Raw genomic sequence first — 54,808 nt, forward strand, 5'->3', positions numbered from 1 at the left:
TTGGCACGCTGTTGAGTTCTCAAGGAACGGACGCTTCCTTTGTACTCACCGGAGAGACTCACTCTCTCGGCTTTCCTCCGGGCGCTTCCCTTCGGCGTTTCCGACTCTATCAGACCTTTTCTCGATCCGATTCCCGGTCGGCGGGATTGTCTTGAGTCCGGGCTTTTCGGCCCCGGCCTTTCGACATTCACTACGTTAGCCGATTCCCGTTGTAACTCATAATCGAGTCTCCGAGTTCGAATTCCAGGCATGCGGGCACACCGAAATCCGCCCTCTGAGAGGGAGTCGCATGTAGTGGGTTGGCCGCCTCGGCTGCTGGCTGAACGCCGTAACCGTTCCAGCGGCTTGGGCTACATTACGCATCCTCCAGGGGCGCGTCAACTTCGGCGCCGTCGGGGCGTATGCGCCCGATAGGGGCTCACCGTGGGGTCGTTGGCGACCCAGAAACGCCACGGGTGGACGGCTCCGTCGCCGGCGACGCCGGTGCGCGGGCCGCTTCGTACCTGGTCAGGGGGGACCGGCGTGCCGGTCAGGATGCGCAGTGGGGTCTCGCCCGTGGTGCAGGCGTCCGTGCCGTCGAGGGCGCGGTCCACGCCCAGGGCCGTGGCCAGGCGGGCGGGACCTTTGGCTAGTTCTTTGTCGTTCCGGGCCGACAGTCGACGCTTCCGAGCGAGTTCGGCGCCCTCGATGATCTCGCCGGCGCGGAGCAGCACGGCACTCGCCCTGCCGACCGGACCGCACACCAGGTTCATGCAGTGCCACATGCCGTAGGTGAAGTAGACGTACACATGGCCGGGGGGACCGAACATCACGTCGTTGCGGGGTGTGCGACCGCGATAGGCGTGGGAGCCGGGGTCGTTAGGGCCGTCGTACGCCTCCACCTCCGTGAGGCGCAGCGCGATCGGACCGTCCGGTGTGGTGCGGACGAGGATGCGCCCCAGGAGGTCGGGCGCGACCTCGAGCACAGGCCGGTCGAAGAACTCCCTGGGGAGGGGCGTACGGTCGGGGGTCGCGATCATGGCGTACGAGCGTAGTCCAGACGGGTGTGTGCCCAAGGGTGGTCGAGGGTCCTCGTCCTTGGAAGGGTGGGGAGGGTAGGGCGCGGAACCGGCTCCTGGCCGTATCGCGTGTCTACGGATCTACGGATCGGACGGATCTACGAGGCTACGGGTCAAGACGTTGCCTGGGAGGGAAGATTTCATGGGGTTCAAGCGGCTGCTCGCGAGCCTGGGAGCCGGCGGCGCGTCTGTCGAGACGGTGCTGACGGAGGTCAATGTCGTGCCGGGCGGTGTCGTCCAGGGCGAGGTGCGGATCCAGGGCGGGTCCGTCAACCAGGCGATCGAGGGCCTGAACGTCGGTCTGCAGGCCAAGGTCGAGGTCGAGAGCGGTGACGAGGAGTACCGGCAGAACATCGAGTTCACGAAGGTCCGGCTCGGTGGTGCCTTCGAGCTCCAGGCGGGCGCGGTGCACGCCGTGCCGTTCGGGCTGGAGATTCCCTGGGAGACCCCCGTCACCATGATCGACGGGCAGGCGCTGCGCGGGATGCACATCGGGGTGACGACCGAGCTGGAGATCGCGCGGGCCGTGGACTCGACCGACCTGGACCCGATCAACGTGCATCCGCTGCCCGCGCAGAAGGCGATCCTGGACGCGTTCATCCAGCTGGGCTTCCGCTTCAAGACCGCGGACATGGAGCGGGGGCACATCCGGGGTACGCGGCAGACGCTGCCGTTCTACCAGGAGATCGAGTTCTTCCCGCCGTCGCAGTACCGCGGTCTGAACCAGGTCGAGTTGAGCTTCGTCGCCGACGCGTACGAGATGGACGTCATCCTGGAGATGGACAAGAAGCCGGGGCTGTTCAGCGAGGGCAGCGACTCGTACCGGGCTTTCAAGGTCGGTCTGAACGACTTCCAGGGCACCGACTGGGCCGCATACCTCCATCAGTGGCTGTCGGAGGTCGGCAGCAAGCGCAGCTGGTTCTAGGCTCGGAACTGGAATCGGTTGATCCACTGACTTGGAGGTACCGAGGTGACCGACCTCAAGAGGCCGCCGCTGCCGCATGACTTCCATCCGCCCGTGCCGTCGTTCACGGTGACGAGCGAGGACGTCGAGCCGGGCGCCAGGCTCAAGGACGCTCAGGTCCACTCGGCCGGGAACACCTCGCCCCAGTTGCGCTGGGAGGGCTTCCCGCCGGAGACCAAGAGCTTCGCCGTGACCTGCTACGACCCCGACGCCCCGACGGGGAGCGGGTTCTGGCACTGGGTCCTGTTCGACATCCCGGCCTCGGTCACCGAGCTGCCGGCGGGAGCGGGCAGCGGGAAGTTCGAAGGGCTGCCCGAGGCTGCGGTGCACGCGCGCAACGACTACGGGACGAAGGACTTCGGCGGTGCCGCGCCGCCGCCCGGGGACGGGCCGCACCGGTATGTGTTCACGGTGTACGCCGTGGACCGGGAGAAGCTCGGTCCGGACTCGGACGCCTCTCCTGCCGTGGTCGGTTTCAACCTGCGGTTCCACGCGCTGGCGCGCGCGCAGCTCATCGGTGAGTACGAGAATCCAGCCGAGGGCTGACGCAGGCCCCCGTGAAACTGACGTTCATTGAACGTTTGCCCGCCTCTGGTCTTGGAAGTGATCAGAGGCGGGCATTTTTTATTGCGTTGTCCATCTCGGCGTGCCCGGCCAGAGTTGATCCAGCCCGCCACGGGGTGGGCAGGTGCAGACAGGAGGTGGGCTGGATGCGTGACACGCTGGTGCTGAACGCGAGCTTCGAGCCGCTGTCGACGGTGACGCTGAACCGAGCCGTCGTTCTGGTGCTGCAGGCCAAGGCCGTCGTCGAGCAGGCCCACCCCGAACTCCGTATGCGGGGCGCCGATGTGGACATACCGGCGCCCCGGGTCATCAGGCTCTGCAGATACGTACGGGTGCCGTTCCGAAGACAAGCCCCGTGGTCGAGGCGGGGTGTCCTGGTGCGGGACCGGCACAGGTGTGCCTACTGCGGGAGGCGGGCGACGACCGTGGACCACGTGCTGCCGCGGTCGCAGGGTGGTGGCGACACCTGGCTGAACACGGTCGCCGCGTGTGCCGAGGACAACCACCGCAAGGCGAACCGGACTCCGGAGGAGGCGGGGATGACGCTGCTGCGGCAGCCGTTCGAGCCGACGCCGGCCGACGCGATGCTGCTGGCGCTCGGGCAGGACGACTTGGAGGCGCTGCCGGAGTGGCTGTCGCAGAGCGCGGCGTAGTCCGTACATCAGACGTGAGCTGGGGCCCGCCTTCCGGGGAAGGCGGGCCCCAGCTCGTGTGAAGGGCGTGGCGGTGCCGTGTCAGTCGATGGACGGCTTCTCTCGGCGTTCGGTGTTCGTGCCGCCGTTGTTGGTGGAGGACGAGGCGGAGGAGCCGCCGCTGCCGCCCGAACCGCCTGCCAGAGGGCCGAAGTTGCCCATGGCGCCGGACAGGCCCTTGAGAGCGTCGCCGATCTCGCTGGGGACGATCCAGAGCTTGTTGGCGTCGCCTTCGGCGATCTTCGGGAGCATCTGCAGGTACTGGTAGGAGAGCAGCTTCTGGTCCGGGTCGCCGGCGTGGATGGCCTCGAAGACCGTACGGACGGCCTGGGCCTCGCCCTCGGCGCGCAGCGCGGCGGCCTTGGCCTCACCCTCGGCCTTGAGGATCGCGGACTGCTTCTCGCCCTCCGCGGTGAGGATGGCGGCCTGGCGCGTGCCTTCGGCGGTGAGGATCGCGGCGCGCTTGTCACGGTCGGCGCGCATCTGCTTCTCCATCGAGTCCTGGATGGAGGTCGGGGGCTCGATCGCCTTCAGCTCGACGCGGTTGACGCGGATGCCCCACTTGCCGGTGGCCTCGTCGAGGACGCCGCGCAGGGCCGCGTTGATCTCCTCGCGGGAGGTCAGGGTGCGCTCGAGGTCCATGCCGCCGATGATGTTGCGCAGGGTGGTGACGGTGAGCTGCTCGATGGCCTGGATGTAGCTGGCGACCTCGTAGGTGGCGGCCCGGGCGTCGGTCACCTGGTAGTAGATGACGGTGTCGATGTTGACGACCAGGTTGTCCTGGGTGATCACCGGCTGCGGTGGGAACGGTACGACCTGTTCGCGCAGGTCGATGCGGTTGCGGATGGAGTCGATGAACGGGACCACGATGTTCAGGCCCGCGTTCAGTGTCCGTGTGTAGCGGCCGAAGCGCTCGACGATGGCCGCGCTCGCCTGGGGGATGACCTGGATCGTCTTGATCAGGGCGATGAAGACCAACACCACCAGAATGATCAGGACGATGACGACCGGTCCCATCGTGATTCCCTGCTTCCTTCTCCGCCTCGGCGCCTGTGGGATCTTACGGTTGTTGAAGATCTTGCTGGTCGAGTGTGACAGACCGTCGCGTACCTCGTGGGCTGTTCGGCGCAGTTGCGTCCTTCGAGGTCACATGATGATCGCCGTGGCCCCGTCGATGTCCACGACGTCGACTTCCTGGCCCACGTCATAGGCGAGTTCGCCGTTGAGCGGTCGGGCCGACCAGACCTCACCGGCGAGCTTGATGCGGCCGCCGCTCGCGTCGACGCGCTCGAGGACGACGGCCTGCCTGCCCTTCAACGCCTCGATGCCGGTGGCGAGTTGGGGTCGCTGGGCGCTGTGCCGGGCCGCGATGGGCCGGACCACGGCGATGAGCGCGACCGAGACGACGGCGAACACGGCGACCTGGAAGACCGCGTCGCCGCCGAGGCCACCGATCACGGCCGCCGCGACGGCGCCCACCGCGAGCATCCCCAGCTCCGGCATCGCGGTGATCACGAGTCCGATGCCCAGCGCTGCCGCGCCGATCAGCCACCACACCCACGCGTCGATGTCCACACGGTCATGGTAGGACCGCCGGCACGACCGCGGACAGGGCGCAGAGTGCGGCGTAGGCGGCTTCTTACCGAGGTTTGCGCGGGTCAGGACAGGGGCAGGCCCTGGGCCGTCCAGCGCTCGCCGACCTGCTCGACGACCAGCGGGAGGCCGAAGCAGAGGGAGAGGTTGCGCGAGGTCAGCTCGAGCTCCAGCGGGCCGGCGGCGAGCACCTTGCCCTGGCGGATCATCAGGACGTGGGTGAAGCCGGGGGCGATCTCCTCGACGTGGTGCGTGACCATGATCATGGAGGGCGCGATCGGGTCGCGGGCGAGGCGGCCGAGGCGGCGTACGAGGTCCTCACGGCCGCCGAGGTCGAGGCCGGCGGCGGGCTCGTCGAGGAGCAGCAGCTCGGGGTCGGACATCAGGGCACGGGCGATGAGGGTGCGCTTGCGCTCGCCCTCGGAGAGGGTGCCGAACTTGCGGTCGAGGTACTCGCTCATGCCGAGGCGGTCGAGGAAGGCGCGGGCGCGCTGCTCGTCGACCTCCTCGTACTCCTCCTGCCAGCCGGCCGTCATGCCGTACGCGGCGGTCAGCACGGTCTGCAGGACGGTCTGGCGCTTGGGGAGCTTGTCGGCCATGGCGATGCCGGCCATGCCGATGCGGGGGCGCAGTTCGAAGACGTCGGTGCCGGGCTTGCCGAGGGTCTCGCCGAGGATGGTGGCGGTGCCCTTGCTGGGGTAGAGGTAGCTGGAGGCGACGTTCAGGAGGGTGGTCTTGCCGGCGCCGTTCGGGCCGAGGATGACCCAGCGCTCGCCCTCCTTGACCGACCAGGAGACCTGGTCCACCAGAGCCCGGCCCTCGCGGACCACGGATACGTCCTGAAGCTCCAGAACATCGCTCATGAGCGCGTTGTCTCCCCTTGCAGTGTGGCCTGTGTCGGCTCTCGCGTACGCCTGTGGGCGCGGTCCGCCACGCCGATGGGCGCAGCCCCCACGAAATCTACGCCACCGGTCGCCCGGCCTATTCCATAGGTCGGCTCCTTAGGGTGGGGGCATGCTCTCGGAACCACGCTCAGGACGGCTGGCCGCATGGGGAAATGCCCTTTTGGCCGGACTTGTTTCGCCGGACGACGCCGCGTCCGCCATCGTCGGGGACGATGCGGTGCACCGGGTGGAGGGGCTGCCGGGTGAGTCGGCGCCCGTCGGCCTCACGCTCGCGCTGGGGCGGCTGCGCACGCTCGGGGTGACCGGGCTGCGGGTGGCGCTGCCCGCGCCGGGGCATCCGCTGGGGCTGAGCGGGCCGCCGGAGTTCAATGCGCGGGCGTTGGACGCCGAGGAGGCGGTGGTCTGCTACGGAGCCGCCTTCGGGCTGGTGCCTTCGGTGGCCGAGGCGGGGCCGGAGGGCGATCTGCATGTGGAGGTCGTCTGGCAGTGTCTGCCCGTGCGGGAGGCGCCGCCCGCCGACGTGCCGTCGCTCGGGGAGGCCGAGCGGGAGCTGGCGGAGGCGCTGCGCGAGGCGACGGAGGTGTTGTCGCGGCTGGATGTGGCGGGGTCGGGGCCGGTGGCGGAGGCGGCGATCGACGCGTACCGGGCGCGGGCCGAGGCGGGGCGGGAGGTGCTGGCGCCGGGGTATCCGCCGCGGGCGGTGCGGGTGCTGGAGATGGCCCAGCGGGTGGCTCTGCTGCTCTCGCTGGCGTACGGGAACGGGCACGGCGGGGCGGTGAGCGCCTCGGAGATGGCGGCGCGGGCGCAGGCGCTGCGGCCGGTGGAGCGGACGGCTCGGCGGGCGCAGGTCGCGGCGTACAACTCCCTTGTGGAGCAGCGGGAGCGGGGGTGACCGCCGGGTTTCTTGCCGCCCTGGGGTGGGGCGGCCGTCCCTGGGGGCTTCGCCCCCAGGCCCCCGTCGGCCTGAACGGCCTCGTCCTCGAACGCCGGACGGGCTGAAATCGACCCCCCTCGGCCCGAACAGCCTCATCCTCAGACGCCGGACGGGCTCACTCAAAGGCCGGACCCGGCTGAGATTGCCTGGCCTCGGCTACAAGTAGAGGACACGTCGGCCTCCCGGACGTGGTGTCCGGGAGGCCGGGGAGGCAGGTGTCGGGTCTCTGGGGTCAGTGGTTGAGGCCCAGGTTGCCGAAGGCCGGGTTCAGGGCGCCGATCACGTTGACCGTGTTGCCGACCACGTTCACCGGGACGTGGACCGGGGCCTGGATGACGTTGCCGGAGATGACGCCCGGGGAGCCCACAGCCTTGCCGTCGGCGTGCGCCGAGTGGGCGGAGGCCATGCCCGTGCCGGCGGCGAGCAGACCGCCGGCCACCATCGTCACGGCTGCGGCCTTCTTCAGGTTCTTCACTTCCGAGTCCTCCTTGCGATCACTGCGGCAGGTCCGCAGCACGCCTTGGAGAACGGCCGAGATCCACTGAGGATGCGCCACCCGGGTGATATACACCCGACGGTATGAAGATCCGCTCAGCCGTTAACGCCGTGCCGTACCGCCCACAGCGCCGCCTGCGTACGGTCGGCCAGGTCCAGCTTCATCAGGATGTTCGAGACGTGGGTCTTGACCGTCTTCTCGGACAGCACCAGGGCACGGGCGATCTCACGGTTGGAGCGGCCGTCCGCGATCAGGGCCAGCACCTCCCGTTCCCGCTCGGTGAGTGATCCCGCTCTGCCCTGGCCCGCGCCCGCCTCCTCCTGGGACAGCAGCGCGCCCGCGACCTCCGGCTGGAGGAGGATGTGGCCCGCGTGCACCGAGCGGATGGCTCCGGCGAGCGCGTCGGGGTCCACGTCCTTGTACACGTACCCGGCGGCGCCCGCGCGCAGTGCGGGCACCACCGTGCGCTGCTCGGTGAAGCTGGTGACGATCAGCACGCGCGCGGGGTTGTCGAGTTCGCGGAGCTTGCGCAGCGCGTCGATGCCGTCCGTCCCCGGCATCTTGACGTCCATGAGAACCACGTCCGGGTGCAGTTCCTGGGCTCGGGCGACCCCTTCGGCGCCGTCGGAGGCCTCTCCCACGACCTCGATGTCGTCCTGTACCTCCAGGAAGGTGCGCAGTCCGCGGCGGACCACCTGGTGGTCGTCGACGAGCAGCACCTTGATTGTGTCAGCCACCAGGGACCTCCATCTCGATCGTGGTGCCCTTCCCGGGCTCCGATTCCACGGTCAGCGCGCCGCCGACCCCGCTCGCCCGGTCGCGCATGGAGACCAGGCCGAGGTGGCGCCCCGCCCGGCGTATCGCCCGGGGGTCGAATCCACTGCCGTCGTCCACGACGCGCAGCACGGCGCCCGGGCCGCGCTTCTCCAGGGTGACGTCGACCCGCTCGGCCCCCGAGTGCCGCAGGGCGTTGTGCAGGGCCTCCTGGGCGACGCGCAGCAGCGCCTCCTCCTGGGCGGCCGGCAGGGCCCGTACGCCACGGGTGGAGAAGGTCACGCGCGCGGTGTGGGCCCGGTCGAGGACCTGGACCTGGGTGCGCAGGGTGGCGACCAGGCCGTCCTCGTCGAGGGCCGCCGGGCGCAACTCGACGACGGCGGCGCGCAGTTCGTCGGTGGCCTCCGCGGCGAGCGCCGCCACCTGCTGCAGCTCGCCCTTGGCCCGCCCGGGGTCGCGGTCGACCAGGGCTGCCGCCGCCTGGGCGGTCAGGCGCAGGGAGAAGAGCTTCTGGCTGACCGCGTCGTGCAGTTCGTGCGCCAGCCGTGAGCGCTCCTCGGCGATGGTCAGCTCGCGGCTGCGCTCGTACAGCCGGGCGTTGGTGAGGGCGATCGCGGCGTGCTGGGCGAGGATCGAGAGCAGTTCCTCGTCGTCCTCGGTGAAGCCGCAGCCGCCTTCCGGTTTCGGGCACTTCTTGTTGGCGAGGAACAGCGCGCCGATGATCTCGTCGCCGTCGCGGATGGGCAGGCCCAGGAAGTCGGACATCTCGGGGTGGGCGCTCGGCCAGCCCTCGAAGCGGGGGTCCGTGCGGACGTCGGCGAGCCGCTCCGGCTTCGCCTCGTGCAGCATCGCGGCGAGGATGCCGTGCTGGCGTGGCAGCGGGCCGATGGCCTTCCACTGCTCGTCGGAGACGCCGTCCACGACGAACTGGGCGAAGCCGCCGTGGTCGTCCGGGACGCCGAGCGCCGCGTACTCCGCGTCGAGCAGCTCGCGGGCCGAGGCGACGATCGTCTTGAGGACGTCGCGCACCTCGAGGTGCCTGCTCATGGCCAGCAGCGCGGAGCTGACCGCGTACAGGCCCGACCGGGGTCCGTGGCTCATGACCTCACCGTACCGGTGAGGTGTGACAGGGCGTATCCGACGAGTGGCGGCCGTGCCTGGTCCGCCGGCCCTAGGCCCAAGGGCCCTGGTCGGCTGCGGCCCGGGTCCGAGGCGGCCGGACGGACGCCGTTCCTACGGTGAGGCCACCGCCGAGCACCGGCGGTCTCGGAACCAGGGGACGGTCATCATGCCGGTTGCGATCATCACGGGGGCTTCGAAGGGGCTGGGGCGGGCGCTCGGCGCGGCGCTGGCGCGGCGCGGCTGGGATCTGGTGCTGGACGCCAGGACCGCGCCCGTCCTGGCGCAGACGGCGGAGCTGCTGGCCGGGCACGGGACACGCGTGGAGGCCCTGTCGGGGGACGTCACGGACGCCGCGCACCGCGCGGACCTGGTGGCGGCGGCCCGGAAGCTGGGCGGCCTCGACCTGCTGGTGCACAACGCGAGCGCGCTCGGCGCGGAGCCGCTCGTACGACTGGAGGCGTTGGCCCTGGACGGGCTGCGGCGGGCGCTGGAGGTGAACGCGGTCGCCGCGCTGGGCCTGGTGCAGGAGGCGCTGCCGCTGCTGCGGGCGTCGGCCGCGGGCGCGGTGATCGCGGTCAGCTCGGACGCGGCGGCCGAGGCGTACGAGACGTGGGGCGGGTACGGGGCGTCCAAGGCGGCGCTGGACCATCTGGCGGCGGTACTCGGGGCGGAGGAGCCGGGGCTGCGGGTGTGGGCGGTCGACCCCGGGGACATGGCGACGGACCTGTATGCGGCGGCCGTACCGGACGACGTCGGTGCGCGGCCGGCGCCGGAGAGCGTGGTGCCCGCGTTCCTGCGGCTGCTGGACGAGCGTCCGGCGAGCGGTCGCTACGGTGCGCCGTCCCTGCTGGAGGCGCGGTGAGCACGGCGCTGAGGATTCCTCAGGAGCTGTCGGCGCGTGTTCCGGCCGAGCAGCGGGGCCCGGGCCGGGACCGGGACTCGGTGCGGCTGCTGGTCTCGCGCGGCACCGAGGTCACGCACCACGCGTTCACCGAGCTGCCGCGGCTGCTGCGGGCCGGGGACCTGCTCGTCGTGAACACCTCGCCGACGCTGGCGGCCGCGGTGGACGGGCGGATCGGGCACACGCGCGTGGTGGTGCACTTCTCGACGCGCGGGGACGACGCACGGTGGGCCGTCGAGCTGCGGGATCCGGACGGCAGGGGCAGCACGCGCGCGCGTGCCGGAGGGCCCGCGGGAACAGAGGTGTGTCTCCCGGACGGCGTACGGCTGGTTCTGGAGGCGCCCCTGTCGGGGCGGAGCGGCCGCCTGTGGTGGGCCCGTGCGTCGGATCCGGACGTGTCCGGGCTGCTGGGCCGGCACGGGCGGCCCATTCGTTACTCCTATACGGACAGGGACCAACCGCTCGCCGCGTACCAGACGGTGTTCGCGCTGCCGTCCGCCGATGGCGCGGGCAGTGCGGAGATGCCCAGCGCGGCGCGGCCCTTCACCGCGCGGATGGTGGCGGAGCTGGTGAGCCGGGGCGTGCGGTTCGCGCCCGTCACCCTGCACACCGGGGTGGCGTCGGCGGAGGCGCACGAGCCGCCGTATCCGGAGCGTTTCGCGGTGCCGGAGACGTCGGCGTGGCTGATCAACGCCGTCAAGGCGGATCAGGCAAGGCGCGAAGCGCTTCCTTGGAAGGGCGGTGGTGGGAGACGGGTGGGCGGCCGGGTGATCGCGGTCGGTACGACGGCCGTGCGGGCCGTGGAGTCGGCGGTGGATGCCGGCGGTGTCGTACGGGCGCGGGAGGGCTGGACCGATCTCGTGGTGACGCCCGAACGCGGGGTGCGGGTGGTGGACGGGCTGCTGACCGGTCTGCACGAGCCGGAGGCCTCCCATCTGCTGATGCTGGAGGCGGTCGCGGGGCGGGAGGCGATCGACCGCGGATACGAGCACGCGCTGGCCGGGCGGTATCTCTGGCACGAATTCGGCGACACCCATCTCATCCTGCCGCCGAAACCCCCTCACACAGTGCATTGCTCCAGCAACTCCCGGTAAGACCGATGCGAGTGGAATGTGAGGCCGCGCATAGGACGTACGTCACGTACGAAGGAGCTTAGGAGACCAAGAAGGAGCTTGTGAGCGGGGTCGAAGGGTCGATCTGCCCCGTTTTGCCGTTCCTCGGGCCACTATCCGGGGTAGTACGTCACACCTTTGCCCAGCGATTTTGCGGCCGCTAAGAATTGCTTCCGTCGCTCGGCGCCGCGGTCTCGTACCCGCGGCGCTTGTGCTGGAAACACCTGTTCTTCCGCCGGCGCCAGAGCGACCTCCGCGCAATTCGAAGAGGTCAATCAGTAATGCCCAAGAACATTCTCGGCCGCGCTCGTGCGCTCACCCAGACCCACAAGCTCGCCATCGCCGGTACGGCCACTCTCGGTGCCGCGGCCCTCGCGTTCACCGCCGTGCCCAGCGAGGCGCAGACCCCCGCGCACGAAGCGACCGTCGCGTCGGCCCCGGCGTCGGTCGGCAACCAGCCGGTCAAGACCCTCAAGGTCGCCGTCACCGACCAGATGGCCTCCGCGGGCCTGAAGGCCGAGGCCATCGCCGCGAAGCAGAAGGCCGCCCAGGACGCCGTCAAGAAGCAGGCTCAGCAGAAGGTCCAGCAGAAGGCACAGCAGAAGGCACAGCAGGCCGCCCGGCAGCGCCCGGCCCAGCAGGCCGCGAACCGCTCCGCGCAGCGTCCCGCGGCGCAGCCGGTCGCCGCGAAGACCTACGCCAGCAACCTGGACGGCTGGATCCGCCAGTCCCTCGACATCATGCGGCAGAACGGGATCCCGGGTTCGTACAACGGTCTGTACCGCAACATCATGCGGGAGTCGTCCGGCAACCCGGCGGCGATCAACAACTGGGACATCAACGCCCGCAACGGCATCCCCTCCAAGGGGCTGCTCCAGGTCATCGACCCGACCTTCCGGGCTTACCACGTGCCCGGCACCTCGTGGAACATCTACGACCCGGTCGCCAACATCACCGCCGCCGCCAACTACGCGGCGCACCGGTACGGCTCGATGGACAACGTCAACAGCGCGTACTGAGGCTGCGCGGACCTCGGTCGCACCAGTCGCGTGCGGTCACATGGAGCCAAAGGGCGGCACCCTGCAGGGTGCCGCCCTTCCGCGTTGTTCCGGTCGTACGGACCGGTTACTTGCGCATGACCTCCGGCTCGTGGCGGCGCAGGAAGCGTGCCACCAGGAAGCCGCAGACCACACCCAGGACGATCAGGGCGATCATGTCGAGGGTCCAGGCCCCGGCCGTGTGGTTCCACAGCGGGTCCGTGCTGGTCGGGTCGTCCATGTTCGGTGCGATGTTGTTGAAGTCCAGCGTCGCACCGGCGGCGGCGACCGCCCAGCGGGACGGCATCAGGTACGAGAACTCGTTGACGCCGAGCGTGCCGTGCAGGGTGAAGAGGCAGCCGGTGAAGACCACCTGGATGATCGCGAACATGACCAGCAGCGGCATGGTCTTCTCCGCGGTCTTCACCAGGGCGGAGATGACCAGGCCGAACATCATGGAGCTGAAGCCCAGCGCCATGATCGGCAGGCACAGCTCGAACAGCGTGGCGCTGCCGAGGACGACGCCCTGCGCGGGGATCTCCCGGCTGGAGAAGCCGATCAGGCCGACCATGAGGCCCTGCAGCACGGTGATGACGCCGAGCACGAACACCTTCGACATCAGGTACGCGGAACGGGACAGGCCGGTGGCGCGTTCCCGCTCGTAGATGACCCGTTCCTTGATCAGCTCACGGACGGAGTTGGCGGCGCCCGCGAAGCACGCGCCGACCGCGAGTATCAGCAGGACCGTGGTGGCGGTGCCGTTCGGGACGTGGATGCCGGTCCTGGGATTGACCGGGTTGACCAGCAGGCCCCTGTTGTGGTCGATGAGCAGGCTCACCGCGCCGAGCACCGCCGGGAGGATCACCGTCAGCGCCAGGAAGCCCTTGTCGGAGGCGATGACCGCGACGTACCGCCGGATCAGGGTGCCGAACTGCGACAGCCAGCCCTGCGGCTTGGCCGGCTTGATCGCCTGCGGCGGCGGCATGTGCACCGACTGCGGGGCGACCGCGTCGATGTCCGCGGCGTACATCCGGTAGTGCTCCGAGCCCTTCCAACGGCCCGCCCAGTCGTAGTCCCGGTAGTTCTCGAAGGCGGAGAAGACATCGGCCCAGGTTTCGTAGCCGAAGAAGTTCAGTGCCTCCTCCGGCGGGCCGAAGTAGGCGACGGAGCCGCCCGGTGCCATCACGAGCAGCTTGTCGCACAGCGCCAGTTCGGCCACCGAGTGGGTGACGACGAGGACGGTGCGGCCGTCGTCGGCGAGGCCGCGCAGCAGCTGCATGACGTCCCGGTCCATGCCCGGGTCGAGACCGGAGGTCGGCTCGTCCAGGAAGATCAGCGACGGTTTGGTGAGCAGCTCCAGGGCCACCGAGACGCGCTTGCGCTGACCACCCGACAGGGAGGTGACCTTCTTGTCCTTGTGGACGTCCAGCTTCAGCTCGCGCAGCACCTCGTCGATGCGGTCCTGGCGCTCGGCGGCCGTGGTGTCGGCCGGAAAGCGCAGCTTGGCCGCGTACTTGAGGGCCTTCTTGACGCTCAGCTCCTTGTGCAGGATGTCGTCCTGCGGGACCAGGCCGATGCGCTGGCGCAGCTCGGCGAACTGCTTGTACAGGTTCCGGTTGTCGTAGAGCACGTCGCCCTGGTTGGCGGGGCGGTAGCCGGTGAGCGCCTTCAGCAGCGTGGACTTGCCGGAGCCCGAGGGGCCGATGACCGCGATGAGCGACTTCTCCGGGACACCGAATGAGACGTCCTTGAGGATCTGCTTGCCACCGTCGACCGTGACTGTGAGGTGGCGGGCGGAGAAGGAGATCTCACCGGTGTCGACGAACTCCTCGAGCCGGTCGCCGACCAGACGGAACGTCGAGTGACCGACGCCGACGATGTCGTTCGGGCCGATCAGCGCCGAGCCGCCCTTGCCGATCGGCATACCGTTGACGAACGTGCCGTTGTGCGAGCCCAGGTCACGGATCTCGAAGCGGCCGTCGGGCGTGGCGTGGAACTCGGCGTGGTGGCGGGAGACCTGGAGGTCGGAGACGACCAGGTCGTTCTCGAGCGCACGGCCGATGCGCATCACCCGGCCGAGGGCGAGCTGGTGGAACGTGGTCGGGCTGCGGTCGCCGTAGACCGGCGGCGCCCCCGCGCCACCACCGGGGCTCTGCTGCTGCGGGATCTGCGCAGCCGCCTGCTGCGGCTGCTGCCAGGCCGGCTGGGGCGCCTGCGGTTGCGCGGCCTGCGGGGCCCAGCCGGGGCCGGCGGCCTGGGCCGCGTACGGCTGCTGCTGGGGCTGGGCCTGCGGAGCGGCGACGGCGGCCGGGGCGCCGGACAGGGCCAGGCGCGGTCCGTCGGTGGCGTTGCCCAGGTGCACGGCCGAACCCGGGCCGATCTCCACCTGGTGGATCCGCTGTCCCTGCACGAACGTGCCGTTGGTGCTGCCGTGGTCCTCGATGACCCAACCGCGGCCGTTGAAGCTGATCGTGGCGTGGCGCCAGGAGACCCTGGCGTCGGTGAGCACGATGTCCCCCTGCGGATCACGTCCCAGGGTGTACGTCCTGGACGCGTCGAGCGTCCAGCTGCGTCCGTTCAATTCCAGTACGAGTTCAGGCACTCCATGCCCCAGTGAGTTGTCCCCCGAATTGCCCCCATCACGGGGAGTCTAGGGATGTCGAACATCGTGGGGAACTATTTCAGGCGCGGCCCTCTGACCGAAACTCGGGCCTGGTGGAGGGGGCGTAGACGCACTGGTACGCGCGCCGTTGACGCGGCGGAAACCCGGTCGGAGAGTGGTAATCCACGCGAGGGGGGACATCCGCGGTGGATTGCCGCGGCGTGGATCGGGGGCTGACGATGGGCATCGAGGCCGCGCGGGACGGTGGCAGGCTGCCGTGGACGGACGTCCTGCTGTCCGCGATCGCCTCCGTGAGCTGGGCGTTGATCGGGATGGCGGGGACGGCGGCGCTCGGTCTGCATCTGCTCCGTGCGGACGCGGCGGGCTCGCTCGGGCCGATGACCGCGGCGGTGGTGGCCCTTGGGGCGAACGGGACGGTGACGCCGTCCGGGAACGTGTCGGCGTTCGGGCTGAAAGGCGCGGACGCGATCACCGCCATCGATATCACGCCACTCGGTGTGAGCCTGGTGGGTGCGCTCCTGCTGTGCTGGTTCTTCCTGCGGTCCTTACGCACGGCGGGAGTTGTGGTCGCCCTGTCCGAACTCCTCGTGCGCGCGGGCGCGGTGGTCGTGCTGTTCGTCGCGATGCTGGGCGGTCTGGCATGGGCCGGCCATGACGTCATCACCATCGACGGGGGCGCGCTCGGGCTGGACGGCCTGCCGGGCGGGGGCGGGGGCGGGGGCCTCGACATCCCCGGCCTGGGGGACGTCGGGGGGCTGCTGCCGGACCGGGTCGGCGACCTGATCCAGGCTCGGGCCGCGGTCGGCTTCACCGTCGACACGGTGCCCACGCTGCTGGGGGGCGCCGCATGGGCGGCCGGTGTCCTGGTGATCGCGCTGCTCGCGTCCCGGCGCGCACCGCTGCCGCGCGGCTGGGAGGCGGTGCACCGGGTGGTGCGTCCGGCCGCGTCCGCGCTGGTGACGGTGTTGCTGGTCGCGGTGGCCGCCGGGCTCGCGGCCGCGGCGTACGCGGCGATCGGTGACGACGATCCGGCGCGGATCGCCGGGGCCGCGCTGCTCGGCGCACCCAACGGTGTGTGGCTGGGTGTGCCGGTCGGCCTGTTCGTGCCGTGGGACGGCAGGGCGGGCGGCGCACTTGTGAACCTGCTGCCCGATCCGCTGGACCGGCTGCTGAGCGTGAGGACGGACCAGCGCGTCACGCTGGGGCGACTGGCCGATCTGGACGGCAGGGTGTGGCTGCTGGCCGTCGCCGCGGCGCTCATGATGCTCTTCGCGGGCGTGCTGACGGCGGCGCGTACGCCACTCGTACGAGCTCGGGATGCGGCACCCGGCCCCGGTGCGTCCGGTGCGGTCGCACAGGGCGCGGGTCCGCTCGGCTTCGCAGGGCACTGCGCGCTGCGGCTCGGGATCGTGACGGCGGCGGCACTGCCGCTGCTGGTCCGGCTGGCGGAGGTGTCGGTGGACGCCTCGCTGTCGGTGCTCGGTCTCGACGCGTTCGGCGCGGCGATCGAGTTGCACGGACAGCTGGGCATGGCACTGCTGCTGGGTGCGGTGTGGGGAGCGGGAGCGGGGGCCGCCGGGGCACTGCTGGCGTACGGGACGGGGGCGGCGGGGAGCCGGGCGGCGCCACTGGCACGGGGTGACGCGGGGCTGCCGGAGCCCCCGCGGTATGCGCCGGTCCCGCAGTCATCGGGCCCCTACACCCCGAGCAGGCCCTACCGTGCGCCGAACCCGGACACGAACCCCTACCTACGGCTGCCGGAAGGACCGCGCGAGCCGGAGGACGCGCGGCCGGGCAGCGCCCCGCGGGGCGGCGGGCGGCGTGGTGGTGCCCCGACCGGAGCCACGCCACCACGGAGCGCGCCGCCTGACGGCACCGGCACGCAAGGCGGGAGCACCCCTATCGAGGGCGCCCCGCTCGAGGGCGCCCCGCCCGACGGCCCGCCCTCGGAAGCCGCGCCGTCCCCTCCCACCGACGTCTATGGCGCGCCCACCGTGGTCCAGCCGATCGAGCCGCCGCAGCGGCCGGCCCGCAGGGCTCCGTCGTCCTCCGACCGGTGGCCGCCCCCGCCGCCTCCCCCACCTCCGCCACCGCCGCCCGACCGGCCCCGTGGGCGGCGCTGACGAGGCGGAGGTCCACGTCGGCCGTGTGCGCCCGTGGCCTGGGCTTTCGCGGCCGGGTAACACGTACGCCATCTGTGCGCAACCCACTGTTCCTCGTCCGCTGGGCGGACCAGGCAGGCGGTGCGCACGGGGCGCCGGATACGGTGGAAGCACCATGAGCGCTGTGCAGACCTCCGACACCCCCACCCTCCTTGTCAAGATCTTCGGCAAGGACCGGCCCGGCCTGACCGCGGGCCTGTTCGACACCCTGGCCGCCTTCCACGTCGACGTCGTCGACATCGAGCAGGTCGTCACCCGGGGCCGGATGGTGCTGTGCGCCCTGGTGACCGTGCCCCCGTCCGGGCTCGAGGGCGATCTGCGGGCCACCGTCCACACCTGGGCGGAGTCGATGAAGATGCAGGCGGAGATCATCTCCGGCATCGGCGACAACCGTCCGCGCGGCCTCGGCCGCTCCCTCGTCACCGTCCTCGGCCATCCGCTCACCGCCCACGCCACGGCCGCGATCGCCGCCCGCATCGCGGCCGCCGGCGGCAACATCGACCGTATCTTCCGGCTCGCCAAGTACCCGGTGACCGCGGTCGAGTTCGCCGTGTCCGGCGTGGAGACCGAGCCGCTGCGCACCGCCCTGGTGACCGATGCCGCGGCACTCGGTGTCGACGTCGCCGTCGTCGCGGCCGGGCTGCACCGGCGGGCCCAGCGGCTGGTCGTGATGGACGTGGACTCCACGCTCATCCAGGACGAGGTCATCGAACTGTTCGCCGCGCACGCCGGCTGCGAGGCGGAGGTCGCCGAGGTGACGGCGGCCGCGATGCGCGGCGAGCTGGACTTCGAGCAGTCGCTGCACGCGCGCGTGGCGCTGCTGAAGGGGCTCGACGCGTCGGTGGTGGACAAGGTGCGCGCCGAGGTCCGGCTCACTCCAGGCGCGCGCACCCTGATCCGCACGCTGAAACGACTCGGCTTCCAAGTGGGCGTCGTCTCGGGCGGCTTCACCCAGGTCACGGACGATCTGAAGGAGCGGCTCGGGCTCGATTTCGCGCAGGCCAACACCCTGGAGATCGTCGACGGGAAGCTGACCGGCAAGGTCGTCGGGGAGATCGTGGACCGCGCGGGCAAGGCGCGGCTGCTGCGCCGGTTCGCCGCCGAGGCGGGGGTGCCGCTGGCGCAGACCGTGGCGATCGGTGACGGGGCCAACGACCTCGACATGCTGAACGCGGCGGGTCTGGGCGTCGCCTTCAACGCCAAGCCCGTCGTCCGCGAGGCCGCGCACACCGCGGTGAACTTCCCCTTCCTGGACACCGTCCTGTACCTGCTCGGTGTCACCCGGGAAGAGGTCGAGGCGGCGGACGCGCACGACGACGGTCTCTGACGGTCTTGGATCGCGATGGGGCCCGGCACCGCGCGGTGCCGGGCCCCGTCGCGATACCGCGGGGTTCGCAGCTCTTCGGAGCCCTTACTCGCTGGGCGCCCAGTAGTCGAGCAGGGTGGCCGTGCCCGGTTCCAGCGCCTTCCAGGAGCCGTCGAAGGAGAGCACGGCGAAGGCGCCGGCCGGGAAGCCGCGTCGGCCCATCCGCTCACGGGCATCGCCCTCGTTCGCGCCGGACAGGACGTCGGCGAGGCCCTGGATGCCGGGGTTGTGACCGATCAGGACCACGTTCCGCGCGTCGTCGGCGGTTTCGTTGAGCACGGCGATCAGCTCGCCGGGCGAGGCCTCGTAGAGCCGCTCCTCATAGACGGTCTTCGGCCGATGCGGCAGCTCCTGGACGGCGAGCTTCCAGGTCTCGCGGGTGCGGATGGCGGTGGAGCACAGGGCCAGGTCGAAGGGGATGCCGGTCTCGGCCAGCTTGAGTCCGGCGGCGGCCGCGTCCTGGCGGCCCCGGTCGGCGAGCGGACGCTCGTGGTCGGGAACCTGCGGCCAGTCGGCCTTCGCATGCCGGAAGAGGACAATCCTGCGGGGTTCTGCGGAGCTCATGAGTCCCAGCTTCGCATGAAACAGGCCAACGGGCGCAGGGAGTTGGCAGCGCCGCGATCTGCCTGCTCACCGGCCTCCTCACCGCCGAGTCCGCGGGAGGCGCACCGCGTACACCCGGGCGGTGTCACGACCCGATCAGGCCGGGTCACTGCGCGTGGTGCGTCACCGCGTGCTGGACGCGCTCGAGGAGGTGGCTGACGGCGGGGTCGCCGCCGGCGCTCGCGTCCGCCGGGTTGAGTATCAGCGCCAGCAGGGCGATGAAGGCGAGCGTGGGCAGGGCGAGGGCCCACCAGGGCAACCGGATGTCGACGCCGCCCGTGGTCGCCGGGCGGGGCCGGGTGTGCGTACGGGCCGACATGGCTGCCTCCGTGGGTCCTCGAGTGGTCCATGGGCCGCTCTCGCGACCACATCTCGAACGTACGGACGCGGCGGCCCTCAACCCATCCGGTGATCCACCCACTTGACCCTGACACTGACCCCCTAGGGGATGGTGGGGCCAGCACCACCATGGGCCGTCACCGGTGCGTGAACCGTGAGGCGATCGTCACGGTGAGGCGATCGTGGCGATGACGGCGATGATCGCGAAGATGGCGAAGAACGCGCCGAAGACGAGCAGCATCTTCTTCTGGCCGTTGCGGGGATTCGGTTCGAGCACGGGCATACGCCCAGTTTCGCACCCCTCCCCCGCCCGGGCGGCGGCGGGGGCGGCCCGTCGCTCAGCGCGTCGCCTCGTCCTCCACGATCCGGTCGCGGCCTGCCAGGACGCCCACCGCGATCTGCGGGAGCATGAGCCCGGCCATGAGCGCGAGCGGCCGGCCCCAGCCGCCGCTGTGCTGGTAGAGGACGCCGACCAGCAGCGGCCCCGGGATCGACAGCAGATATCCGGTGCTCTGCGCGAACGCCGACAGCTTGGCCACGCCCGCGCCGGTGCGGGCCCGCATCCCCACCATGGTGAGCGCGAGCGGGAAGGCGCAGTTGGAGATGCCGAGCAGCACCGCCCACGCCCAGGCCCCGCCGGCCGGGGCCCAGTACAGGCCCGCGTATCCGGCCAGACCGCAGAGACCGAGCGCGATCACGATCGGTCCCTGGTGCGGCAGCCGGGCGGCCAGCCGCGGGATGACGAAGGCGAGGGGCACGCCCATGACCATGGTGACGGCCAGCAGCACACCGGCCGTGCCGGCGGGCACCCCGGCGTCGCGGAAGATCTGCGCCATCCAGCCCATCGTGATGTAGGCCGCCGTGGCCTGGAGCCCGAAGAAGACGGCCAGCGCCCACGCGGTACGGCTACGGGTGATCCGCAGCCCGTCGGGCTCCACGCGCGCGGAGGCGGTGCCACTGTCCGGGGAGGCGGTGTCGCTGTCCGCGGAACCGGCACCGCGCGCGCGGGCGAACGGAATCCACGGCAGGACGGCCGCCGCCGCCAGCGCCGCCCACACGGCGAGCCCGGACTGCCACCGTCCGCCCAGGGCGCCGGTCATGGGCACCGTGAGCGCTGCCGCGACGGAGGTGCCCAGGGCGAGCGCCATGGAGTACAGGCCCGTCATCGAGCCCACCCGGTCGGGGAACCAGCGCTTGACGATCACGGGCATCAGGACGTTGCTGACCGCGATGCCCATCAGGGCGAGCGCGGTCGCGGCCAGGAAGCCGGCGGTGCTCCCGGCGTACGGGCGGATCGCCAGGCCGGCGGTGATCGCGGCCATTCCGGCGCACACCACGGCGCCCGGCCCGAAGCGGCGGGCGAGTCGTGGCGCCATGACGCCGAAGACGGCGAAGCAGAGCGGCGGCACGGAGGTGAGCAGGCCCGCGACGCTGCCGCTCATGCCGAGCCCGTCGCGCACCTCCTCCAGGAGGGCGCCGAGGCTGGTGATGGCGGGCCGCAGGTTGAGGGCGCTCAGGACGATGCCGACGACCAGGAGACGTGTCCGCCACGCGCGCGTGGCGGAGACCCCTGCATCGACCCGCTCCCCCTGGGACACGCGTATCGGTGCGGACGTCGTCGTTCCGGTCTCTTCGGATGCCATGCGGACTATCATAGAATCATAGGATGATTATGGGTGCAGAGGGCTGCGTTACGCTCCCGATCATCCGGCCTCGCTCTCGGGCCCGCACGAAGGACGGTCATGCCGCTGAGCCACCCCCGCCGATCCGCGCTGTCCGAGCAGGTCATCGCCGAGCTGCGGAACCAGATCACCTCGGGTGAGTGGCCGGTGGGCTCCCGCATCCCCACCGAGCCGGAACTGGTCGAGCAGCTGGGGGTCGCCCGCAACACGGTCCGCGAGGCCGTCCGCGCGCTCGCGCACAACGGCCTGCTGGACATCCGCCAGGGCTCCGGCACCTACGTGGCGGCTACCAGCGAGCTGGCGGGCGTGATGCACCGCCGCTTCGCCGGCGCCGACCCGGACCACATCGCCGAGCTGCGCCGCACCCTGGAGTCGAGCGCCGCCCGGCTGGCGGCCGAGCGGCGCACCGAGCGGGACCTCAAGCAACTGGACGCCCTCCTCCTGCGCCGTGCGGAGGCGTGGGAGTCCGGGGACGCGGAGGCGTTCGTGACCGCCGACGCGACCTTCCACCTTGCCGTGGTGTCCGCGTCGCACAACGAGGTGATGACCGCGATGTACGCGGACCTGGGCGAGGTCCTGCGGGACTGGCTGCGCGGCGACGTCGGCGAGGAGCTCACACCGGAGGCGTACATGGACCACACGGCGCTGGTGGACGCGATCCGCGCGGGCGACGCCGACGCGGCGGGCGCGGCGGCGGCGAGCTATCCGCGCATGTGCGGTCCTGGGCGCCCGGAGTCCGTCGGCCGCTGAGGCCCCTCATCTCCGGTGGGTGACCCACGCCGAGCGCACCGCCTCCCAGCACCGCCCGGCCAGCCGTACGGTCATCGCGGGCCCCGCCTCGGCCGGAGCGGTGTCGGTGTCGATGTCCCACCACTGGGCGCACTCGATGTGCAGGCTCACGTGATCGGTGTCCGGATAGGGGTTGTGGCAGTACGCGACGACATGGGCGCCGGTGACAAGGACCCGGCACTCGGAGCCGAAGGGCGCCGGGTCGGCGGACTTTCCGGCGTCCTCGCGCGCGTGCGACGCGGAGTGTCTCCCGTGCGGCGGCATGGCGTCGTACGGCAGGACCGTCACCAGGGCGAGCGAGAGGAAGGCCGGGGCGAAGCGGTGGGACAAGCGCACAAGGGAACCTCCTCGGCCGTGCGGCGTGCGGGGCGGTGCGTTGCTCCCAGCGTGTGTCCCGGACGGCCCGGCACGCCCGGTCAGGTACTCCGAACGGGCGACGCCCCGCTCCCCGCGCGCAGCGGGAAACGGGGCGTCGGCCTCGTACGACCGGGCGATGCGGGCGCGTAAGCGATTGCGCAATCGCTTACACGGGGCGAGAGCGCACGTTCACGCGCTCCACGGCAGTGCGCGCGGGCCTGCTCAGGCGCCGATGGCGTGCAGTCCGCCGTCCACGTGGATGATCTCGCCGGTGGTCTTCGGGAACCAGTCGCTCAGCAGGGCCACGATGCCGCGGCCGGCCGGCTCGGGGTCCTTCAGGTCCCACTCCAGCGGCGCACGGGTGTCCCAGACGGAGGCCAGCTCGCTGAAGCCCGGGATGGACTTGGCGGCCATGGAGCCGAGCGGGCCCGCGGAGATGAGGTTGCAGCGGATGTTCTGCTTGCCCAGGTCGCGCGCCATGTAGCGGCTGGTCGCCTCCAGTGCGGCTTTGGCCGGGCCCATCCAGTCGTACTGCGGCCAGGCGAACTGGGCGTCGAAGGTGAGGCCGACGACCGAGCCGCCGTTCTGCATCAGCGGCAGGCAGGCCATGGTCAGCGACTTCAGCGAGTACGCCGAGACGTGCATGGCGGTGGCCACGGACTCGAACGGCGTGTTGAGGAAGTTGCCGCCGAGCGCGTCCTGCGGGGCGAAGCCGATGGAGTGCACGACGCCGTCGAGACCGCCCAGTTCCTCGCCGACGACGTCGGCGAGCCGGCTGAGGTGCTCGTCGTTGGTGACGTCCAGCTCGATGACCTTGGTGGGCTTCGGCAGCTTCTTGGCGACGCGCTCGGTCAGCGTGGGGCGCGGGAACGCGGTCAGGATGATCTCCGCGCCCTCCTCCTGAGCAAGCTTGGCCGCGTGGAAGGCGATGGAGGACTCCGTCAGCACACCGGTGATCAGGACGCGCTTGCCCTCGAGAATTCCGCTCATGGTGATCAGTGACCCATTCCCAGTCCGCCGTCAACGGGAATGACGGCTCCAGTGATGTACGAGGCGTCGTCCGAGGCGAGGAACCGCACCGTCGCGGCGATCTCCTCCGGCTGCGCGTAACGGCCGAGCGGCACCTGCGAGACGATGTTCTGGCGCTGCTCGTCGGTGAGCACCTTGGTCATGTCGGTGTCGACGAAACCGGGCGCGACGACGTTGAAGGTGATGTTGCGCGAGCCCAGCTCGCGGGCGAGGGAGCGCGCGAAGCCGACCAGGCCGGCCTTGGAGGCGGCGTAGTTGGCCTGCCCCGCCGAGCCGAGCAGGCCGACGACCGAGGAGATCAGCACCACGCGGCCCTTCTTGGCGCGCAGCATGCCGCGGTTGGCGCGCTTGACGACGCGGAAGGTGCCGGTCAGGTTGGTCTCGATGACGGAGGTGAAGTCCTCCTCGGACATCCGCATCAGAAGCTGGTCCCGGGTGACGCCGGCGTTGGCGACGAGGACCTCGACCGGGCCGTGCTGGGCCTCGATCTCCTTGTAGGCCTGCTCCACCTGCTCGGTGTCGGTGATGTCGCACTTGACCGCGAGGCAGCCCAGTTCCTTGAGGGCGGCCGGCGGCTCACCCGAGCGGTACGTGATCGCGACCTTGTCGCCGGCGTCGGCGAACGCGCGGGCGATGGCGAGGCCGATGCCCCGGTTGCCTCCAGTGACGAGAACCGAGCGGCTCAACGGATCACCCTTTCGATAGCGGTCTGGAACCCCTGCAGGACAGGCGCCTACGTCGAAAACCTATCGGTCCGCCCCGCCGCGCGGACAATCGGGCACCGACAGTGGCGTAGGGGACTCACTGTCGGGTCCCTACAGAAGCGTCCGCCGTGGGGACGGTCGCGGACGGGTGGGTCCGGCCACCGGACGCAAAGGTGTGGTCCCTGCGCCCGCCCGCGCGACATGATCGGACCCGACAGGCCACGACAGCAGGGAGACCTCCGTGCCTCATTCCATCGACGAAGCCTTCACGGCACTGCCGCTGCGGGCCCTGGCCGACGCCGCGCTGGCACGCGCGCGGTCGCTCGGGGCCGAGCACGCCGACTTCCGGCTCGAGCGGGTGCGCAGTGCCGCCTGGCGGCTCAGGGACGGCAAGCCCGCCGGGTCCTCGGACACCACCGACCTGGGGTACGCGGTGCGGGTCGTGCACGGCGGGACCTGGGGGTTCGCCTCGGGTGTCGATCTGACCCAGGACGCCGCCGCCAAGGTCGCGTCGCAGGCGGTGGCGATGGCCAGGCTGTCGGCGCAGGTGATCAAGGCGGCGGGGTCCGATGAGCGGGTGGAGCTCGCGGACGAGCCGGTGCACGCCGAGAAGACGTGGGTCTCGTCGTACGAGATCGATCCCTTCACCGTGCCCGACGAGCAGAAGACGGGTCTGCTCGCCGAGTGGAGCGGGCGGCTGCTCGCGGCCGACGGCGTCAACCACGTGGACGCCTCCCTCCTCACCGTGCACGAGAACAAGTTCTATGCCGACACCGCCGGGACCGTGACCACCCAGCAGCGCGTGCGGCTGCATCCGCAGCTGACCGCCGTGTCGGTGGACGAGTCCACCGGTGAGTTCGACTCCATGCGCACCCTCGCGCCGCCGGTCGGGCGCGGGTGGGAGTACCTGACGGGCACCGGCTGGGACTGGGACGCGGAGCTGGAACAGATCCCGGGGCTGCTCGCCGAGAAGATGCGCGCGCCGAGCGTCGAGGCCGGGGTGTACGACCTGGTCGTCGACCCGTCCAACCTGTGGCTGACCATCCACGAGTCCATCGGGCACGCCACCGAACTGGACCGGGCCCTCGGCTACGAGGCCGCGTACGCCGGCACCTCCTTCGCCACCTTCGACCAGCTCGGGAAGCTGAGGTACGGCTCCGAGCTGATGAACGTCACCGGCGACCGCACCGCCGAGCACGGGCTCGCGACGATCGGGTACGACGACGAGGGCGTGGCGGCCCAGTCCTGGGACCTGGTCAAGGACGGAACGCTGGTCGGCTACCAGCTGGACCGGCGCATCGCGAGGCTCACCGGCTTCGAGCGGTCCAACGGGTGCGCGTACGCCGACTCCCCGGCGCACGTGCCGGTGCAGCGCATGGCCAACGTGTCGCTTCAGCCGGACCCGGCCGGGCTGTCGACGGAGGATCTCATCGGGGGCGTGGACCGGGGCGTCTACGTCGTCGGGGACCGCTCCTGGTCCATCGACATGCAGCGCTACAACTTCCAGTTCACCGGGCAGCGGTTCTTCAGGATCGAGAACGGGCGGATCACCGGTCAGCTGCGGGATGTCGCCTACCAGGCCACGACGACGGACTTCTGGGGCTCCTTGGCGGCCGTCGGCGGCCCCCAGACCTACGTCCTCGGCGGCGCCTTCAACTGCGGCAAGGCCCAGCCGGGCCAGGTCGCGTCCGTCTCCCACGGCTGCCCGTCCGCTCTCTTCAGGGGCGTCAACATTCTGAACACCACGCAGGAGGCCGGTCGATGAGCGTCAGCCACGGAACCGGCCGGGGGTCCGGGGGTCGCCCCCCGGGAAAGCACAGTCTGAACACCACGCAGGAGGCCGGTCGATGAGCGCCCGTACGAACAAGCCGCACGAGATCGTCGAGCGTGCTCTCGAGCTGTCCCGCGCGGACGGGTGTGTCGTCATCGCCGACGAGCACTCCACCGCCAATCTGCGGTGGGCGGGCAACGCGCTGACCACGAACGGTGTCACGCACGGGCGCACCCTCACCGTCGTCGCGACCGTCGACGGCAAGGAGGGCACGGCCTCCGGAGTCGTCTCCCGCTCGGCGGTCACCGCGGACGAGCTGGAGCCCCTGGTCCGGGCCGCGGAGGCCGCCGCGCGCACCGCCGGGCCGGCCGAGGACGCGCAGCCGCTGGTCACGGGCGTGGCCGAGTCGCCGGACTTCACGGACGCGCCCGCCGAGACCTCCTCCGCCGTCTTCACGGACTTCGCGCCGGCGCTCGGTGAGTCGTTCGCCCGAGCCCGTGCGGGCGGGCGCGAGCTGTACGGCTTCGCCAACCACGAGCTCGTGTCGACGTACCTGGGTACGTCGACCGGGCTGCGCCTGCGCCACGACCAGCCCAACGGCACCCTGGAGCTGAACGCCAAGTCGCCCGACCGTACGCGTTCGGCATGGGCGGGGCGTTCGACCCGCGACTTCAAGGACGTCGACCCGGCGGCGCTGGACGCGGAGCTGGCCCAGCGGCTGGCGTGGGCGGAGCGCAGGATCGAGCTGCCCGCGGGTCGCTACGAGACGCTGCTGCCCCCGACGGCGGTCGCGGACCTGCTGATCTACCAGCTGTGGTCGGCCTCGGCCCGGGACGCGGCCGAGGGCCGTACGGTCTTCAGCAAGCCCGGCGGCGGCACCCGCGTCGGCGAGAAGCTCTCCGAGCTGCCGCTGACCCTGCGCAGCGATCCCGACGAGCCCGGTCTGGAGACACCGCCCTTCGTGGTCGCGCACGCCTCCGGCGACGACATGTCGGTGTTCGACAACGGGCTGCCGGTGCAGGCCACCGAGTGGATCGGCGAAGGCCAGCTGAAGCACCTGACGACCACCCGGCACACCGCGGCCCTGACCGGTCTGCCGCTCGCGCCCGCGATCGGGAACCTGATCCTGGACGGGGGCTCCGACCGCTCCCTCGAGGAGATGGTCTCCGGCACCGAGCGCGGGTTGCTGCTGACCTGCCTGTGGTACATCCGTGAGGTCGATCCGGCGACCCTGCTGCTCACCGGCCTGACCCGGGACGGCGTCTACCTGGTCGAGAACGGCGAGGTCGTCGGCGAGGTCAACAACTTCCGGTTCAACGAGTCCCCGGTCGACCTGCTGGGCCGCGCCACCGAGGCCGGCCGCACGGAGAAGACGCTTCCGCGCGAATGGAGCGACTGGTTCACCCGGGCCGCGATGCCGCCGCTTCGGGTGCCGGACTTCAACATGAGCTCGGTCAGCCAGGGCGTGTGACCCTCTGGGGCGCGCGGGGCAGGAGGGAGGGGCGGTCCCGTCACGGGCCCGCCCCTTCGCCGTACCGTCAGGCCCGCTGTCTGTCGCCCCTGCGTGTCATGTACGCCATCTCGCCGATGAAGACGAGGAGGACCGCCGCGGCGAGCTGGAGGGCGTGGCGGCCCCAGTCGATGCCCGGGGTGGCGGCGATGCCGATGGCGCGGGCGACGGCGTTCCCGATGAGGCCGCCGATCGTGCCCAGGAGGGTGGTCAGCCACAGCGGGCTGTGCTGCCTGCCCGGCAGGATGAGCTTGGCCAACAGGCCCAGCACGAACCCGACGATGATCGCCCACAACCAGCCCATGGCTGCCTCCTCGACTCCTCGCACGGTTGTACGGCTCGACGTGAGACGTGAGCAGTACGCCCAGTCTCGGACCGCCCGCCGTACGACGCACGCCGGGATCACCCGTACGCGGGGTGCGCGGCGCGTTCGCGCAGGCAGGAGGCGCCCCGGTCTCGATGGCGGCCGGGGCCCGGCGTAACGTGGTGAGTGTTCGGGCTCGGGTCCTGACCGGCTACGGGGCAGGTACGGGCCGGGGAGAGTCCGGGACAGGCGGGTGGTGTGGTGTGATGCGGAAGCGGAGCGGCGGTGGCGGCAACGCCCAGGTGTTCCGGATCACGGGCGCCCGGCAGGGGCTCGAGGCGGACGTGCGCGGCCGGCAGCGCCGCTATGTCGTGTCGATGAGCATCCGCACGGTGGCGGTGATCCTCGCGGCCACCCTGTGGAACGTGGAGCGGCCCGTCGCGATCATCGCGCTGGTGCTCGGCGCCGCGCTGCCCTACATCGCCGTGGTCATCGCGAACGCCGGGCGTGAGAACGCGCCTTCACTGCCGTCGACGTTCATCAACGTCCCGGTGCGTCCGATGATCGCGCCGCCGGCGGCGGACGCACCGAAGGAATCCGGCCAGGACGACGCCACGGCGGAGCCCGCGGCGGGAGTCCCGGGCGAACCACGCGAGCGGACCTGACCACGACGGATGCCGGGCAAGCGGAATCGCACCCAGCACCAAGCTCAGGAAAAGCTCAGATCAATCATGTTGTTCCGGTGCCGGGTACTGGGTTACCCATGACATACTTCGTACGCGCTCCGCATCCCCCGTCGGAGCGACAGACCGACGCCGGGCAGCTCCCCCCGTGGCTGCTCGGCGTCGCCTTGTTTGCCGTGGCTGTGAGACGAAGCTGTGACTGACGAAACCCCGATCTGCTCCGCCAAGGGCTGCCGTGCCGACGCCGTGTGGGTGCTGGCGTGGAACAACCCGAAGATCCACACGCCGGAGCGCCGCAAGACGTGGCTGGCGTGCGAGGAGCACCGGGAGCATCTGTCGCAGTTCCTCGGCGTGCGGGGGTTCCTGAAGGACGTCGTCAAGCTGGAGGACTGGGAAGCGCCCGAAGGCGCCTGACACCCAGGTCCTAACCCCCGATCGCCGACATCGGCCGGTCCGGCTGGACGAACGACGGGTCGTCCAGGCCCGCGCCCGCCTTCTTGCCCCACATCGCGAGCCGCCAGATGCGGGCGATCTCCTCGTCCGGGGCGCCGGAGCGGAGTGCGCCGCGCAGGTCGGTCTCCTCGGTGGCGAACAGGCAGGTGCGTATCTGGCCGTCGGCCGTCAGGCGGGTGCGGTCGCAGGCCGCGCAGAACGGGCGGGTGACGGAGGCGATGACGCCGACGCGGTGCGGGCCGCCGTCGACCAGCCAGCGTTCGGCCGGGGCCGAGCCGCGCTCCCCGGCGCCCTCGGGGGTCAGCTCGAAGCGGGTGCGGAGCGAGGCGAGGATGTCCCCGGCGGTGACCATGCCCTCGCGCTTCCAGCCGTGCTGGGCGTCCAGGGGCATCTGCTCGATGAAGCGCAGCTCGTAGTCGTGCTCGATCGCCCAGGCGAGCAGGTCCGGAGCCTCGTCGGCGTTCAGGCCCGGCATGAGGACCGCGTTGACCTTGACCGGGGTCAGGCCGGCCTCCCGGGCTGCCGTCAGGCCGTGGAGGACGTCCTTGTGGCGGTCCCTGCGGGTGAGGGTCTTGAAGACGTCCGGGCGCAGGGTGTCCAGCGAGACGTTCACCCGGTCCAGGCCCGCCGCCTTCAGGGCCGCCGCCGTGCGTCCGAGGCCGATGCCGTTGGTGGTGAGGGACATCTGGGGGCGGGACCGAAGGGCCGCGACCCGCTCCACGATGCCGACCAGACCGGGGCGCAGCAGCGGCTCGCCGCCGGTGAAGCGGACCTCCTCGATGCCCAGTGAGGTGACCGCGATGTCGATCAGGCGCACGATCTCGTCGTCCGTGAGCAGGTCGGGCTTGGCCAGCCACTGCAGGCCCTCCTCGGGCATGCAGTAGGTGCAGCGCAGATTGCACCGGTCGGTCAGCGAGACCCTCAGGTCGGTGGCCACCCGGCCGTAGGTGTCGATGAGCACGTGGGCCCCCTCCCTCGTCGCGGATCACACATTCTCCGTCACCTGCACCATCACCTGTGAGCCTACGTGACGCCACCGACAACGACAGCGGCCCGTTCCCCCGAGGGACGACGCGGCCGCGTCGTAGGACCCTGCGATCCTGACGACGCGGCCGTCGGCGAGTAGCGGATCTCAGTGCGCCCCGGCGCCGGTCAGCGACCGCACCTCCAGTTCGGCGTACTTGCCGGCGTCGGGCTCCTCCTTCGACAGGAGGGTGCCCAGCCAGCCCAGCAGGAAGCCGACCGGGATGGAGATGATGCCCGGGTTCTCCAGCGGGAACCAGTGGAAGTCGGCGTCCGGGAACATCGACGTCGGCTTGCCCGAGACCACCGGCGAGAACAGCACCAGGCCGACGGCGGTGACCAGGCCGCCGTAGATCGACCACAGGGCGCCGGAGGTGGTGAACCGCTTCCAGAACAGGCTGTAGAGGATCGTCGGCAGGTTGGCGGAGGCGGCGACCGCGAAGGCCAGGGCGACCAGGCCGGCGACGTTCAGGTCACGGGCCAGGGCGCCGAGGACGATGGACACGGCACCGATGCCGACCGTCGCCCAGCGGGCCGCGCTCACCTCCTGCTTCTCGGTGGCGGTGCCCTTCTTGATGACGTTGGCGTAGATGTCGTGCGCGAACGACGAGGAGGAGGCCAGGGTCAGGCCGGCCACGACCGCGAGGATGGTGGCGAAGGCGACCGCGGAGATGGTGGCCAGCAGGATCGCGCCCCAGCTGGAGCCCACCCCGCCCAGGTGCAGGGCGAGCAGCGGTGCGGCGGTGTTGCCCGCCTTGTTGGAGGCGATGATCTCGTCCGGTTTGATCAGCGCGGCGGCACCGAAGCCGAGGGCGAGCGTCATCAGGTAGAAGGCGCCGATGAGACCGATCGCCCAGTTCACGGACTTCCGGGCGGCCTTGGCGGTGGGCACGGTGTAGAAGCGGATCAGGATGTGCGGCAGGCCGGCGGTGCCGAGGACCAGGGCGATGCCGAGCGAGAGGAAGTCCAGCTTGGTGGTGCCGGTGGCGCCGTACTTCAGGCCGGGCTCCAGGAAGGCGGACCCCTTGCCGCTGTTGTCGGCGGCCTTGCCGAGCAGGTCGGAGATGTTGAAGTGGAACTTCAGCAGCACCAGGAAGGTCAGCAGCAGGGCGCCCGCGATCAGCAGCACGGCCTTGACCATCTGCACCCAGGTGGTGCCCTTCATGCCGCCGATGGTGACGTAGACGATCATCAGCACGCCGACCAGGGCGACGATACCGATCTTGCCGCCGTCGCTGGTGATACCGAGCAGCAGTGAGACGAGGACGCCCGCGCCCGCCATCTGTGCCAGCAGGTAGAAGATCGACACGACGATCGTGGAGGTGCCGGCGGCGGTGCGGACCGGGCGCTGGCGCATGCGGTAGGCGAGGACGTCGCCCATGGTGTAGCGGCCGGAGTTGCGCAGCGGCTCGGCGACCAGCAGCAGGGCGACGAGCCAGGCGACCAGGAACCCGATGGAGTACAGGAAGCCGTCGTAGCCGAAGAGGGCGATGGCGCCCGCGATGCCGAGGAAGGACGCCGCGGACATGTAGTCGCCGGACACGGCGAGGCCGTTCTGGAAGGCGGTGAACTGCCGTCCGCCCGCGTAGAAGTCGGCGGCGTTCCTGGTCTGACGGCCCGCCCAGACGGTGATGACGAGGGTCGCGGCGACGAACACCGCGAACAGGGTGATGATCAGCGGCCGGTGCTTGCTCGCCTCACCGGCGGCCAGGACGAGTGCGGGGCTCATGCGCGGCCCTCCATCCGGGACTTGATGGCCTCGGCCTTGGGGTCGAGCTTGGTCGCGGCGTGCCGCGCGTACCACCAGGCGATCAGGAACGTGGTGAGGAACTGGGCGAGGCCGAGCACCAGGGCGACGTTGACGTTGCCGAAGAGCTTGGTGCCCATGAAATCGCCGGCGTAGTTCGACAGCAGGACGTAGGCCAGGTACCAGGCGATGAACGCCACGGTCAGCGGGAAGGCGAACGAGCGGTGGGAGCGGCGCAGTTCGGCGAATTCGGCGCTCTGCTGCACCGCGTCGAACTCCTCGGCGGAGGGCAGGACGTGTTCGGTCCTGGAGGGGGGAGGTGCGTCGGTGGCCACGGTGTCTCCTCGCGTTGCGGGTGGGGTGACGGCAATCACGTAACCGGTTGCGACCGTAGCGCTCCGGAATGTGATCCGACAGGGGCCCTCGGCCGTGTGCGGGCCCCCTGCCCTGGGTCACGGCGCCGCGCGGGGGCCGGTTCAACTCCCTTTTTTTCTTTCGCTTGAACTTGTTGCTGGCCGGCCGGGGCGCCGGATAGCTTCACACCCTGCACCACTCGTCATGTACCTGCCGGTCACGTCACCCGTGTCCGGCAGGTTCACGTTTTCCGGATGATGTGGAGACCCCATGGCTCATCGCCGTCTCAGACGCCGCCTGGCCCTCGCCGTACCGGTCGTGCTGTCGCTCACCGCCTCGCTGGGCTTCCTGCCGGGTGCCGCGTCGGCCGCCCCGCGCACCGCCACCACCGCCCAGACCGCCGAGGGGCAGGAACTCGCGTACGTCGTCAACACCCGGACGGACCGTCACACGCTGTCGACGGTGCGGCAGGCGATAGCCGCGGCCGGCGGCACGATCGTGGTGACGTACGACAAGATCGGAGTGATCGTCGCGCACTCCGCCAATCCGGACTTCGCCCGCACCCTCCGCGCCGTCCGCGGAGTGCAGTCAGCGGGCGCGACCCGGACCGCCCCGCTGACGGCCGCCGGCACGACGGACGAGGGCGCCGCGCAGTACCTGACGAAGGCTGAGGCGGCGAAGATCACGAAGTCCTCGGCGACCGCGGACGGCAGCGAGCCCCTCGAGGCCGACCAGTGGGACCTGCGCGCGATAGGCGCCGACAAGGCCGCGAAGATCAACCCGGGCAGCCGCAACGTCACGGTCGCCGTCATCGACACCGGTGTCGACGACACGCACCCGGACCTCGCGCCCAACTTCTCCGCGGCGCAGTCCGCGAACTGCGTCGGCGGCAAGGCGGACACCGCGTACGGCGCCTGGCGGCCGGCGAAGCCCGAGCACTACCACGGCACCCATGTCGCCGGCGAGATCGCGGCGGCCCGCAACGGCATCGGCGTCGCCGGTGTCGCCCCGAACGTCAAGGTCTCCGCCATCAAGGTGGCCGACCCGGTCAACGAGCTCTTCTACCCGGAGAGCGTCGTCTGCGCGTTCGTGTTCGCCGCCGACCACGGCGTCGAGATCACGAACAACAGCTACTACGTGGACCCGTGGCTGTACAACTGCATGGACGACCCGGACCAGCGGGCCATCGTCGACGCGGTCAACCGGGCCCAGCTGTACGCCCAGCGCAAGGGCACCCTCAACGTCGCCTCGGCGGGCAATTCCAACGACGACCTGGACTCCCACGCCCTGGTCGACGATTCCAGCCCCGACGACTCGACCGCGGTGACCCGGACGGTCGACCCGCACGAGTGCTTCGACGTGCCGACCCAGCTGCCGGGCGTCGTCACGGTGAGCGCGACGGGTGTCACCAACGCCAAGTCGTACTACTCCAGTTACGGCGATGGCGTGATCGACGTGGCGGGCCCGGGCGGAGACAAGTACCAGATCCCGGACACGCCGTCGAAGAACGGGCGCATCCTCTCCACGATGCCGAACGACCAGTACGGCTTCCTGCAGGGCACGTCGATGGCGTCGCCGCACGTCGCGGGCGTGGCCGCGCTGCTGAAGTCCGCGCACCCGTGGGCGACCCCGGCCCAGCTCCAGGCGCTCCTCAAGGCGCAGGCGGACAACCCGGGCTGCCCGACCGCCCCCTACGACGGCAACGGCGACGGGGTCGTGGACGCGACCTGCGTGGGCGGCAAGCGCGTGAACGGGTTCTACGGCTTCGGCGTCGTCAACGCCCTGCGCGCGGTGAAGTGACGTGGAGGGGCCGGGTCCTGTCCGGCCCCCTTCCCCATGTCGCCTCCAGTACACCCTGCATAGTGCCCTCATGACCGATACCAACGTGGCGTGGGCGGCACTCGGCGGGGATCCCGCGCTGGTGCCGAGGATCTCGACCGTCGTACGGGAGGGCGCGCTGCCCTCGCGGCTTCCCGTACGGGAGGTGGCGCGGGCCTGCGTCGAGGTGTGCGCGCTGGCCGCCGCCGAGTGGGGCGCCCGGCGGGCCGGGCTGCCGGCCGTGCCCGAGGTGCGGGTCGACGACGGGGCCGTGGCCACCGCCTTCCACAGCGAGCGGCATCTGCTGGTCGACGGCCGGGAACCGGTCAACTTCGCGCCGCTTTCGCGGTTCTGGCGCACGGCGGACGGTTGGGTGCGCACGCACGCGAACTTTCCACACCACCGCGAGCGGCTGCTGGGCACCCTGGGGCTGGCCGCGGACGCGTCCGTGGAGACCGTGGCCGCCGCACTCGCCGAGCGGTCGTCTCTCGAGGTGGAGGAGAGTGTGTACGCGGCCGGGGGGCTCGCGGTCGCACTGCGCACGCCCGGGGAGTGGGCGGCGCACGAACAGGGGCGGGCGATCGCGTCACACCCGCTGGTGGGCCGTGAGCGGCTCGACGAGGCGCCCGTACGCCCGGTCGTGCCGCTCGACGGCGAGCCGCTTCTGCCCGCCGCGGGCCTCCGCGTCCTGGACCTCACCCGGGTCATCGCGGGTCCGGTGGCCACCCGGACCCTGGCGCTGTTCGGCGCGGACGTCCTGCGGATCGACGCTCCGCAGCTTCCGGAACTCCCCGACCAGCACGCCGACATGGACATCGGCAAGCGGTCCGCCGTGCTCGACCTGCGGGCGACCGCGGACCGGCGGACCTTCGCGGAACTGCTCACCGAGGCGGACGTGGTCGTCACGGGCTACCGGCCCGGCGCACTCGACCGGTTCGGGCTCTCCGCCGAGCAACTGGCCGAGCGCCGGCCCGGCCTGGTCGTGGCCCAGTTGTCGGCGTGGGGCGCGTACGGGCCGTGGGGCGGACGGCGGGGCTTCGACAGCCTGGTGCAGGTCGCCACCGGTATAGCGGTGACCGAGGGTTCGGCCGAGCGGCCGGGCGCGCTGCCCGCGCAGGCCCTCGATCACGGCACGGGGTATCTGCTGGCCGGGGCGGTCCTGAGGTCCCTGACCGAGCAGAGCGAGGAGGGCGGGACCCGGGTCGTACGGCTGGCGCTGGCGCGGACGGCGGCCTGGCTGACGGACGGGACCGCCCGGGACACGGGGCCGGCGCAGGCGGCGTACGACGGCCCGGCCTCCTGGCTCGCGGAGACCGACAGCGCGCTGGGCCGGCTGCGTTACGCCCTGCCACCGGTCCGTTTCACGGGCGGACCGGTTGACTGGGCGCGCCCGCCCGGGCGGTGGGGAGAGGATCCCGCGCGGTGGGACGGGGCGCGGCTCGGGGGCTGAGGCACCGGGCGGTGGGGCACGGCACGCCCTCGGGGACCGAGGCACCGGGTGGCCGGAATCGTGTCCTTGGGCGGAATGCCGTTCTCTCAGTTGAATGACTTCCGTTGCCCGGTTCTGTGGCGACTGGCGAAGATCGTGACGTGAGCTCGACACGACCCGGCGCCGAATCCGACGCCACGGACGCCGACACGGCGTACGCGTCCGTCGCGGTCGCCGCCCCCGTCGTCCGTCCCTCGGTCCGCCGGGCTGTCGCCGTGCTCGCCCTCGTGACGGCCGCCGCCCTGATACCGCTGCTCGGCCCCTCGGCCGCGTTGCACGGCACGGGTGAGGCGGCCGCGCCCGGCGTCGGCGGCATCGGACTGCTGCGTACGGCGCTGTTCGCGGCGCTGTGCGTATCCGTCGGCGAGCTCTTCGCCACCCGTCTGGCCCGCCGGGTGCCGGGCGCGCCCCTGGCCGAGTCGCCGCGCAGCTGGGCGCCGTGCGCGGCCGGTGCGGGTTTCGTCGCGGCGCTGGGGCTCGCCTCGGTCGTCGCCACCGGCAATCTGGTCCCCGACCGGCTCGCCCAGATCGACGTCGGCGGGCTGTACCGCACCCGGGACGGCGCGCTGGCCCTGCTGGAGGTCGACGCGTTCCTCGTGGCCGGGCTGTGCGCACTGTCGCGCCGGCCGTCCCTCCAGGTGTTCCCGCTGGCCGCGGTGGCCGTCGCCGAGGCACTGCGCGCCCACCCCACCACGGAGCACTCCCCGCTGACCGGCTCCACCCTGACGCTGGTTCACCTCACCTGCGCGGCACTGTGGGCGGGCGGTCTGCTGCACACGCTGCGGCTGCTGCTGCGCTGGCGTACGTCTCCCGGGGCCGGCACCGCGTTGCTGGGGCTCTACGCCCGCGTGGCGGCCGTCCTCCTCGCGGTGATCACCGCGACAGGGGTGTGGAGCTCGCTGCGCCGTATGCCGCCGGGCACGATCCTCGACCAGCTCACCACGACCGCCTACGGCCGGACCCTGCTCGCCAAGGTGCTGCTCGTGGCCGTCGTCGCCGTGCTCGCCCTGGTCGCGCGACTGCGGCTGCGGCGCGCCGCCGACCCGCTCAGTGCCTGCGCCCCCGCCCGCGCGGAGGTGGTGGCGCTGGGCCTGGTCGTCGCGGTGTCGGGCCTGCTGACGGCGCTGCCGGTGCCGATCCGCTGGTCATGACCGGACGTCCGTGCGAGCGCGCCCCGCACCGCCGGGAACTGCGCCGCCACACAGGTCAGCATGACCCGGAACTCTTGCCGCGGGAACTGCGGCCAGTCGGCGACGCGGTGGCGATGAGCTTGTCGGAGAGCGAGTGAGCCGGGCGGTCACACCCCCGCCGCCCCCAGCAACGCCCCCGCCGCATAGGTGACCCCCATCGCCAGCGCCCCACCCACCACGTTCCGCCCCACGGCCCGCCCCGGTTTCGCCGCGCCCAGGCGGGCGCTGGACCAGCCGGTGACGACGAGGGCCGCCAGGACGGACGCCACCGTGACCGGGAGGCGGACGCCGGCCGGTGGGAGCACGATCGCCAGCAGGGGGAGCAGCGCCCCCACCGTGAACGCCAGGAAGCTCGCCCACGCCGCGTGCCAGGGGTTCGTCAGCTCGTCGGGGTCGATGCCGAGTTCCACGCGCGCGTGGGCGCGCAGGGCGTCGCGTGCCGTCAACTGCACCGCGGCCTCGCGGGCCACGTCCGGGGACAGGCCGCGCTGCTCCAGTATCTCCGCCAGTTCCTCGAGCTCGGCCTCCGGTTGCTCCCTCAGTTCCCGCCTTTCCAGGGCCAGCGCCGCCTGCTCCGAGTCCCGTTGGGTCGACACGGACACGTACTCGCCCGCCGCCATCGACATGGAGCCGGCCAGCAGCCCGGCGAGGCCGGCCGTCAGCAGCGTGCCGCGGTCCGACGTCGCCCCGGCGACGCCGACCACCAGGCCGGCCGTGGACACGATGCCGTCGTTGGCGCCGAGCACCGCCGCCCGCAGCCAGTTCAGCCGCGCGCCGAGGGCGCCGCCGTGTGCCTCGTCGTGCGTGGGTCCCATCACACGGGGAGGATGGCACCTCATGAGGCGGACGGCACCCGGGCGCGCCCGCCACCACCTCCCCTGACGGGACCTCAGCCAGGGTGCCGTCAACGCTGCCGGGCCGCTTACGGGTTGTGCGCCCGGCGCAAGAGGACCGCGGGTCGCGGGTGGGGGCGTGGGGCTGTCAGTCGTGGCCCGTATCCTCAGTGACCATGCTCGAAGACCGCATGACCGCAGCGTCCCCGACCGCCTGGCCGGCCGCGTATCCGGAGGGGTACGCGGTCGTCGACGTGGAGACCACGGGCCTGGCCCGGGACGACCGGATCATCTCGGCCGCCGTCTACCGGCTGGACGCGCGCGGTGAGGTCGAGGACCACTGGTACACGATGGTCAATCCCGAGCGCGACCCGGGCCCGGTGTGGATCCACGGTCTGACGAGCGAGGCCCTCGAAGGGGCGCCCCTGTTCCAGGACATCGCCGAGGAGTTCGCGGCCCGGCTCGACGGCCGCGTGCTCGTCGCGCACAACGCGGTCTTCGACTGGCAGATGATCGCCCGGGAGTACGCGCGCGCGGAGCGCGAGGCGCCGGTCCGTCAGCGGCTGTGCACCATCGCGCTGTCGAAGGAACTGCGCCTGCCGCTGGCCAACCACAAGCTGGAGACACTGGCCGCGCACTTCGGGGTGGTCCAGCAGCGGGCGCACCACGCGCTGGACGACGCGCGGGTGCTGGCCGAGGCGTTCCGGCCGAGTTTGCACGCCGCCGCCCGGGACGGCGTACGGCTGCCGCTGCTGGAGTGCCGCCCGCTGACGGAGTGGTCCGCCGCGCCCACGGTGCCGCGCCAGTCCTCCGGGGGCTACCGCCCGAGCAGTTGGCGCCCCTCCCGCAGGCGCCCTTCCTGCCCCTACCCCAACCCGGGGCGGTACGAGGAAGGCAAGCGGCTCAAGCAGGGCATGCGGGTGGCGTTCTCCGGGGACACCTCCATCGAGCGGGAGCTGCTGGAGGACCGTGCCGTCGAGGCGGGGCTGCACGTGGCGACGAGCCTGTCCCGGCTCACCAGCCTGCTCGTCACCAACGACCCGGACTCGGGCACGTCCAAGACGGTGAAGGCGCGGCAATACGGGACACCGGTGATCGACGAGGCCGCGTTCGGGCAGTTGCTGCGGGACGTGGAGCCCGCGTCGCCGGAGTGACCCCTACCGTCGGCGCCGTGACCCGTGCGGACGGGTGATTGCCGCGCGACTCGCCCGCCGCCCGCTCGCCCGCGCCACGGCGACGGCTCACGCTGTGGCGCATGGCACGTTGCGAGGTCTGCGGAAACGACTACGGCATGACGTTCGAGGTGCACGCGCAGGGCGCGGTGCACGTCTTCGACTGTTTCGCCTGCGCCATCCACCGTATGGCGCCCATCTGCGAACACTGTCGCGTCCAGATCATCGGCCAGGGCGTCGACGTCGACGGCCACTGGTACTGCGGCGCGCACTGCGCCCGCGCGGAGGGGCAGGTGGGAATCGTCGACCGGGTCTGAGGCACCCCCCTGCGGGCGCGGCACGGTCCGAGATGTACCGTCGTGGGGTGTACCGCTTCCTGTTGTCCCGGCAGTGGGTGATCCTCACCCTCGTGGCTCTCCTGCTCATCCCCACGATGATCAGGTTGGGTTTCTGGCAGCTGCACCGTCACGACCACAGGCAGGCGCTGAACAAGCTGATCAACGAATCGCTGGCGGCGACGCCCGTGCCCGCCGAGTCTCTCACCTCGGTGGGCGGGACCGTCCGCCACGAGGACCTCTACCGCCGGGTGACCGCGAAGGGCCACTTCGACACGGCGCACGAAGTGGTGGTGCGCCGCCGTACGAACGCCAATGGTGACGTCGGCTACCACGTGGTGACTCCTTTCGTGCTGAGCGACGGCAGGACGCTCCTCGTCAACCGGGGTTGGATCGACTCCCCCGCCTCGCAGACCGCCTTCCCGAACATCCCGGCACCCGCCCGGGGCGAGATCACGGTCACCGGCCGGCTGATGCAGGACGAGACGACGGCCGCGAGCGGCATCAAGAACCTCAAGGGGTTGCCCGACCGCCAGATCATGCTGATCAACAGCGAGCAGGTCGGCGCGTTGCTGCGCGACGCGGGCGACACCTCCGCCAAGGAGATGCTCGGCGGCTACGTGGAACTGGTCTCCCCCGCCCCGAAGGGCGGCAGCCCCCAGCTGATCCCGTCGCCCAAGGAGGACAGCAGCTGGATCGGCCTCGGCGACATCAATCTGCCGTACGCGGTCCAGTGGTGGCTGTTCGCGGCGGGCGTCCCCGTCGGCTGGGTGATCCTGGTCCGCCGCGAGGCCCGGGAGCGGGCGAAGGCGGCGCAGGAGACGAGCGAGGAGCCGGCACCGGCCACGGTGTGACCCCGGCCGGGTCCGCTCACCTCCGGTGGTCGGCCGGGCGGTCCTGCGAGTGGAGAACGTGCGGGGCGGGCGCGCGGGTGCCAGGGCGGGACGGCGCGCCCGCCCCGCGGTCCGTCCGCCGGTGTCAGCAGCAGCGGCCCTGCGGGTGGGTCTCCCGGTGCAGTGTGCGCAGCACCTCGTACTCGCGGCGGGTGGGCACCGGAGCGAGGGGGTGGTGGCGGCGGTGCCGCTCGCAGTAGCGGTCGTACTCGGCCTCCCCGGTCAGCTCCCGCAGGTACCAGCGCACGGCTCCCGCCCACCGCCGGGCGTTCATGACGGGGCTCCCACCAGTGCGTCGGCGGCCTGCTCGGCCACGTCGAGGCGGGATTCCACGTACGGCGCCTCCGTGGTCGGCAGCGCCCCCGGAGAGCGGACGGCCCGCACGCAGACCACCGCCGCGTTGACGATCACGACCGCGACCAGCAGCAGGAACAGCGCGATCAGCACCCCGTCGACCGTGGAGTTGGTGATCACGGTGTGCATGTCGTGGGCGTTCTTGGCGGGCGGCAGGACCTGTCCGGCGTGGAGGGCGTCGGCGTACTTGGTCCGCTGGGCGAAGAACCCGACGCGCGGGTCACCGGAGAAGATCTTCTGCCAGCTCGCGGTGAAGGTCACGGCGACCACCCAGGCCAGCGGAACTCCGGTGACCCAGGCCCAGCGCAGCCGCCCGGACTTGATCAGAACCGTGGTGCAGACGGCGAGGGCGATGGCGGCGAGCAGCTGGTTGGCGATGCCGAAGAGCGGGAAGAGCTGGTTGATCCCGCCGAGCGGGTCGGTGGCGCCGGTGTAGAGGAAGTAGCCCCAGGCGACCACGACGAGACCGCTGCACAGCCAGATGCCCGGCTTCCAGGTGACCCGGCCGAAGGGCTTCCACACGTTGCCGAGCATGTCCTGGAGCATGAAGCGCCCCACGCGGGTACCGGCGTCGACCGTCGTCAGGATGAACAACGCCTCGAACATGATCGCGAAGTGGTACCAGAAGGCCTTCATCGCGGTGCCGCCCAGGACGCCGGAGAAGATCTCCGACATGCCGACGGCGAGGGTCGGCGCCCCGCCCGAGCGGGCGATCAGCGTCTGCTCCTCCACGGCCTTGGCGGCCTGGGTCAGCTGGTCGGGGGTGATGGTGAAGCCGAGGCCCGCCACGGCGTGGGATGCCGACTCGGCGGTCGCGCCGAGGAGGCCCGCGGGCGCGTTCATCGCGTAGTACAGGCCCGGCTCCAGCGTCGCGGCGGCGATCAGGGCCATGATCGCGACGAACGACTCCATCAGCATGGCGCCGTAGCCGATCATGCGGACCTGGGACTCCTTCCGGATCAGCTTCGGGGTGGTCCCGGAGGCGACCAGCGCATGGAAACCGGACAGCGCGCCGCAGGCGATGGTGATGAACAGGAAGGGGAACAGGGATCCGGCGAAGACCGGGCCCGCGCCCGAGCTCGCGAACTTGCTGACCGCGTCCGCGTGCAGCACCGGCGCGGCGACCACGACGCCGACCGCGAGCAGCCCGATGGTGCCGATCTTCATGAAGGTGGACAGGTAGTCGCGCGGCGCGAGCAGCATCCACACCGGCAGCACCGAGGCGACGAAGCCGTAGGCGATCAGGCAGAAGACCAGGGTCGTCGGGCTCAGGGTGAAGGCACCGGCGAGGAAGGAGTTCTGGACCCAGCTGCCGCCGGCGATGGCGAGGAGCAGCAGCGCGACCCCGATGAGGCTGGTCTCCACGACCCGGCCGGGGCGGATGCGGTGCAGCCAGAAGCCCATGAACAGGGCGATGGGGACGGTCATGGCGACGGAGAAGGTGCCCCACGGCGAGTGGGCGAGGGCGTTGACCACGACCAGGGCCAGCACACCCAACAGAATGATCATGATGGCGAGGACGGCGATCAGCGCCGCCGCCCCGCCCGCCCGGCCGATCTCGTCGCGGGCCATCTGACCGAGCGACTTTCCGTCCCGCCGCATGGACAGGAACAGCACGACCATGTCCTGCACCGCCCCGGCGAAGATCACCCCGGCCACGATCCACAGGGTTCCGGGCAGGTATCCCATCTGCGCCGCGAGCACCGGACCCACCAGCGGCCCGGCGCCGGCGATCGCGGCGAAGTGGTGGCCGAGCAGCACCCGGCGGTCCGTCGGGTGGAAGTCGACGCCGTCCTCCAGCCGTTCGGCAGGGGTGGCCCGGCGGTCGTCCGGTCGCAGTACGCGGCGGGCGATGAAGCGGGAGTAGAAGCGGTAGGCGATGGCGTACGAGCCGAGCGCGGCCACCACCAGCCAGACCGCGGAGATCTTCTCCCCGCGGGCCAGCCCGAGGACGCCCCAGGCGACGGCGCCGAGCAGTGAGACGGCGGTCCAGACGAGAACCGTCCGGGGGGATATGCGTGATTTTTCGGGCGCCTGGAGTCCGGGTTCGGCCAGGGGTGATGCGGGCATGGCGGCTCCTCACCTCAAGGGTGGTGTGAGAATTCGTGACACTCGTGACAGAAGTGCGCGGTACGCGCGGCTCTCCGCTCGCTGTCGGTTCGTGCAAGAGTTGCCCACCCGCCGGAAACGGTTGACAGCGAATGTCCGGAAGATTTCCTCTTGGTTCCCTGTCCTCCGAACCGGCAGTCCGCGCAACTCTCCTGCGAGGGCACAGGCACACCAAGGACGGTGACCCATGGCCGACGGCGCCATGACCGCGACGTTCCTCGCCGTGATCGGCGGAGCGTCCCTGCTCGCCGTCACCGCGCGCCGTCTGCGCCCGAACGACCGGCTGCCCTCCCTGGAGGGCTGGGCCCTGGCCGACCGGAGCCTTGGCCCCGTGTGGACCTGGATGCTGCTGGGCGGCACGATCTTCACCGCGTACACCTTCACCGCCGTGCCCGGACTGGCGTACGGCAACGGCGCGCCCGCCTTCTTCGCGGTGCCGTACACGGTGATCGTCTGCCCGCTCGCCTTCGTCCTGCTGAGCCGCCTGTGGACCGTGGCCCGCAGGCACGGCTACATCACCGCCGCCGACTTCGTGCGCGGCCGGTACGGATCGCCGCCGCTGGCCCTGGTGGTGGCGCTGACCGGGATCCTCGCGACGATGCCGTACCTCGCGCTGCAACTGCTCGGCATACGGGCCGTGCTGACGGCCGGGGGCGTGTATCCGCGGGGCGCCACGGGCGACGTGGTGATGGTGGCGCTCTTCGCGGGGCTCGCGGTGGCGACCTACCGGCACGGGCTGCGGGCGCCCACCGTGATCGCCGCACTGAAGGCGGTGGCCGTGTTCGTCTCGCTCACCGCCGTCACCTGGCTCGTCCTCGACCGGCTCGGCGGCCCCGGCCCGGTCTTCGACGGCGCGGCCCGGCGCCTCGGCGGCACGGACACGGCACACTCCGCGCTGCTGCTGACCCCCGCCCAGCAGCCCGCCTACGCCACCCTCGCCCTGGGCTCCGCGCTGGCCCTGCTGATGTACCCGCACGTGCTCACCGCCGGTTTCGCCGCCGACGGCCCGCGCACCCTGCGCAAGACCGCGGTGGCGCTGCCCGCCTGGACGGGGCTGCTCGCGCTCTTCGGCTTCCTCGGCATCGCGGCCCTCGCGGCCGGGGTCCGGGCACCGAAGGGCGGCGCCGAGGCGGCCGTGCCGATGCTGGTGGACCGGCTGATGCCGGGGCCGCTGGCCGGGCTGGTGTTCGGCGCGATCACAGTGGGCGCACTGGTCCCCGCCTCGGTGATGTCGATCGCGGCCGCCACGAGTTTCGTACGCAACGTGTACGTCGAGTACGTGCATCCGACGGCCACGCCCAAGCGGCAGGTGCGCATCGCCCGGGCGGTGTCGCTCACCGCGAAGGTGGGCGCGGTGGCGTTCGTGTTCGGGCTGCGCGACCAGGACGCCGTCAACCTCCAGCTGCTGGGCGGGGTCTGGATCCTGCAGATCTTCCCCGCGGTGGCCGTGGGCCTGTTCACCGGGCGGCTGCACCCCCGGGCGCTGCTCGCCGGGTGGGGCGTCGGCATGGTGGCCGGCACCCTCCTGGTGGTGCGGGAGGGCTTCTCCTCGATCGTGCCCCTCGCCACCGGGCGGCCGCCGCTGGAGATCTACGCGGGGCTCGCCGCCCTGCTCCTGAACCTGGTCGTCGCCGTGGTAGGGACCGCGGCCCTCGAACGCCTCGGCGTCCCGCGCGGCGCCGACGCGACCGACCTGCCGTCGCGCCTGACCGTCAGGCGGCGCCCCGAGACGGGAGCGAACAACCCGTGAGACGCAGACAGCACATCCCCGCCACGCTGACCCCGCTGCCACAGCCCGCGGGCCCGGCCGGGCCCCTCACCCCCGCGGTGAGCGACCCGGCGGAGCTGGAGCGCGAGGCCGGTGTGGCCCGCCTGTTCGAGCGGCACTACGCCTCGATGCTGCGCCTGGCCGTGCTGCTCGGCGCCGACGATCCGGAGAACGTGGTGGCCGAGGCGTACTACCAGATCTACCGGAAGTGGCGGCGCCTGAAGGACACCGAGGCGGCGGAGGCCTACCTGCGCTCCACCGTCTGCAATCTGACGCGGATGCGCATACGCCACCTCCAGGTGGCCCGCAGGCACGAGGAAAAGCCAACGGAGGAGGTCGTCGCCTCCGCCGAGAGCACCGCGCTCCTCCACGACGACCAGCGGGTGCTGATCCGCGCCCTCCAGCAGCTGCCCGCCCGGCAGCGGGAGGCGCTCGTGCTGCGGCACTGGCTCGGACTGAAGGAGCAGGAGATCGCCGCGGCGATGGGGATCTCCTGCGGATCCGTCAAGACGCACACGGCGCGCGGCATCGCCGCCCTGACCCAGGCGATGGAGGCCCGGCGATGACGCATCGAGATGCGACTCCGTCGCGTGGCACCAGTCCGGACCGTACGGAGCGGGAGCTGCGCGAGGCCCTCGCCGCGCTGGCGGACGGGGTGCACGCCGCCCCCGACGCCTACCGGACGGCACGTGGCACGTGGCTGCGCCGCGAGCGCCGGCGCCGGCTCGTGCTCACCGTGCTGGTCGCGGTCGTCTTCACCCTGGCCACGCTGATCGGCCTGTGGGTCCTCAACCAGACCCCGTCGGACCCGGGGGTGATCTTCTCCGGCGCGGCCGCCACGAGCATGGACAGCGCCGCTCACCACGCGGCGTCACTCCCCCGGCCCACCCCCTGATTGCCCCGTCGTCCCATCGGGAACCCGCTCACCGTGCACCCGCGGATCGAGGACTACGCACTCATCGGCGACGAACAGACCGCCGCCCTGGTCGGCCGGGACGGATCCATCGACTGGCTGTGCCTGCCCCGCTTCGACTCGCCCGCCTGCTTCGCCAAGCTGCTCGGCACCGAGGAGCACGGTCACTGGAGGATCGCGCCCAGGGGCGCCCACCTGTGCACGCGCCGCGCCTACCGTCCCGACACCCTCGTCCTCGACTCCGACTGGGACACCCCGGACGGCACGGTCCGCGTCACCGACTTCATGCCCCAGCGCGACCGCGCCCCCGACGTCGTACGCGTCATCGAGGGCCTGGACGGCCGGGTCACCGTGCACGGTGAGCTCCGGCTGCGCTTCGACTACGGCTCGATCGTGCCGTGGATGCGGCGGAGCGACGGTCACCGGGTGGCCGTCGCAGGACCGGACTCGGTGTGGTTGCGCAGTGAGCCCCCCGTGCGCACCTGGGGCAAGGACTTCGCCACCCACTCCGAGTTCACCGTCGCCAAAGGGGACAAGGTCGCCTTCGTCCTGACCTGGCACCCCTCGCACGAGCCCCGCCCCGCCCTCGTGGACCCGTTCGAGGCGCTGGACAGCAGTGTCGAGGACTGGCGCACGTGGGCGGCGCGGTGCCGTTACCGCGGCCCGCACCGGGACATCGTGGTCCGCTCCCTGATCACCCTCAAGGCGCTCACCTACGCGCCCACCGGCGGTATCGTCGCGGCCCCCACGACCTCCCTGCCGGAGTCCCTGGGCGGCGTACGCAACTGGGACTACCGCTACAGCTGGCTGCGCGACTCCACGCTCACCCTCCGGGCCCTGCTGGCGGCCGGCTACCACGAGGAGGCCGAGGCCTGGCGTGACTGGCTGCTGCGCGCGGTCGCCGGCAACCCGGCGGACCTGCAGATCATGTACGGCATCTCGGGCGAGCGGCGGCTGCCCGAGTACGAGCTGCCCTGGCTGCCCGGTTTCCACGGCTCGGCGCCGGTCCGGGTCGGCAACGACGCGGTGAAGCAGTTCCAGCTGGACGTGTACGGCGAGGTGATCGACTCCCTGTCGGTGGCCCGCAGCGCCGGGCTGCCGGTCAGGCCGCCCATGTGGCGGGTGCAGTGCGCGCTGCTGGAGTTCCTGCGGACGGCCTGGCGGCAACCGGACGCGGGACTGTGGGAGGTGCGCGGGCGGCGCCGCCACTTCGTGTACTCCAAGGTGATGGCGTGGGTGGCCGCCGACCGCGCCGTGCGCACCCTGGAGGAGCATCCGGATCTGGACGGCGACCTCGACGGCTGGCGGGCCATGCGGGAGGAGGTGCACCGGGAGGTGTGCGAGCGGGGTTACGACCCCGACCGGAACACGTTCACCCAGTACTACGGCTCACGGGCGCTGGACGCCTCGCTGCTGCAGATCCCGCTCGTCGGCTTCCTGCCGCCGGACGACCCGCGGGTGACCGGCACGATCGACGCGGTGCGCGCGGAGTTGTCCTGCGACGGTCTCGTGCTCCGGTACGACCTGAGGCACACGGACGTGGATCAGCTGCCGGGCGAGGAGGGCGCGTTCCTCGCCTGCTCGTTCTGGCTCGCGGACGCCCTGCACCTCACCGGCCGCACGGACGAGGCCCGGGAGTTGTTCGAACGGCTGGTCGGGCTGTGCAACGACGTCGGTCTGCTCGCCGAGGAGTACGACCCGGTGACCGGCCGGCAGCTCGGCAACTTCCCGCAGGCCTTCAGCCATCTCGGCCTGGTGGGCACCGCCCTCGCCCTGGGCGGGGGCGAGAAGGCAGGATAGGGCCATGGATCTTGGACTGAAGGACCGGGTGTACGTCGTCACCGGGGCGACCCGCGGGCTGGGCAACGCGGCCGCGCGGGAACTCGTCGCAGACGGGGCGAAGGTGGTGATCACCGGCCGCAACGGGAAGCCGGCCGAGGAGGCGGCGGCGGAGCTGGGCGTTAACGCCGTGGGCGTGGCCGCCGACAACTCCGACCCGCAGGCGGCGGCCCGGCTGATCGCGACTGCCCGCGAGCACTTCGGCGGCTTCGACGGCATCCTCATCAGCGTCGGCGGGCCGCCGGCCGGAGGGGTCGCCGACAACACGGACGAGCAGTGGACGGCGGCGTTCGAGTCGGTGTTCCTGGGCGCGGTGCGGCTGGCGCGCGAGGCCGCCGCGGAGCTGACCGAGGGCGGCGTCATCGGGTTCGTGCTGTCCGGTTCCGTGTACGAGCCGATCCCGGGGCTGACCATCTCCAACGGGCTGCGCCCCGGGCTCGCGGGCTTCGCCAAGTCGATCGCGGACGAGCTGGGCCCGCGCGGCATCCGGGTCGTGGGTCTGCTTCCGGCCCGCATCGACACCGACCGGGTGCGCGAGCTGGACGCCCTGTCCCCCGACCCGGAGGCGGCCCGCGCAGCCAACGAGTCCCGCATCCCGCTGCGCCGCTACGGCACCCCGGAGGAGTTCGGCCGCACGGCCGCGTTCCTGCTGTCCCCGGCGGCGTCCTACCTGACCGGCATCATGGTCCCGGTGGACGGCGGGGCGCTGCACGGCTTCTGAGCCGCATGCGGCCGGCCCACGGCGCTCGGGCCGGCTCCGGACACCACGCAACCGCCCACGGCCGTCGGACCGACGCCGGGCCCCGCGCGCAGCCGGCCGACGGCGCCCGGGCCCATGCCGAACGCGCCGCAGACGTACCCAGGCAGACACGGCAACCAGGCCCGCGCGACGCGGGCCTGGCTCGGGGCACGTCTGGGCGCGGGCCTGGTTCGGGGCGTGTCTATTCGCCGACGCCCGCCAGATCCCGCAGCCGCCGGGCCTGGGCGGCCCGTTCCGCCGCGCGCTGGGCCTCGTAGGTCCGCTCCTGCGCGCCACGCAGCAGTGCCTTGGTCTCGATCACGGCGTCGCGGGGCGCCGCGAGCAGCGCGGTCGCCAGGTCCCGTACCGTCTCGTCGAGCTGGTCGCGCGATACGGCGATGTTCGCGAGCCCGGTGGTCACCGCTTCCTCGGCCCCGACGGAGCGGCCCGTCACGCAGATCTCCAGCGCGCGGGCATAGCCGACCAGGCCCACCAGCGGATGCGTGCCGGTGAGGTCCGGTACCAGGCCCAGGCTGGTCTCGCGCATGGCGAACTGCACGTCGTCGGCGACGACGCGCAAGTCACAGGCGAGGGCGAGCTGGAACCCCGCTCCGATCGCATGCCCCTGCACGGCGGCGACGGACACGATGTCGCTCTGCCGCCACCAGGTGAACGCCTCCTGGTACCCGGCGATGGTGGCGTCCAGCTCCGCGTCGCCGCTGCGCGCGAGGTCGATGAAGGTCGGTTCGCCCTCGATCCCCTCGGGCGTGAACATCTGGCGGTCCAGCCCGGCCGAGAACGACTGACCCTCGGCGCGCAGCACGACCACGCGGACCGAACCGGGCAGCGCCCGCCCGGCCTCCGTGAGCGCCCGCCACAGAGCGGGGCTCTGCGCGTTGCGCTTGGCCGGGTTGGTCAGCGTCACCGTGGCGATCGCCTCGTCGACGGTGAGCCGTACGCCGTCCTTGTCGAGTACCGGGTCGAGCGAAGCCATGGGGCGCCTCCGATGGGTGCGGTCAGCAGCGGGTGCCGTGGCACGGCATCCTAAGTGACTGCACAGTAACCACCCGGCCGGATGGGGGCACCCCCAGGCCCTTAAGGCACTGGGGGACCGACCGACCGGGTGGCCACCACCGAAGCCGATGGGCCGCCCGGCGTCAGGCCGACTGGGCCTTCTTGCCCCGCGTCGCCCCGCCACGCCCTCGGAGCGTGACGCCCGACTCGCTGAGCATCCGGTGCACGAAGCCATACGAGCGGCCGGTCTCCTCGGCCAGTGCTCGGATGCTCGCACCGGAGTCGTACTTCTTCTTCAGGTCTGCCGCGAGCTTGTCGCGCGCGGCGCCGGTCACCCGGCTGCCCTTCTTCAGAGTCTCGGCCACCCGTGCCTCCTCATGGGAAGTGCGCTCTGGTCTCCTCATGATCACCCCTCCGGGGCGCGATGGCCACCCATTCGGCAAGGTCCGTGCGACAAGGTTGTGACGACAGGAGCACATCCCCACGAGTGGAATCCGGGATTCCGCCCGGTCGCGTCCGTACACCCGAACGGGTTCATCGGGGAATCACCAGGTCAGCGACGCGCGACGGCCGAGACCGCTCCAGGGAGCGGCTCGGCCGTCGAATCGGTGCAGGACACACCCGGGTACGAGGAGATCTCACACAGATGATGGATCACGGATCGGCCGAATGATCCATACGCAGTGGATCAGCCGTTCGATCAAGCGCCCCTGACCGCCCGCCGCGGGGCGGTCAGGCGAGCGTGACGAGGTCGGCGTAGTCCGCGCCCCACAGGTCCTCGACACCGTCCGGCAGCAGGATGATCCGCTCCGGCTGGAGCGCCTCGACCGCGCCCTCGTCGTGGGTGACGAGCACGACCGCGCCCTTGTAGGTGCGCAGCGCGCCGAGGATCTCCTCGCGGCTGGCCGGGTCGAGGTTGTTGGTCGGCTCGTCGAGCAGCAGCACGTTCGCGGACGACACCACGAGGGTGGCGAGGGCGAGACGGGTCTTCTCGCCACCGGAGAGGACACCGGCGGGCTTGTCCACGTCGTCGCCGGAGAACAGGAACGAGCCGAGCACCTTGCGGACCTCGACCAGGTCCATGTCGGGCGCGGCGGAGCGCATGTTCTCCAGCACCGTGCGGTCCGGGTCGAGGGTCTCGTGCTCCTGCGCGTAGTAGCCGAGCTTGAGGCCGTGACCGGGGACGACCTTGCCGGTGTCCGGCTGCTCGACGCCCGCGAGCAGGCGCAGCAGGGTGGTCTTGCCGGCGCCGTTGAGGCCCAGGATGACGACCCGGGAGCCCTTGTCGATGGCCAGGTCGACGTCGGTGAAGATCTCCAGGGAGCCGTACGACTTCGACAGGCCCTCGGCCATCAGCGGGGTCCTGCCGCAGGGGGCCGGCTCGGGGAAGCGCAGCTTGGCGACCTTGTCCGACTGGCGGACCGCCTCCAGGCCCGCCAGCAGCTTGTCCGCGCGGCGGGCCATGTTCTGCGCGGCGACCGTCTTGGTGGCCTTGGCGCGCATCTTGTCGGCCTGGGCGTTGAGCGCGGCGGCCTTCTTCTCGGCGTTGGCGCGCTCCCGCTTGCGGCGCTTCTCGTCGGCCTCGCGCTGCTGCTGGTAGAGCTTCCAGCCCATGTTGTAGACGTCGATCTGGGCGCGGTTGGCGTCCAGGTAGAACACCTTGTTGACGACCGTCTCGACCAGGTCGACGTCGTGCGAGATGACGATGAAGCCGCCGCGGTAGGTCTTCAGGTAGTCGCGCAGCCAGATGATCGAGTCCGCGTCGAGGTGGTTGGTCGGCTCGTCGAGCAGCAGGGTGTCCGCGTCGGAGAACAGGATGCGGGCCAGCTCGATACGGCGGCGCTGACCGCCGGAGAGCGTGTGCAGGGGCTGGCTGAGCACCCGGTCGGGCAGGTTGAGCGCGGCGGCGATGGTGGCGGCCTCGGCCTCGGCGGAGTACCCGCCCTTGGTGAGGAACTCGGTCTCCTGGCGCTCGTACTGCCGCAGCGCCTTCTCACGGGTGGCGCCCGAGCCGTTGGCGATGCGCTGTTCGTTCTCGCGCATCTTGCGGATCAGGACGTCCAGGCCGCGCGCGGAGAGGATGCGGTCGCGGGCGAGGACGTCGAGGTCGCCGGTGCGCGGGTCCTGGGGGAGGTAGCCGACCTCGCCGGAGCGGGTGACGGTGCCCGCGGCGGGGATGCCCTCGCCGGCGAGGACCTTGGTGAGGGTGGTCTTCCCGGCGCCGTTGCGGCCGACGAGGCCGATGCGGTCGCCCTTGGTGACGCGGAAGGTGGCGTTCTCGATGAGGATGCGGGCACCGGCGCGCAGCTCGATGCCGGAGGCGGAGATCACGGACAGACTCCTGGGCTGGGAGTCCCCCCTGCTCGAGCGCGGTCGCGAGCTTGGGGGAGGGTGGCGGGATGGGCGGCTTAAGGACGTTCCCGCCGTCTAATGCGCGAGGAGAATGGCCATGGGCCCAAGTCTAACGGGGCGGTGCAAGCACTTTTCCCGTACGCGGCGTCCCGGGCTGTGACGTCCGTCGTCGCGGCAGCGTGACGGCGGTGGTGTGACGTTCACTACGCGGCGCGAAGGATACGCGCGGGCGCGGCGCACGGGGGCGCGACGCGGCGGTGCGTCCCCCGTTCGGGCCACGGCCCGGCGTCGTGTCGTGGGGCGGTGTCAGGCTGGCACTCCGGGCGCCCGGTCCTGTCGTCCAACTCCCGTCGTCCGCAGTGTTGTCGGTGGCCGGTGCCAGACTGAGCGACAGGCCGGGATTCGGCCGGACACCGGAGGGAGTGACGGCGATGGCGGGCATGGACGGCAGGCGTCCGAGCATCTGCCCGGCGCTGCTGTACGCGGACGCGAAGGCGGCGATCAGGCAGCTCACGGAGGCCTTCGGCTTCACGGAGCTGTCGGTGTACGAGGGCGAGGACGGATCGGTGCTGCACGCCGAGCTGGTGCAGGGCAACGGCGTGGTGATGCTGGGTTCGAAGGGCCGCGGCGGCCCCTTCGACGAGGCGATGAGGGGGGCGGGTCCCTGCGGGGTGTACGTCGTGGTGGACGACGTCGACGCACACCACCAGCGGGCCGTGGAGCACGGCGCGGAGATCCTGATGCCCCCGACGGACCAGGACTACGGGTCGCGGGACTACATGGCCCGGGACGCCGAGGGCAACATCTGGAGTTTCGGCACGTACGCCCCTGAGACAGCCGCCTGACGACCGCTGTGCGAGGGGGTCAGCTGCCTCCGGTGTGGACCTGGAAGGCGGCCCGGCGCACGGCCTTGGCGAGCGCCGGGTCCGGGTGGGCGGCGGCGAGCGCGACCAGGACCTGGACGGTACGGGGGTGTCCGACCGCGCGCACCTCGTCGAGCAGCGCGGGCACGGTGGCCTGCACGGCGGACTCCAGGTGGCGGACCAGGAGCGGGGCCTCACCGTGGTCGGCGACGGCGGCGGCGGTGTCGACCCACAGCCAGGTGGCCTCCTCACGGGTGAGCACCTCGTGGGCGTCCTCCGGGTCGGCGCCGTCGTGCTCGGCGAGCCAGAGCAGGGCGTAGGGGCGCAGCGTGGTCTCCTCGGCGGCGCGCCGCACCTCGGGCTCGGCGGGCGCGCCGACCACGCGCAGCGCCTCGAAGGCCAGACCGCGCAGCAGGGCGTCCTCGCCGCGGGCGGCACCGAGGAGTTCGGTGACGGCGCTGCCGACGGGGCGGGCGGCCAGCCAGGCGCGGTACTCGGCGCGAGCCGCGTTGGGGCGGAGCTGGGCGCAGCCGCGGAGCATGTCCTCGGCGTTCTGCTCGATGTTCCCGGCGGGGCTCTGCGCGGCGACGCAGATCTGCTCCAGCTTGACCCAGACCGCCCAGCTGCCGAGCGGGGTGAGGGTGGCCTGCCCGTCGGCGCAGGTGAGGGCGCCGACGTAGGCGAGCGCGTCGAGGGCCCAGGCGAGCAGGGGGGCCAGCTCGGACTCGTCGGCGGAGTCCGGGACCGGCGGCACGACAGGCTCGGGCCGGGGTCCGTAGGGGACCTCGCAGCGCTCGGTGCGCAGTTCGGTGACCCGCTGCTGGAGCAGGTCGAGGAGCTGCTCGACGGGGACGGGCCCGGCGGACAGCTGGAGGAAGGAGAGCACCTGCGGCATGGCCGAGACGACCTCGGCGACGGCGGCGTGCTCTCGGTCCGCCGGCTCGGGGCAGGCGAGCGACCAGGCGTCGAAGAGGGCGACCCAGCCGCGCAGTACGGCGGAGTCGTCCCGGTCCCAGGCGCGCAGCCGCCAGCCGGGGCGGGCGCTGTCGCCGTGCACCTCGACGAGACCGGCCAGGCGCGCGGTGTCCCAGTCGGCGCGCACCTGAGCGACGGTCAGGCCGAGGTCGGCGGCCGCCCGTTCCGCGGTGGCGTCGGACAGGGTGCCCTTTCCGTCGGGGGACGCGCCCTCGCGGCCGGGCCCGAGCGTGGCGTCGGCCCAGTGGGCGACACGGGCCGCGCCGGCCAGACGGGCGCGGGCCATTTTCGCCAGTTCCGCGGGCGGCGGCGTGCCCTCCGGCGGCCTGGGTGCGGGGCGGCGCGTGCGGCGCTGGGTCACCGCTCGGGGGGCGGCGGCCAGCGGCCGCGGTCGGACGAGTCGGAGCCTGGAGTCGCGCGGAGTACGGGACGTCACGGGTGCAGTCTTCCGGTTGACGGTCCGAAAACCCAAACGGAATGCCTCGAGGGACGCCGACGGGAGTCGGCGAGAGGGTCCTCAGAGGCCCTGGGAAGGGGGACAGCGCTGGTCGGGTGGGCTAAGCGGAAGAGGGCGCGAAAGGGCGCCTCAGCTGTGTGCCCGCCGACGCGGGCCGTTGCGTCGACACCGTCACATCAGCGGCGTGAGGAAGCGCCGCATGGCCTCCTCGTATGCCTCGGGGTCTGCGTTCCACATGGCGCCGTGCGGGGCGTTGTCCACCGTGTGCAGGGTGACCAGGTTCGCGCGCCGCTCGGCGAGACGGCGTGAAAGGCCCCAGGGGGCGATCGTGTCGTCGGGCCCGTGGAAGATCAGCACCGGCACGTTGAGGTGCTGCGGGTCCGCGGCCTTCTGGGTGCGATCGCCGTGCACACCGGTGCGGCCCTGTGCGGCGCGGACGGCCAGCGGCAGCAGGGGTCCCGGGGTGCGGCGGGCTGCGGCCAGGGCGCGCAGCGTGGCCTCCCAGCTGAGGACGGGTGAGTCCAGGACCAGCCCGGAGACCCGCTCGCGCACCGCCGAGTGGGCGGCGGCGTGCAGCGCCATGGCGGCGCCGGTGGACCAGCCGTGCAGCACGACCCGCTCGGCCCCGGCCCGCACCGCGTGGCGGATCGCGGCGTCCACGTCGCGCCACTCGGTCTCGCCGAGGTGGTTCAGGCCGTCCGGGGAGCGGGGCGCCCCGGGGTCGCCGCGGTAGGCGATGTCGAGGACCGGGAAGTGGTGCCGCTGCAGGAATCCCATGACATTCATGGGGTGTTCCCGGGTGGTGCCGAGCCCGTGCACGGTGATCACCCAGGTGTCACGGGCACCCGGCAGGAACCAGGCGGGCAGGGGCCCGAGTTCGCCGGGCACCTCCACGTCGGTGTGGTCGAGGCCGAGGGCGGTTCGGGGATCGCCGGTGTACAGGGCGGGGGTGAGCCAGACCTTGTCACCGGGCTCGAGCGTGCCGTGCGTGACGCGTTCCAGACGGCGTACGACCGTGTCGACGGTGTGCGGGGCGGAGTTCAGGACCGGGCCGACGACCGCGTGCGAGCCGTCACCGGTCAGCCCGTAGGTGCCGGGCCGCTGGGAGGCCAGGTCGCGGGTGAGGGCGATCCGGCCGGCCGCCAGGGAGTGCACGGTGAGACGGGGTTCCGTGGGCAGCGGACGCCCCGGCGGCGCCTTCAGCGCGGCGTCGCTGGCGAAGCGGCCCGCGGCGACGCCGGCGGCGCCCGCGGCGATGGCTACGGTGACGGCTGCGGCCGCCGCTTTGACAGTGCGCATCCATCCAGTCTCCCGGTGGAGCCCGCCCCCGGCCAGTGGGGAGAAGGGCGCGGTGTGACCCACGGGGCGCGCCGCAAGGCGGCCCCGGCCGGCCGGTCCACCAGGGTCTTTCGTTTTGGATCACGAAGACTCGCGGGGCCTGATCCAGACGAAGGACCCTAGGGGTTCGTGAACCCCTGATGCTGCCCGTACCCCCGCAACCGCTCCCCTACCTCCGCCACCTGCTCCCGGCTGAGCAGGTGCGGGGTGAGGCCCGGCACGGACGACGCCGTCAGCCACACGCGGCACATCCACTCCAGCTGGGCTGTGCGGTCGTAGGCCTGGTCCAGCGAGGCACCATGGGCGACCGTGCCGTGGTTCTGCAGCAGGCAGGCGCTGCGGCCGGTCAGGGCGCGGAGCATGTTCTCGGCCAACTCGGGGGTGCCGTAGGTCGCGTAGGGGGCGACCCGCACCGCGCCTCCGAGCGCGGCGGCCATGTAGTGGATCAGCGGCAGTTCCCGTACGAGCGTGGAGACGGCCGTGGCGTCGGGGGCGTGGGTGTGCACGACGGCCCGGGCGTCCGTCGTGCGGTAGACGGCCAGGTGCATGGGCAGCTCGCTGGTCGGGCGCAGCGTGCCGAGCACCTGGTGTCCGTCCAGGTCGACTCCGACCGCGTCGCCCGGCGTCAGCCGCTCGTACGGCACTCCGGTGGGGGTGACCAGCACGGTGTCGCCGATGCGTACGGAGACGTTGCCGGAGGTGCCGA

Annotated in this window: 54 protein-coding genes (1 of these 54 cut by a window edge); 26 read left to right on the top strand and 28 right to left on the bottom strand. The window is 71.7% G+C overall.

The genetic code is table 11. From position 1 onward, the window contains the following. Positions 1-377 precede the first annotated feature (377 nt). Entirely contained in the window at positions 378-1,019 is a 642-nt protein-coding gene (locus ACIRC0_RS35435) for a DNA-3-methyladenine glycosylase (protein WP_403624911.1), read from the bottom strand. Positions 1,020-1,200: 181 nt separating this feature from the next. Here ACIRC0_RS35435 and ACIRC0_RS35440 point away from each other — a divergent pair, with 181 nt between their 5' ends. The 3 genes from ACIRC0_RS35440 (at position 1,201) to ACIRC0_RS35450 (ending at position 3,239) form a co-directional block, all read left to right on the top strand. Beyond that, positions 1,201-1,983 (top strand): sporulation protein, encoded by a 783-nt coding sequence (locus ACIRC0_RS35440; protein ID WP_200423143.1) that lies wholly within the window; start codon positions 1,201-1,203, stop codon positions 1,981-1,983. Positions 1,984-2,028: 45 nt separating this feature from the next. Then, on the top strand, positions 2,029-2,568 hold the full coding sequence (locus ACIRC0_RS35445) for a YbhB/YbcL family Raf kinase inhibitor-like protein (protein ID WP_403624914.1): 540 nt from the start codon (positions 2,029-2,031) through the stop codon (positions 2,566-2,568). Between the two features lie 164 nt (positions 2,569-2,732). Further along, positions 2,733-3,239 carry an HNH endonuclease gene (locus ACIRC0_RS35450; RefSeq protein ID WP_403624917.1) on the top strand — a complete coding sequence of 169 codons (507 nt, stop codon included), beginning with the start codon at positions 2,733-2,735 and terminating at the stop codon, positions 3,237-3,239. A gap of 81 nt (positions 3,240-3,320) precedes the next feature. Here the strand turns inward: ACIRC0_RS35450 and ACIRC0_RS35455 are convergent, their stop codons facing one another. The 3 genes from ACIRC0_RS35455 to ACIRC0_RS35465 all read right to left on the bottom strand — a co-directional run bounded on the left by ACIRC0_RS35455 (position 3,321) and on the right by ACIRC0_RS35465 (position 5,734). Further along, positions 3,321-4,295 carry an SPFH domain-containing protein gene (locus ACIRC0_RS35455; protein WP_403624920.1) on the bottom strand — a complete coding sequence of 325 codons (975 nt, stop codon included), beginning with the start codon at positions 4,293-4,295 and terminating at the stop codon, positions 3,321-3,323. Between the two features lie 129 nt (positions 4,296-4,424). Next, positions 4,425-4,853, bottom strand: coding sequence for an NfeD family protein (locus ACIRC0_RS35460; RefSeq protein WP_403624922.1), 429 nt, complete (start codon positions 4,851-4,853; stop codon positions 4,425-4,427). Between the two features lie 83 nt (positions 4,854-4,936). After that, entirely contained in the window at positions 4,937-5,734 is a 798-nt protein-coding gene (locus ACIRC0_RS35465; RefSeq protein ID WP_403624925.1) for an ABC transporter ATP-binding protein, read from the bottom strand. Positions 5,735-5,885: 151 nt separating this feature from the next. On the opposite strand from ACIRC0_RS35465, the gene ACIRC0_RS35470 reads away from it, so the two are divergent. Next, positions 5,886-6,668: a hypothetical protein gene (locus tag ACIRC0_RS35470; RefSeq protein WP_403624928.1), complete on the top strand. Its 783-nt coding sequence runs from the start codon at positions 5,886-5,888 to the stop codon at positions 6,666-6,668. 274 nt (positions 6,669-6,942) lie between these two features. On the opposite strand, the gene ACIRC0_RS35475 is transcribed toward ACIRC0_RS35470, so the two are convergent. From ACIRC0_RS35475 to ACIRC0_RS35485, 3 genes are all read right to left on the bottom strand, one after another. Beyond that, on the bottom strand, positions 6,943-7,185 hold the full coding sequence (locus ACIRC0_RS35475) for a chaplin (protein WP_103844364.1): 243 nt from the start codon (positions 7,183-7,185) through the stop codon (positions 6,943-6,945). Positions 7,186-7,301: 116 nt separating this feature from the next. Beyond that, a complete protein-coding gene (locus ACIRC0_RS35480) occupies positions 7,302-7,943 on the bottom strand; it encodes a response regulator (protein ID WP_403624931.1) in 642 nt (213 codons plus the stop codon). Beyond that, positions 7,936-9,081 (bottom strand): GAF domain-containing sensor histidine kinase, encoded by a 1,146-nt coding sequence (locus ACIRC0_RS35485; protein ID WP_403624934.1) that lies wholly within the window; start codon positions 9,079-9,081, stop codon positions 7,936-7,938. The genes ACIRC0_RS35480 and ACIRC0_RS35485 overlap by 8 nt, the downstream gene beginning before the upstream one ends. A 187-nt stretch (positions 9,082-9,268) precedes the next feature. On the opposite strand from ACIRC0_RS35485, the gene ACIRC0_RS35490 reads away from it, so the two are divergent. The 3 genes from ACIRC0_RS35490 to ACIRC0_RS35500 all read left to right on the top strand — a co-directional run bounded on the left by ACIRC0_RS35490 (position 9,269) and on the right by ACIRC0_RS35500 (position 12,134). Further along, the gene (locus ACIRC0_RS35490; RefSeq protein ID WP_403624937.1) at positions 9,269-9,964 is read left to right on the top strand and encodes an SDR family NAD(P)-dependent oxidoreductase; all 696 of its coding nucleotides are present in this window, start codon (positions 9,269-9,271) and stop codon (positions 9,962-9,964) included. Next, positions 9,961-11,097: an S-adenosylmethionine:tRNA ribosyltransferase-isomerase gene (locus ACIRC0_RS35495; RefSeq protein WP_403624940.1), complete on the top strand. Its 1,137-nt coding sequence runs from the start codon at positions 9,961-9,963 to the stop codon at positions 11,095-11,097. Before ACIRC0_RS35490 ends, ACIRC0_RS35495 begins: the two co-directional genes overlap by 4 nt. A gap of 299 nt (positions 11,098-11,396) precedes the next feature. Next, positions 11,397-12,134, top strand: coding sequence for a transglycosylase SLT domain-containing protein (locus ACIRC0_RS35500; protein ID WP_403624943.1), 738 nt, complete (start codon positions 11,397-11,399; stop codon positions 12,132-12,134). A gap of 106 nt (positions 12,135-12,240) precedes the next feature. Here ACIRC0_RS35500 and ACIRC0_RS35505 read toward each other — a convergent pair whose 3' ends face one another. Next, positions 12,241-14,754: an FHA domain-containing protein gene (locus tag ACIRC0_RS35505; protein ID WP_403624946.1), complete on the bottom strand. Its 2,514-nt coding sequence runs from the start codon at positions 14,752-14,754 to the stop codon at positions 12,241-12,243. 239 nt (positions 14,755-14,993) lie between these two features. On the opposite strand from ACIRC0_RS35505, the gene ACIRC0_RS35510 reads away from it, so the two are divergent. Together ACIRC0_RS35510 and serB are read left to right on the top strand one after the other, a co-directional pair. Further along, positions 14,994-16,898: a streptophobe family protein gene (locus ACIRC0_RS35510; RefSeq protein ID WP_403625099.1), complete on the top strand. Its 1,905-nt coding sequence runs from the start codon at positions 14,994-14,996 to the stop codon at positions 16,896-16,898. Positions 16,899-17,052: 154 nt separating this feature from the next. Further along, positions 17,053-18,264, top strand: a complete 1,212-nt coding sequence (gene serB / locus ACIRC0_RS35515) for a phosphoserine phosphatase SerB (RefSeq protein WP_403624949.1) — start codon at positions 17,053-17,055, stop codon at positions 18,262-18,264. A gap of 84 nt (positions 18,265-18,348) precedes the next feature. On the opposite strand, the gene ACIRC0_RS35520 is transcribed toward serB, so the two are convergent. The 4 genes from ACIRC0_RS35520 to ACIRC0_RS35535 form a co-directional block, all read right to left on the bottom strand. Continuing rightward, complete coding sequence (locus ACIRC0_RS35520) at positions 18,349-18,867, bottom strand: SixA phosphatase family protein (RefSeq protein ID WP_403624952.1); 519 nt, start codon at positions 18,865-18,867, stop codon at positions 18,349-18,351. A gap of 145 nt (positions 18,868-19,012) precedes the next feature. After that, positions 19,013-19,225 carry a hypothetical protein gene (locus ACIRC0_RS35525; RefSeq protein WP_403624955.1) on the bottom strand — a complete coding sequence of 71 codons (213 nt, stop codon included), beginning with the start codon at positions 19,223-19,225 and terminating at the stop codon, positions 19,013-19,015. Between the two features lie 186 nt (positions 19,226-19,411). Continuing rightward, complete coding sequence (locus ACIRC0_RS35530; protein ID WP_263229199.1) at positions 19,412-19,528, bottom strand: SGM_5486 family transporter-associated protein; 117 nt, start codon at positions 19,526-19,528, stop codon at positions 19,412-19,414. A gap of 55 nt (positions 19,529-19,583) precedes the next feature. Beyond that, a complete protein-coding gene (locus ACIRC0_RS35535) occupies positions 19,584-20,900 on the bottom strand; it encodes a CynX/NimT family MFS transporter (RefSeq protein ID WP_403624959.1) in 1,317 nt (438 codons plus the stop codon). A gap of 87 nt (positions 20,901-20,987) precedes the next feature. Here ACIRC0_RS35535 and ACIRC0_RS35540 point away from each other — a divergent pair, with 87 nt between their 5' ends. Then, positions 20,988-21,677, top strand: coding sequence for a FadR/GntR family transcriptional regulator (locus ACIRC0_RS35540; RefSeq protein WP_403624962.1), 690 nt, complete (start codon positions 20,988-20,990; stop codon positions 21,675-21,677). Between the two features lie 6 nt (positions 21,678-21,683). On the opposite strand, the gene ACIRC0_RS35545 is transcribed toward ACIRC0_RS35540, so the two are convergent. The 3 genes from ACIRC0_RS35545 to fabG form a co-directional block, all read right to left on the bottom strand. Beyond that, positions 21,684-22,052, bottom strand: coding sequence for a hypothetical protein (locus ACIRC0_RS35545; RefSeq protein WP_403624965.1), 369 nt, complete (start codon positions 22,050-22,052; stop codon positions 21,684-21,686). A gap of 243 nt (positions 22,053-22,295) precedes the next feature. Further along, positions 22,296-23,063, bottom strand: a complete 768-nt coding sequence (gene fabI, locus ACIRC0_RS35550; RefSeq protein ID WP_403624968.1) for an enoyl-ACP reductase FabI — start codon at positions 23,061-23,063, stop codon at positions 22,296-22,298. A 5-nt stretch (positions 23,064-23,068) separates the two neighbouring features. Continuing rightward, positions 23,069-23,788 (bottom strand): 3-oxoacyl-[acyl-carrier-protein] reductase, encoded by a 720-nt coding sequence (fabG, locus tag ACIRC0_RS35555; protein ID WP_403624970.1) that lies wholly within the window; start codon positions 23,786-23,788, stop codon positions 23,069-23,071. A gap of 259 nt (positions 23,789-24,047) precedes the next feature. Here fabG and ACIRC0_RS35560 point away from each other — a divergent pair, with 259 nt between their 5' ends. After that, positions 24,048-25,571, top strand: a complete 1,524-nt coding sequence (locus ACIRC0_RS35560) for a TldD/PmbA family protein (RefSeq protein ID WP_403624973.1) — start codon at positions 24,048-24,050, stop codon at positions 25,569-25,571. Positions 25,572-25,653: 82 nt separating this feature from the next. Continuing rightward, the gene (locus ACIRC0_RS35565; RefSeq protein WP_403624976.1) at positions 25,654-27,048 is read left to right on the top strand and encodes a metallopeptidase TldD-related protein; all 1,395 of its coding nucleotides are present in this window, start codon (positions 25,654-25,656) and stop codon (positions 27,046-27,048) included. Between the two features lie 67 nt (positions 27,049-27,115). On the opposite strand, the gene ACIRC0_RS35570 is transcribed toward ACIRC0_RS35565, so the two are convergent. Beyond that, positions 27,116-27,391 carry a GlsB/YeaQ/YmgE family stress response membrane protein gene (locus ACIRC0_RS35570; RefSeq protein WP_403624979.1) on the bottom strand — a complete coding sequence of 92 codons (276 nt, stop codon included), beginning with the start codon at positions 27,389-27,391 and terminating at the stop codon, positions 27,116-27,118. A gap of 266 nt (positions 27,392-27,657) precedes the next feature. Between ACIRC0_RS35570 and ACIRC0_RS35575 the strand changes: the two genes are divergently transcribed. Both ACIRC0_RS35575 and ACIRC0_RS35580 read left to right on the top strand, forming a co-directional pair. After that, positions 27,658-28,056 carry a DUF3099 domain-containing protein gene (locus ACIRC0_RS35575; protein WP_403624982.1) on the top strand — a complete coding sequence of 133 codons (399 nt, stop codon included), beginning with the start codon at positions 27,658-27,660 and terminating at the stop codon, positions 28,054-28,056. A 213-nt stretch (positions 28,057-28,269) separates the two neighbouring features. Continuing rightward, the gene (locus ACIRC0_RS35580) at positions 28,270-28,488 is read left to right on the top strand and encodes a hypothetical protein (protein WP_200423166.1); all 219 of its coding nucleotides are present in this window, start codon (positions 28,270-28,272) and stop codon (positions 28,486-28,488) included. Between the two features lie 10 nt (positions 28,489-28,498). Here the strand turns inward: ACIRC0_RS35580 and moaA are convergent, their stop codons facing one another. The 3 genes from moaA to ACIRC0_RS35595 form a co-directional block, all read right to left on the bottom strand. After that, positions 28,499-29,488: a GTP 3',8-cyclase MoaA gene (moaA, locus tag ACIRC0_RS35585; protein WP_403624985.1), complete on the bottom strand. Its 990-nt coding sequence runs from the start codon at positions 29,486-29,488 to the stop codon at positions 28,499-28,501. Between the two features lie 171 nt (positions 29,489-29,659). Beyond that, positions 29,660-31,279 (bottom strand): cation acetate symporter, encoded by a 1,620-nt coding sequence (locus ACIRC0_RS35590; protein WP_403624988.1) that lies wholly within the window; start codon positions 31,277-31,279, stop codon positions 29,660-29,662. Further along, positions 31,276-31,632: a DUF485 domain-containing protein gene (locus tag ACIRC0_RS35595; RefSeq protein ID WP_403624990.1), complete on the bottom strand. Its 357-nt coding sequence runs from the start codon at positions 31,630-31,632 to the stop codon at positions 31,276-31,278. The genes ACIRC0_RS35590 and ACIRC0_RS35595 overlap by 4 nt, the downstream gene beginning before the upstream one ends. Positions 31,633-31,921: 289 nt before the next feature. Between ACIRC0_RS35595 and ACIRC0_RS35600 the strand changes: the two genes are divergently transcribed. From ACIRC0_RS35600 to ACIRC0_RS35610, 3 genes are all read left to right on the top strand, one after another. Beyond that, positions 31,922-33,451, top strand: a complete 1,530-nt coding sequence (locus ACIRC0_RS35600; protein ID WP_403624993.1) for a S8 family serine peptidase — start codon at positions 31,922-31,924, stop codon at positions 33,449-33,451. A gap of 70 nt (positions 33,452-33,521) precedes the next feature. Continuing rightward, a complete protein-coding gene (locus ACIRC0_RS35605; RefSeq protein WP_403624996.1) occupies positions 33,522-34,919 on the top strand; it encodes a CoA transferase in 1,398 nt (465 codons plus the stop codon). Between the two features lie 140 nt (positions 34,920-35,059). After that, positions 35,060-36,109 carry a CopD family protein gene (locus tag ACIRC0_RS35610; protein ID WP_403624999.1) on the top strand — a complete coding sequence of 350 codons (1,050 nt, stop codon included), beginning with the start codon at positions 35,060-35,062 and terminating at the stop codon, positions 36,107-36,109. A gap of 146 nt (positions 36,110-36,255) precedes the next feature. Here ACIRC0_RS35610 and ACIRC0_RS35615 read toward each other — a convergent pair whose 3' ends face one another. Beyond that, positions 36,256-36,966, bottom strand: a complete 711-nt coding sequence (locus tag ACIRC0_RS35615; RefSeq protein WP_403625002.1) for a VIT family protein — start codon at positions 36,964-36,966, stop codon at positions 36,256-36,258. Between the two features lie 191 nt (positions 36,967-37,157). Here ACIRC0_RS35615 and ACIRC0_RS35620 point away from each other — a divergent pair, with 191 nt between their 5' ends. The 3 genes from ACIRC0_RS35620 to ACIRC0_RS35630 all read left to right on the top strand — a co-directional run bounded on the left by ACIRC0_RS35620 (position 37,158) and on the right by ACIRC0_RS35630 (position 39,342). Continuing rightward, the gene (locus ACIRC0_RS35620) at positions 37,158-38,135 is read left to right on the top strand and encodes a DEDDh family exonuclease (RefSeq protein WP_403625005.1); all 978 of its coding nucleotides are present in this window, start codon (positions 37,158-37,160) and stop codon (positions 38,133-38,135) included. A gap of 101 nt (positions 38,136-38,236) precedes the next feature. Further along, positions 38,237-38,470 (top strand): hypothetical protein, encoded by a 234-nt coding sequence (locus tag ACIRC0_RS35625; RefSeq protein ID WP_103845200.1) that lies wholly within the window; start codon positions 38,237-38,239, stop codon positions 38,468-38,470. A 47-nt stretch (positions 38,471-38,517) separates the two neighbouring features. Beyond that, positions 38,518-39,342, top strand: a complete 825-nt coding sequence (locus ACIRC0_RS35630; protein WP_403625008.1) for an SURF1 family protein — start codon at positions 38,518-38,520, stop codon at positions 39,340-39,342. 124 nt (positions 39,343-39,466) lie between these two features. On the opposite strand, the gene ACIRC0_RS35635 is transcribed toward ACIRC0_RS35630, so the two are convergent. Continuing rightward, on the bottom strand, positions 39,467-39,655 hold the full coding sequence (locus ACIRC0_RS35635; protein WP_403625011.1) for a YbdD/YjiX family protein: 189 nt from the start codon (positions 39,653-39,655) through the stop codon (positions 39,467-39,469). After that, positions 39,652-41,805 carry a carbon starvation CstA family protein gene (locus ACIRC0_RS35640; RefSeq protein ID WP_403625014.1) on the bottom strand — a complete coding sequence of 718 codons (2,154 nt, stop codon included), beginning with the start codon at positions 41,803-41,805 and terminating at the stop codon, positions 39,652-39,654. Before ACIRC0_RS35640 ends, ACIRC0_RS35635 begins: the two co-directional genes overlap by 4 nt. Before the next feature lie 226 nt (positions 41,806-42,031). On the opposite strand from ACIRC0_RS35640, the gene ACIRC0_RS35645 reads away from it, so the two are divergent. Genes ACIRC0_RS35645 through ACIRC0_RS35665 form a run of 5 tightly spaced genes read left to right on the top strand, consistent with a single transcriptional unit; the run spans position 42,032 to position 47,085 of the window. After that, positions 42,032-43,594, top strand: a complete 1,563-nt coding sequence (locus ACIRC0_RS35645; protein WP_403625017.1) for a sodium:solute symporter — start codon at positions 42,032-42,034, stop codon at positions 43,592-43,594. Next, positions 43,591-44,178, top strand: a complete 588-nt coding sequence (locus ACIRC0_RS35650) for a sigma-70 family RNA polymerase sigma factor (protein WP_403625020.1) — start codon at positions 43,591-43,593, stop codon at positions 44,176-44,178. The genes ACIRC0_RS35645 and ACIRC0_RS35650 overlap by 4 nt, the downstream gene beginning before the upstream one ends. Then, on the top strand, positions 44,175-44,507 hold the full coding sequence (locus ACIRC0_RS35655; protein WP_403625023.1) for a hypothetical protein: 333 nt from the start codon (positions 44,175-44,177) through the stop codon (positions 44,505-44,507). Before ACIRC0_RS35650 ends, ACIRC0_RS35655 begins: the two co-directional genes overlap by 4 nt. 33 nt (positions 44,508-44,540) lie before the next feature. Next, on the top strand, positions 44,541-46,325 hold the full coding sequence (locus tag ACIRC0_RS35660; RefSeq protein WP_403625026.1) for a glycoside hydrolase family 15 protein: 1,785 nt from the start codon (positions 44,541-44,543) through the stop codon (positions 46,323-46,325). A gap of 4 nt (positions 46,326-46,329) precedes the next feature. Further along, positions 46,330-47,085: an SDR family oxidoreductase gene (locus tag ACIRC0_RS35665; protein WP_403625028.1), complete on the top strand. Its 756-nt coding sequence runs from the start codon at positions 46,330-46,332 to the stop codon at positions 47,083-47,085. A gap of 220 nt (positions 47,086-47,305) precedes the next feature. On the opposite strand, the gene ACIRC0_RS35670 is transcribed toward ACIRC0_RS35665, so the two are convergent. From ACIRC0_RS35670 to abc-f, 3 genes are all read right to left on the bottom strand, one after another. Next, positions 47,306-48,097, bottom strand: coding sequence for an enoyl-CoA hydratase/isomerase family protein (locus ACIRC0_RS35670; protein WP_403625031.1), 792 nt, complete (start codon positions 48,095-48,097; stop codon positions 47,306-47,308). Positions 48,098-48,260: 163 nt separating this feature from the next. Next, positions 48,261-48,482, bottom strand: coding sequence for a helix-turn-helix domain-containing protein (locus ACIRC0_RS35675; RefSeq protein ID WP_030578326.1), 222 nt, complete (start codon positions 48,480-48,482; stop codon positions 48,261-48,263). A gap of 367 nt (positions 48,483-48,849) precedes the next feature. Beyond that, positions 48,850-50,448, bottom strand: a complete 1,599-nt coding sequence (gene abc-f / locus ACIRC0_RS35680) for a ribosomal protection-like ABC-F family protein (protein WP_403625035.1) — start codon at positions 50,446-50,448, stop codon at positions 48,850-48,852. Between the two features lie 452 nt (positions 50,449-50,900). On the opposite strand from abc-f, the gene ACIRC0_RS35685 reads away from it, so the two are divergent. After that, a complete protein-coding gene (locus tag ACIRC0_RS35685; RefSeq protein WP_103845452.1) occupies positions 50,901-51,314 on the top strand; it encodes a VOC family protein in 414 nt (137 codons plus the stop codon). A 19-nt stretch (positions 51,315-51,333) separates the two neighbouring features. Here the strand turns inward: ACIRC0_RS35685 and ACIRC0_RS35690 are convergent, their stop codons facing one another. The 3 genes from ACIRC0_RS35690 to ACIRC0_RS35700 all read right to left on the bottom strand — a co-directional run. Continuing rightward, positions 51,334-52,743, bottom strand: a complete 1,410-nt coding sequence (locus tag ACIRC0_RS35690; protein ID WP_403625038.1) for a hypothetical protein — start codon at positions 52,741-52,743, stop codon at positions 51,334-51,336. 192 nt (positions 52,744-52,935) lie between these two features. Further along, positions 52,936-54,063, bottom strand: coding sequence for an alpha/beta hydrolase (locus ACIRC0_RS35695; protein WP_403625041.1), 1,128 nt, complete (start codon positions 54,061-54,063; stop codon positions 52,936-52,938). A gap of 158 nt (positions 54,064-54,221) precedes the next feature. Continuing rightward, positions 54,222-54,808: the 3' portion of a class II aldolase/adducin family protein gene (locus tag ACIRC0_RS35700; protein WP_403625044.1), read on the bottom strand. It continues 154 nt past the right edge of the window; only the last 587 of its 741 coding nucleotides appear in the window; the start codon falls outside the window, past its right edge; its stop codon occupies positions 54,222-54,224.

The organism is Streptomyces sp. NPDC093984 (genome assembly GCF_044764595.1).
GTDB lineage: Bacteria > Actinomycetota > Actinomycetes > Streptomycetales > Streptomycetaceae > Streptomyces > Streptomyces cynarae.

Excerpts from the sequence above, each read along its gene's own strand:
- ACIRC0_RS35435 (WP_403624911.1), bottom strand. The coding sequence starts at position 1,019 with ATGATCGCGACCCCCGACCGTACGCCCCTCCCCAGGGAGTTCTTCGAC.
- ACIRC0_RS35440 (WP_200423143.1), top strand. The coding sequence starts at position 1,201 with ATGGGGTTCAAGCGGCTGCTCGCGAGCCTGGGAGCCGGCGGCGCGTCT.
- ACIRC0_RS35450 (WP_403624917.1), top strand. The coding sequence starts at position 2,733 with ATGCGTGACACGCTGGTGCTGAACGCGAGCTTCGAGCCGCTGTCGACG.
- ACIRC0_RS35455 (WP_403624920.1), bottom strand. The coding sequence starts at position 4,295 with ATGGGACCGGTCGTCATCGTCCTGATCATTCTGGTGGTGTTGGTCTTC.
- ACIRC0_RS35465 (WP_403624925.1), bottom strand. The coding sequence starts at position 5,734 with ATGAGCGATGTTCTGGAGCTTCAGGACGTATCCGTGGTCCGCGAGGGC.
- ACIRC0_RS35470 (WP_403624928.1), top strand. The coding sequence starts at position 5,886 with ATGCTCTCGGAACCACGCTCAGGACGGCTGGCCGCATGGGGAAATGCC.
- ACIRC0_RS35485 (WP_403624934.1), bottom strand. The coding sequence starts at position 9,081 with ATGAGCCACGGACCCCGGTCGGGCCTGTACGCGGTCAGCTCCGCGCTG.
- ACIRC0_RS35490 (WP_403624937.1), top strand. The coding sequence starts at position 9,269 with ATGCCGGTTGCGATCATCACGGGGGCTTCGAAGGGGCTGGGGCGGGCG.
- ACIRC0_RS35500 (WP_403624943.1), top strand. The coding sequence starts at position 11,397 with ATGCCCAAGAACATTCTCGGCCGCGCTCGTGCGCTCACCCAGACCCAC.
- ACIRC0_RS35510 (WP_403625099.1), top strand. The coding sequence starts at position 14,994 with ATGGGCATCGAGGCCGCGCGGGACGGTGGCAGGCTGCCGTGGACGGAC.
- serB (WP_403624949.1), top strand. The coding sequence starts at position 17,053 with ATGAGCGCTGTGCAGACCTCCGACACCCCCACCCTCCTTGTCAAGATC.
- ACIRC0_RS35520 (WP_403624952.1), bottom strand. The coding sequence starts at position 18,867 with ATGAGCTCCGCAGAACCCCGCAGGATTGTCCTCTTCCGGCATGCGAAG.
- ACIRC0_RS35525 (WP_403624955.1), bottom strand. The coding sequence starts at position 19,225 with ATGTCGGCCCGTACGCACACCCGGCCCCGCCCGGCGACCACGGGCGGC.
- ACIRC0_RS35530 (WP_263229199.1), bottom strand. The coding sequence starts at position 19,528 with ATGCCCGTGCTCGAACCGAATCCCCGCAACGGCCAGAAGAAGATGCTG.
- ACIRC0_RS35535 (WP_403624959.1), bottom strand. The coding sequence starts at position 20,900 with ATGATAGTCCGCATGGCATCCGAAGAGACCGGAACGACGACGTCCGCA.
- ACIRC0_RS35540 (WP_403624962.1), top strand. The coding sequence starts at position 20,988 with ATGCCGCTGAGCCACCCCCGCCGATCCGCGCTGTCCGAGCAGGTCATC.
- fabI (WP_403624968.1), bottom strand. The coding sequence starts at position 23,063 with ATGAGCGGAATTCTCGAGGGCAAGCGCGTCCTGATCACCGGTGTGCTG.
- ACIRC0_RS35565 (WP_403624976.1), top strand. The coding sequence starts at position 25,654 with ATGAGCGCCCGTACGAACAAGCCGCACGAGATCGTCGAGCGTGCTCTC.
- ACIRC0_RS35570 (WP_403624979.1), bottom strand. The coding sequence starts at position 27,391 with ATGGGCTGGTTGTGGGCGATCATCGTCGGGTTCGTGCTGGGCCTGTTG.
- ACIRC0_RS35575 (WP_403624982.1), top strand. The coding sequence starts at position 27,658 with ATGCGGAAGCGGAGCGGCGGTGGCGGCAACGCCCAGGTGTTCCGGATC.
- ACIRC0_RS35590 (WP_403624988.1), bottom strand. The coding sequence starts at position 31,279 with ATGAGCCCCGCACTCGTCCTGGCCGCCGGTGAGGCGAGCAAGCACCGG.
- ACIRC0_RS35600 (WP_403624993.1), top strand. The coding sequence starts at position 31,922 with ATGGCTCATCGCCGTCTCAGACGCCGCCTGGCCCTCGCCGTACCGGTC.
- ACIRC0_RS35605 (WP_403624996.1), top strand. The coding sequence starts at position 33,522 with ATGACCGATACCAACGTGGCGTGGGCGGCACTCGGCGGGGATCCCGCG.
- ACIRC0_RS35620 (WP_403625005.1), top strand. The coding sequence starts at position 37,158 with ATGCTCGAAGACCGCATGACCGCAGCGTCCCCGACCGCCTGGCCGGCC.
- ACIRC0_RS35625 (WP_103845200.1), top strand. The coding sequence starts at position 38,237 with ATGGCACGTTGCGAGGTCTGCGGAAACGACTACGGCATGACGTTCGAG.
- ACIRC0_RS35635 (WP_403625011.1), bottom strand. The coding sequence starts at position 39,655 with ATGAACGCCCGGCGGTGGGCGGGAGCCGTGCGCTGGTACCTGCGGGAG.
- ACIRC0_RS35640 (WP_403625014.1), bottom strand. The coding sequence starts at position 41,805 with ATGCCCGCATCACCCCTGGCCGAACCCGGACTCCAGGCGCCCGAAAAA.
- ACIRC0_RS35645 (WP_403625017.1), top strand. The coding sequence starts at position 42,032 with ATGGCCGACGGCGCCATGACCGCGACGTTCCTCGCCGTGATCGGCGGA.
- ACIRC0_RS35655 (WP_403625023.1), top strand. The coding sequence starts at position 44,175 with ATGACGCATCGAGATGCGACTCCGTCGCGTGGCACCAGTCCGGACCGT.
- ACIRC0_RS35665 (WP_403625028.1), top strand. The coding sequence starts at position 46,330 with ATGGATCTTGGACTGAAGGACCGGGTGTACGTCGTCACCGGGGCGACC.
- ACIRC0_RS35670 (WP_403625031.1), bottom strand. The coding sequence starts at position 48,097 with ATGGCTTCGCTCGACCCGGTACTCGACAAGGACGGCGTACGGCTCACC.
- ACIRC0_RS35685 (WP_103845452.1), top strand. The coding sequence starts at position 50,901 with ATGGCGGGCATGGACGGCAGGCGTCCGAGCATCTGCCCGGCGCTGCTG.
- ACIRC0_RS35695 (WP_403625041.1), bottom strand. The coding sequence starts at position 54,063 with ATGCGCACTGTCAAAGCGGCGGCCGCAGCCGTCACCGTAGCCATCGCC.